Origin of the sequence: Streptomyces sp. NPDC058576 (genome assembly GCF_042718715.1) — a bacterium.
GTDB lineage: Bacteria > Actinomycetota > Actinomycetes > Streptomycetales > Streptomycetaceae > Streptomyces.
In genome coordinates this window covers 56,539-111,990 of record NZ_JBHXPF010000001.1, presented here as the reverse complement: position 1 = coordinate 111,990, position 55,452 = coordinate 56,539, and the positions used below count along the sequence as shown (strand labels likewise).

Below are 55,452 nucleotides of genomic sequence, written 5' to 3'. Positions count from 1 at the left end.
CAGGACACCCTCGCGTGGATCACCCATGTCGTGCTGCCCACCAGCACCGCGGTGTGGGTGGCCGAAGAGGTGGGGGAGGGCGGGGAGTTGCTCGGGTTCGCCGTGCTCGCCGGGGGTGACGAGCTCGATCATCTCTACCTGCGGCCCGACTCGCTGCGGCGCGGGATCGGGAGCCGGTTGCTGGCTGAGGTGCGCGGGGCGGTCGACGGGCCGCTCGGCCTGTACGTGTTCCAGCGCAATGCCGCCGCCCGCGCCTTCTACGAGCGGCACGGGTTCACCGCCGTCGCGTTCGACGACGGTGGCCGCAACGAGGAGAACGAGCCGGACGTGCTGTACCGCTGGACGCCGTAGCGGCAGGTCAGATGACCGGCGGGCGGCCCAGCCTCGTCATCTGCCACACCGTGGACCAGCGCATCGGGCGCCGGTCGCCGCACGGGGTGCGGACGCCCTCCGCGAAGCCGCCGACCCAGGCCAGCAAGCCCTTCGGATCGCGGGTGCGGGCGAGGGTGAGCAGGGTCCAGGTGCCGAGGTAGGCGGGGACCAGGGGGAGGGGCAGGTTGCGCCGGGCCAGCCAGACGCGGTTGCGGGCCGTCATCCGGTAGTAGACCGCGTGCCGGGCGGGGCTCGTCTTCGGGTGCTGGAGGAGCAGCTCGGGGTCGTACTCCACCTTCCAGCCCGCGTCGAGTGCGCGCCAGGCCAGGTCCGTCTCCTCGTGGGTGAAGAAGAACTCCGCGGGCCACAGGCCGGTCTCCGCCAGCATCTTCATCGAGAACGCGTGGCCGCCGCCGAGGAACGCCGTGACCGGGCCGCCGCGCATCGGGTCGCCCGCCCGCAGGCGCGGCACGTGGCGGCGCTGCGTCTCGCCGGTCTCGTCGGCGATCCGGAAGCCGACGATGCCGAGCCGGTCGTCGGTCGCGAAGTGGTCCCGTACCCGGCGGAAGACGTCCTTGTCGACGAGCAGGCCGTCGTCGTCCAGCTCGATGACCACGTCCACGTCGCCGATCTCGGCGAGCCGGCGCAGTCCTGCGTTCCGGCCGCCCGGGCAGCCGAGGTTCTTCGGCAGCTCGATGGTGGTCACCCCGCCGTCGAGGTCCTCCAGGCCGGGCGTGGAGGCGTAGTCCGGGAGGGCCGTACCGTTGCCGATGATCACGAGCCGGGTGGGCCGGACGTCCTGCATGGCGACCGACGCCAGCAGCGCCTCGACCGCCTGCGGGCGGTCTCCCATGGTCACGATGGATACGCCGATGCGTGGTTCGGACACGTTCGGTACTCCTGGAACTCGGCTGCCGGTGGTCGGCTGCTGGTCGGCAGCGGTGCCCGCGATCGTAACGCCTCGGTGTTCAGTCCACTGTTACCGCCCGGCCATCTATTGGCCCGTCACCGTTCAGCAGCGCGTACACGGCCATGTCCCGTCGCTCGTCGCCCACCTGCTGCCAGCCGCGCAGCAGCCCCTCCCGCCGGAAGCCGATGTCCTCGGCGATCCGGGCGGATGCGGTGTTCCACGGCTCGATGTAGAGCTGCAGGCGCGGGACGCCGAGGTCGCGCAGGGCCCAGCCCGTCACCGTACGCAGGGCGGCGCGGGCGACGCCCTGGCCGCGGGCGGGGGCGGTGAGCCAGTAGCCGACGGAGGCGCGGCCCTCGGGCAGCTCCCCCAGCCAGAGGCCGATCGCCCCGACCGGGCGCCGGTCCCGGGAGCGCACGATCGCGAACGGGTACCCCGCGCCGGTGGCCGCGCGCTCCCACTGCCTGCGGACGAACGCCTCGGCGGCCGCGTCGGAGTAGCGGGCCGGGATGGTGGTGATGAGCGGGATGTACGGGTCGAGCGAGGCCTCGCGGACCAGCGGGAGGTCGCTCATCTCCCAGGGGCGCAGCACGAAGTCCGGGCCCGCGGACATGCTCGGAACGGTCAGCGGCTCGGGGCCGGGGCCGGGTGCGGGTGCGGGATCGGGATCGGGGGCGGGATCGGGGTTGGTTTCGGGGTGAGGCTCGGGCGCAGCCATGTCCGTGTCCTCCCGCTGTCGATCCTGCTCCGCTTTCCTGGGCCGGTCTCTCGCTTCTCCCGGCCGACCCCGCTCCCGTGCCGGCCCCGCTCCCGCACCGGTTCCGCTCCGTACGGTTCCGCTCCGCTCACCCGTCCGTCGGCCTCCGGTCCTCGCCCGTCAGGAAGTGGCCGGCCAGCAGGGCGCCCGCCAGGACCAGGGCGGAGTTGACGAGGATCGCGGTCGAGACGCCGGACAGTACCGCGCCGGCCCCGTCCGCGGCGCCCATCCTGGCGGTGACGACCGCGCTCATCACCGGAATGCCGAGGGTGATGCCGACCTGCTGGGTCATCGTCGCCAGCCCGGTGGCCCGGCCCTGCTCCTCGTCCGGCAGGCCCGAAGTGGCCGTGACCATGAAGCCGACGATCATCAGCATGTTGCCGACGCCGCCGACGAAGGTGGCTGCCAGCAGGAGCCAGATCCAGGCCCCGGACGTGCCGAGCGCCACGAGGGAGAGGGTGGCGGCTGCCTGGACGGTGCCGCCCAGGACGATGGTGCGGCGGTTGCCGAACCGGCCCACCGCCCGGCCGCCGAGCACACCGCCGACGACCGTGCCGAGGCCGAGCACGCCGAACGCGAGGCCGGTGGCGAGTGCGGAGTAGCCCAGGACCTCCTGGAGGTAGAGGGTCAGCAGGAAGACCAGCGAGGTTTCGGTGACGAAGGCGATCAGTCCGGCGGCGTTGCCCCAGACGACGCTGCGCCGCTTCAGGATGCTGATCGGGACGAGCGGGGCGGCGGCCCGCTGCTCGATGCGGACGAACGCGACCAGGAGGACGGCTCCGGCGGCCAGCGCGGCCAGGGTGGTCGGCCTGGTCCAGCCGGTCTCGCCGGCCTGGGTGAGCCCGAGCACGAGCAGCAGCAGGCCGCCGGTGACGGTCGCCGCGCCGGGCACGTCCAGCTTCGGGCGCTGCTGCGGCCTGGAGTCGCTGATCACGGACGGAGCCAGGAGCACGACCAGGGCCGCCACCGGTACGTTGATGAAGAAGGCCCAGCGCCAGGAGAGCAGGTCCGTCAGGAGCCCGCCGAGGATGGCCCCGGCGGTGAACCCGGCCGACATCAGGGCCCCGTTGAGTCCCAGCGCCCGTTCGCGCAGCGGCCCCTCCTTGAACGCGGTGGTCAGCAGCGCGAGTCCGGCCGGTGTGACGGCCGCGGTGGCCAGGCCCTGCAGCACCCGGGCGGTGAGCAGCACCTCGGGCGAGGTGGCGAGGCCGCCGAGTGCGGAGGAGAGGCCGAGGACGACCATGCCGCCGACGAACAGGTTCTTGCGCCCGACGAGGTCGGCGACCCGGCCGAACAGCAGCGTGAAGCCGGCGGCGGCGAGTGCGAAGGACGTGGCGATCCACTGGAGGTGGGCGAGGGAGAACCCGAGCCCTTCCCCGACGACGGGCAGCGCCACGTTCAGGATGGAGAAATCCACCGCGATCATGAATTGGGAGCCGAGCAGCAGGGCCAGCACGAGCTTCTGGCGGCTGGTCATCCGGGGACCCATGGCGGCGGGAGGACCGGTGGGACCCGCCGCGGGGCCGGTGGCGGAGGATGCGGTACTGGGTGTGGGCATGGCAGGGCGCCTTCCTGGCACGGGAAACGTTTAACGGATCTATGATTCCGTTAAGGTGGTGTCACCGTAACAGGGGAAGCGTCTTTAATGGAACTGGAGACCCGTTATGACTTCGGAAGGTGCTGGAGGCGTCGGCAACGGGGGCGTGGGGCCTGGGAGTGTGGAGCCCGGCACTGTGCGCCCCGGCGGCCGTACCGCCCGGGTGCGGGAAGCGGTACTGCGCGCGGCCGGTGACGCCCTGGCCGAGCACGGCTTCGACGGGCTCGACCTGGCCGACGTCGCCCGGCGGGCCGAGGTCGGCAAGACCACCGTCTACCGGCGCTGGTCCGCCCCCGCCGGGCTGGTGGCCGATCTGCTCGCGGACATGGCGGAGCAGTCGCTGCCGCGCGCGGACACCGGATCCCTGGCCGAGGACCTCAGGGCCAACGCCCGGCTCGTGGTCCGTACGCTGACCGACCCCCGCCAAGGGGCCCTCTTCGTGGCCGTCATCGCGGCCGCCGCCTGCGATCCACGCACCGCCGAGGCCCTGCACCGCTTCTACGCGGTGCGGATCGGCGAGTGGTCCGGCTGCGTCGAAGCGGCGGTCGCGCGCGGTGAACTGCCCGTCGGCACGGACCCGGGCGAGGTGATCGCGGCGGTGTCGGCGCCGCTGTATTACCGGCTGCTCGCCAGCGGCGCCCCGCTGGACGAGCCGGCCGCCGACCGCGCCGCCGCCGCGGCGGTCGCCGCCGCCCGGGCGGGGGTGTTCGTACGTTGAGGAGGGCGGGAACCCTTGGCGGGACCGGCTTCACGGCCCCCGGCGGCCCGTCGATAAAGTGCTGGGATGATATTCGGTAAAGCCGGGTTCGGGGGTGCCGTCGCCGACTTCGAGGCAGCGGTGACGGCGCAGGACGCCAAACGGTCCGGCAAGGCGTTCGTCCGTTTGCAGGAGACCTTCGGGCAGGCCAGGGAGTCGGAGCTGCGGGACGGCGGGCCGCGGCTCGCCGCCGTGCTGGATCAGGTGCCGCCCGGCCCGCGCGCCGTCGTCGCCGTGCTCGTCGGGGCCTGCGTCGAGCGCGGTGCGGAGGCCGTGCGCTGCGCACCGGGGGTGCTGGCCGGGCTGCGGTGGGCGCTGGAGCAGGCCCTGGAGTTCTCCGACGCGTGGGCCGCGACCGGGGGCGGCGCGTTCCCCGCTCCCGACGGCGGCGAACCGGGCCCGGAACTCGTGCAGCGGGCCGGTGTCGACGCGGCCTTCGGCTGGTGGACGCTTCCCCAGTGGGAGACGGCCGCGGTCGCGATGCTGAACCACCCCGGCGTGCGGCGGCGAGCGGCCGGCTCCCGGGGCGAGGCGCCGCGGCTGCTCCGCGCGGTGGAGCGGGCCTCCGGCATCGAGCTGAAGTCCCTCACCCACGCCCTCCTGGTGCTGGACGACGAACCGCTCGTCGCCCTCCACCGGACGAGCGGCACCGGCTACCTCCTGCGGATCTCGGGCATCGGGGACAACTTCCAGCTGCACACCCTGCTCGCCGACGCGCTCATCGGCGGCGGCCATGTGGAGGGCCGCGCGCCGTCGTCGCAGGAGGCGGCCGTCTGCCGGGAGACCCCCGGCCAGGTGGAGACGGAGGGCTCCTTCGACCTGGTGGCCCCGGACGGCGAACTGATCTGGAACGAAGGCGCCCCCGCCGACATACCCGTCGTCGACGGCGTCCGACTGCTGGTCCTGGACGAGCCGTCCTACCGGCGGACCTGGCCCGCGGGCCGCTTCTTCCCCGGCATGCGCGGTGACGCCCTGCTGGAGCGCGCCCTCGACCCGGGCGAGACGGAACGCTGGTACGCCCATGTCGCCCCGGCCAAGGACGCGACCGCGACCGGCTGAGCTGAGCCGAGCCCTCCTCGTACGTCGGTGGATCCCGCCGCCCCCAGCGGGCCGACCCCCCAGCGGGCCCCCCGAGCGGGCCGCCCCCCCCCAACGGGCCGGACCCACCAGCAGGCTGGGCCCCCCGGGGTGCCGGCCGGGCAGCCCTCAGCCGATCCGGGTGCCCGTTCCGCTGACCCGGACCCGGGCGTCGCCCGCGCGCAGTTCGACGGTGAGCGTGCCAGGGCGGCCCATGTCCGCCCCCTGCCGCAGGGTGAGTACGGCCGCCTCCGGTACGAGCCCCAGCTCGCGCGCGTACGCGCCGAAGGCCGCCGCCGCCGCGCCCGTCGCCGGGTCCTCGACGACCCCGCCCACCGGGAACGGGTCGCGGACGTGGAAGAGGTCAGGCCCCTCGCGGTACACCAGTTGCAGGGTGGTCAGGCCGAGCCGGCGCATCAGCGCCTCCAGCCGCGCGAAGTCGTAGTCCAGGTCCGCCAGCCGCTCCCGGGTGGCGGCGGCCAGCACCAGGTGCCGGGCCCCCGCGTAGGAGATCCGGGGCGGCAGGGCCGGGTCGAGGTCGGCGGCCGCCCAGTTCAGGGCCGCCAGTGCCTCCGCCAGGTCGGCCGGGGCGGTCTCCTCGACGTGCGGAGCCACGCTGGTGAGGGTGGCCCGGAGTTCGCCGCCCTCCCGGACGACGGAGACCGGGACCTGACCCGCGGGTGTGCTGAACTCCAGCTCGCCCGGTCCGTCCCGTTCGGCCAGCGCGAGGGCTGTGGCGACCGTGGCGTGGCCGCAGAAGGGCACCTCGGCCTTCGGGCTGAAGAAGCGGATCGTGTACGCGCCATCGCCGGTCCGCTCCGTCAGGAACGCCGACTCGCTGTAGCCCAGCTCCGCCGCGATCGCGAGCATCCGCGCCTCGTCAAGCCCGGCGGCGTCCAGGACGACGCCGGCGGGGTTCCCGCCCGCGGGGTCGGCGGAGAAGGCGGTGTAGCGCAGGATCTCAGGCTGGTGATCATGTGTCATGCAGCAGTCAACCGTGCCGCGGCCCCCGCCATTCCCGGGTCCGCGGGAAAGGGCTGGTCGCGGCCCCCCGTTCCGCGACCAGCCCTCCCCGTACGTGTCAGTGGCAGTTCTTGGCGCCCTTGTTGGCCTTGGTGGACTTCCCCCAGGAGCAGGAGTCCTGGAGCTTCCCGTTCGGCTTGATCAGCCGGGCCTTGTCGCCGGTGTTGTTCCAGACGTACGAGCCCCGGTTCCAGTGCACGGTGCCCGAGACGTTCTTGCCCTTGCCGGTACGGACCTTGACCGTCTTGCCCGCGCCGATGGAGTAGCTGCCGAAGGTGTAGGTGTAGCCGGTGTTGTCCTTCACCTTGAAGCCCTTGAGCTGGACCTTCTTCTTGCTGTTGTTGTGGATGTTCACCCACTCGGCGTTCAGCGACTTCTTCGACCGGTCGTCCTTGCCGGGGCCGTCGAACTGAACAGCCCCGAAGTGCAGCCCGCCCTGGTGGGCGGCCGCCGAGGCCGGTGCCGCCGTGGCGAGGAGCGAGCCGGCCAGGGCGGTGGCGGCGGCCAGGGCGATCGGCGCAGCGGTGCGTATGCGCATGCGGTGTTCCTTCTGTGTCGTTCTGGTGAAGGCGTAACAGGATGCGATCATACGGACAGCACGCGCTTGCTCGGCCACAGAGGGAGAAATCCGCAAATCCGGTAATCCGTTGGCGAGTTCGACCGGATGTGATCACATCCGGTCGCGGCCCCAGGCCCCGGATCCGGCCCGAGCCTCAGCCTCGTCCGACGTACGGCATGTTCGTCGCCATGACCGTCGCGAACTGGACGTTCGCCTCCAACGGCAGCTCCGCCATGTGCGCCACCGTCCGCCCCACGTCCGCCGCGGCCATCACCGGTTCCACCGCCAGCTCCCCGTTGGCCTGGAGGATCCCGGTCTGCATCCGCTCGGTCATCTCCGTCGCCGCGTTGCCGATGTCGATCTGGCCGCAGGCGATCCGGTAGGCGCGGCCGTCCAGCGACAGCGACTTCGTCAGCCCGGTGATCGCGTGCTTGGTCGCGGTGTACGCGATCGAGTGCGGACGCGGCGCATGGGCGGAGATCGAGCCGTTGTTGATGATCCGGCCGCCCTGCGGGTCCTGCTCCTTCATCAGCCGGTATGCCGCCTGCGCGCACAGGAACGCGCCCGTCAGGTTCACGTCCACCACTGCCCGCCAGTCCGCCACCGCGAGGTCCTCCAGCGGTACGCCGCCGGGGCCGAACGTGCCCGCGTTGTTGAACAGCAGGTCCAGCCGGCCGAACCGCTCCCGTACGGCGGCGAAGAGCGCGTCCACCTCGTCGGCGTCCGTCACGTCCGTGGTGACGCACAGCGCCTCGGTGTCCCCGGCGGCGGCCGCCGTCTGCGCCAGCGGCTCGGCCCGCCGGCCCGCGAGCGCCAGCGACCAGCCCCCGCTCGCGAGGGCGAGCGCGACGGCCCGCCCGATCCCCGATCCCGCACCCGTGACGACGGCGACCTTCCGGCCGGCCGGCCCGGTCCGGTCGGTCCCCCCGGTCCGGCCGGCCCGCTCGGACTGCTCTGTCTGCTCAGTGTTCATGGCCCGGCAGCGTACGGGACAGATCCGTGCACGGGGCACGCGGTGCTCATCGACCCGCCATGCGGATGTTGTGCACGCGACAACGGTGCGTCGTCCCCCATGGCTGCCATGAAGACCGACAGCATCCGGGCCGAGGAGGGGCATATGACAGCCGCACGGACCATCATGACGCCCGATCACAGCACCCGAGCCATCGAACTCCGCACCGCCGCCCGCGTACTGGAACCAGGGGTGGGCCGTCGGCGCTTCCTGACCACCACCGGGGCCGCCGCCGCGCTCGCCTTCGCCGTCAACCTGCCCGCCGCCGGCACGGCGAGCGCCGCCGAACTCGACGCCCGCCGGATCGCCGAGGACCCCTTCACCCTCGGCGTCGCCTCCGGCGACCCGCACCCCACGTCCGTCCTGATCTGGACCCGGCTCGCCCCCCGCCCCTACGAGCCGGGCGGCGGACTGCCGAACGGCCGGGTCGAGGTGCGCTGGGAGATCGCCCGCGACGAGCGCTTCCGCCGCGTCGAGCGGCGCGGATCGGTCACCGCCCACCCCGAGTTCGCCCACAGCGTCCGCGCCGAGGTCCAGGGCCTCGGCTCCGGGCGGGTCTACTACTACCGCTTCCGCACCGGCAACTGGACCAGCCCGGTCGGCCGCACCCGTACCGCCCCGGCCCCCGGAGCCCGTAACAGCTCCCTCACCCTGGCCGCCGTCTCCTGCCAGGCGTACCACGACGGGTACTTCACCGCCCACCGCCACCTCGCCGCCGAGGACGTCGACGTGGTCTTCCACCTCGGCGACTACCTCTACGAGTACGCCGTCAACGCCACCGGCGGCGCCCGCAACTACACCGACCGCACCCTCCCCGCGCACTACAACCGCGAGACGCAGAACCTGGAGGACTACCGGCTGCGCTACGCCCTCTACAAGTCCGACCCGGACCTGCGCGCCGCCCACGCCGCCCACCCCTTCGTCGTCACCTGGGACGACCACGAGACCGAGAACAACTACGCGGGCGAGATCCCCGAGAACGACGTCACCCCCGAGGAGTTCCTGCTGCGCCGGGCCGCCGCGTACCGCGCGTACTGGGAGAACCAGCCGCTGCGCACCCCGCAGCGCCCCACCGGACCCGACATGCGGCTCTACCGCCGCCTGACGTTCGGCCGGCTCGCCCAGTTCGACATCCTCGACACCCGCCAGTACCGCAGCGACCAGGCGTACGGAGACGGCTGGCGCACCCCCGGCCCCGAGTCCGAGGACCCCGCGCGCACCCTGACCGGGGCCACCCAGGAACGCTGGCTGATCGACGGCTGGCGGGCCTCGAACGCCACCTGGAACGTCGTCCCGCAGCAGGTCACCTTCGCCCGGCGGCGCGACGTGCCCACCGACGCCTACAAGCTCTCCATGGACTCCTGGGACGGTTACCCCGCCTCCCGGCAGCGCGTGCTCGCCGGGGCCGAGGCCGCCGGGGTGGACAACCTCATGGTCCTCACCGGCGACGTCCACGTCTCCTACGCCTTCGACCTGAAGAAGGACTTCGACGACCCCGCGTCGCGCACCGTCGGCACCGAGATCGTCACCACCTCCATCGCCAGCGGCAAGAACGGCGCGGACCGGCCCGCCAACTGGGAGAACCAGACCCGGGCCAACCCGCACCTCAAGCACTACAACGGGCGGCGCGGCTACGCCCTCGTCACCCTCGGCACGCGGGAGGCCCGCGCCGACTTCCGTACGGTGGCGGCCGTCACGACCCCCGGGGCGCCCCTCGCCACGGCGGCCTCGTTCGTCACGGAGGCCGGGAACCCGGGGCTCACGCCCGCGTAACGGGGCTCAGCGGTCCGCCGGGTAGCGGACGCCGATGCGGTCCCGTACCGCGTCGAGCGTCCGCATCACCGCCAGCGAACCCTCCAACGGAACGAGCGGGGACTCCAGCTCGCCCGCCCGCACCGCGCGCCCCACCTCGACGGCCTCGTACTGCATGCCCGAGAGTCCCTGCGGCCCCGGCCCCGAGGTGATCGTCTCCGGCTCCTCGCCCGCCCGCCGCAGCACGAAGTGGTCCGGGTGGAAGAAGTCGCGCGGGATGTCGATCCGTCCGGCCGTCCCGATCACGGTGGCCGCCGTCGGGTGGTGGCCGACGATCGAGCAGGACAGCAGCGCGTTCGCGCCGGAGTCCCAGCCCAGCAGCATCCCCGTGTTCAGGTCCACGCCCTCCGGCGACAGCAGCGCGTCCGCGCGCACCCGGTCCGGCTCGCCCAGCAGCAGATGCGCGAACGACACCGGATAGACCCCGAGATCCAGCAGGGCCCCGCCGCCCAGGTCCGGGTCGCGCAGCCGGTGGCCGGGACCGAAGTCGCCCGCGAAGCCGAAGTCCGCCTGTACGGTGCGGATCTCGCCGATCGCCCCGTCCCGGACCAGCTCGGTCAGCCGGCGGACCACCGGGTTGAGATAGGTCCACATGGCCTCCATCAGGAACAGGCCGCGGTCCCGGGCGAGCGCCACCAGCTCCTTCGCCTCCCGGCTGTTGAGCGTGAACGCCTTCTCGCACAGCACGTGCTTTCCGGCCCGCAGCGCCAGCCCGGCCGCCGCGTGGTGCGCCGAGTGCGGGGTGGCCACGTACACCACGTCCACCGCGTCGTCGGCGACCAGCTCCGCCCAGCTGCCGTAGGCCCGGGCGATCTCGTGGCGCTCGGCGAAGGCCCGCGCCGAGGACTCCGTGCGCGAGGCAACGGCCACCACCTCGGCGTCGGGGAGTCTCTGTACGTCCGCCGTGAAGGTCGCGGCTATGCCGCCCGTCGCCAGCACACCCCAGCGCACCGTCCCACCCATGCCCGTCACCCCAGCCCGCCCGAAAAAGGTATCGACCACTCCGGCCGAGCTGAGAGCATAGATGCGGATTCAACGATGTGGAGATGAGAATGCCGGACAGCGGCGGCGACCGGGCCCAGCGAGCACACATACCCACCTCCGGGACCCGTCCCGGAACCGACGACGCCACGGCCGTCCCGCACGGGGACGCGGGCGCCCTCTCCGTCGACCCGGCCGCCCCTCAGATCACCGCCCCCGCCGGGCTCCCGGGAACCCCCGGACTCCCGCACGCCGTCGGCCTCCCCGGCCCGGCGGCGAAGGCGACCCGGCGCACCGGACTCCTGGTCACCCTGGTCCTCGGCGGGCTCACCGCCCTGCCGCCGCTGTCCATGGACATGTACCTCCCGGCGCTCCCCGCCGTCACCGACTCCCTGGGCGCACCCGCCGCCACCATCCAGCTCACCCTGACCGCGTGCCTGGCCGGGATGGCGCTCGGCCAGCTCGTCGTCGGGCCGATGAGCGACCGCTGGGGCCGCCGCACGCCGCTGCTCCTCGGCATGGTCGTCTACGTCCTCGCCACGGCGATCTGCGCCCTCGCCCCGACCGCCGAACTCCTCATCGGCTTCCGCCTCCTCCAGGGGCTCGCGGGCGCGGCCGGCATCGTCATCGCGCGGGCCGTGGTGCGCGACCTCTACGACGGCGTGGAGATGGCCCGCTTCTTCTCCACCCTGATGCTGATCTCCGGCGTCGCCCCGGTCATCGCACCCGTGATCGGCGGACAGGTGATGCGGTTCACCGACTGGCGGGGCATCTTCGTCGTGCTGACCGCCGTCGGCGTCGCGCTCACCCTGGTCGTGGCGAAGTGGCTGCACGAGACGCTGCCGCCCGCCGACCGGCACACCGGCGGCGTCACCGACGCCCTGCGCACCATGCGCGGGCTGCTCGCCGACCGGGTCTTCACCGGCTACATGATCGCGGGCGGGCTCGCGTTCGCCGTCCTGTTCGCGTACATCTCCGCCTCCCCGTTCGTCGTGCAGGAGATCTACGGGGCCTCGCCGCAGACCTTCAGCCTGCTCTTCGGGATCAACTCGATCGGTCTGATCGCCGTCGGACAGATCAACGGCAAGCTGCTCGTGGGCCGGTTCCGCCTCGACAAGGTGCTCGGCTTCGGCCTCGCGGTGATCCTGCTGGCCGCCGTCGCCCTGCTGCTCATGACGACCGGCGTCTTCGGCGAGGTCGGGCTCGTGCCGGTCGCCGCCGGGCTGTTCGTGCTGATGTCGGCGATGGGGCTCGCGATGCCGAACACCAACGCCCAGGCCCTCATGCGGACCAAGCACGCGGCGGGCTCCGCCTCCGCGCTGCTCGGCACGTCCTCGTTCCTCATCGGCGCGATCGCCTCCCCGCTGGTCGGCATCGCGGGGGAGGACACGGCCGTCCCGATGGCGCTGGTCCAGGTGGTCTGCGCGGTGGCGGCGGTGGGCTGCTTCCTGCTCCTGTGCCGCCCCTGGCAGCGCGCGGGGCGCGACGCCGACGGCCTCTGACGCGGCGGTCGGGGAGGGCTCAGCCCGTGCGCGGGTAGCCGATCAGATGCGTGCGGTCCTGCCGGTCGGTCCAGCGGAACACCCCGACCCCGGTCGTCTCCGTCCCCGGCAGCCGCGCGTTCCGCGACAGCCGCTCGGTGGTCCAGGTGGCGAAGTCCATCGCGACCGGGAGCCCGCCGCCGGCCAGCGCCTCGGAGGCGTCGCGCGCGTTCTCCGCCCCGTACGCGATGCCGTCGTCCGTCACCGTGGCCAGCGTCAGACGCGCGGCCCCGCCCTCGTCCTCGAAGCAGCGGCCCTGCTTCGCCTCCAGGTCGAAGGCCAGGTTCCCGGCGATCAGGTAGTCGCCCGAGGGGGAGAGGACCGCCTGCGGATGGCGCCCCGGCTTTATGGCGGGCTTGTGGCACTCCACCGAGGTCAGCACCTCGCCGGTCGCCGCGTCGTGCACCGCCCACAGCTCATGGGTCCCCGCCCGCTTCGTCTTCTTCGCGGGCTCCCACTTCGCCAGCACCTGGTCCGGGGTCGTCGACGTCACCACACCGCTGCCCCGGTCGGTCCCCTTGGGCGCGACGTTCCGGCTGAACCAGCCGCCGCGCACCCAGAACTCCCGGGCCCCGCCCAGCAGCAGCCCCTCGGCGGTCTGCCCGTGCACCTCGGTGAGCTGCTTGCAGGCCGGGCAGCCCTCGGGGTACTTCAGCTCGTCCGCGCCCAGCTCGGAGACCTCACCGGTGACCGGGTCGACCAGGGTGCTGTTCGCCTTCGCGTCGCTGATCACGATGGACGGCCCGGTCGTGCGCACGTTCGGTGCCCCGGACCACGGCACCTCGACGCGCTGCCGGTTCCCGTTCGTCACGTCGTACAGATCGAGGGCGAGGAAGGTGCTCGCCGGGGACAGCCCGTCGCCGGCCTTCCCGTAGGACCAGGTCACGAAGAACTGCCGGTCGTCCTTGGTCACCGTGGCGAGCTTGGGGTAGTGCGGCGGGTCCGGTGGCGTCCAGGCCCTGCCCCGCCAGCCCAGCTCACCGGTGGCCGTGTCGACGGTGCGCAGCCGGTAGCGGTTCTCCCCGGACCGCTCCAGATAGGCCAGCAGGCCCGTCGCGTGGGAGACGGCGACATCGGGGGAGGAGCCGATGATCTCCCAGCCCCGGTCCGTCGCGTACTCCGGGGGAACGGTCAGCCGGGTCACCGGCCCCGCGCTCGGCAGCACCGGCTCCGCCGTCGGGGTGGCCGCGCCGTCCTGCTTCTCGTCGTCCTCGGGATTGCTGCCGCAGGTCGCCAGCAGAAGGAGCAGGGCGAGAAAGACCACCCCGCCGACCAGCGCCAGCCGCACGATCTTCTGCCTCATGGCTCCCCCGCTGGACCATCTTGATCTGGTGCCGTGCACGCGCGGGTCAGCGTAGCAACAGGCCTCTGGAGGAATGGAGTTCGCCGGACTCCTGTTCCGTACCGGTTACGTGAACCCTTCGTGCGGGCCCGTCCCGCGCGCACGTGACGGCGTACCCCGTCCGGCCCCGGCGGAAGCGGAATGCGGCCGCCGGGTCGCCTCCGCCTACAATTCGTCGGTGAACGTCACCCTCCCCACCGCACAGTCCCTGCGCGCGGCACTGGCCGGGCTGCTCGACGGACTGCCGCCCAAGCAGGCCCAGCAGGCCGTCGACCGGCTGATCGCCAGCTACCGCGGGGAGACCCCGACGAACGCCCCGATCCTGCGGGACCGCTCCGACGTCGTCGCGTACGCCGCGTACCGGATGCCCGCCACCTTCGAAGCCGTACGCTCCGCTCTCGACGCCCTCGTCGAGGCCGCGCCCGGCTGGTCGCCCGCCACCCACACCGACGTCGGCGGCGGCACGGGCGCGGCGAGCTGGGCGGTGGCGGGGGCCTGGGAGGGGGCGGCCACGACCGTCCTGGACTGGGCGGAGCCGGCCCTCGCGCTCGGCCGTGAACTGGCCGGGGCGTCCGGTGTGCCGGCCCTCCGCGACGCGCGCTGGCAGCAGGCCCGGATCGGCGCGGCACTGGAGCTGGAGCCGGCCGACCTGATCACGGTCAGCTACGTCCTCAAGGAGCTGACGGCCGCCGCCAGGACCGAGCTGGTCGACGCGGCCGCCGGGGCCGGGCAGGCCGTGGTGATCGTGGAGCCCGGCACCCCCGACGGATACGCCCGGATCATCGAGGCCCGCGACCGGCTGATCGCCGCCGGGCTGCGGATCGCGGCCCCCTGCCCGCACAGCGACGCCTGCCCCATCGAGGCCGGATCCGACTGGTGCCACTTCTCGGCCCGGGTCAGCCGCTCCTCGCTGCACCGGCAGGTCAAGGGCGGCTCGCTCAGCCACGAGGACGAGAAGTTCAGCTACGTCGTCGCCACCCGCTTCCCCACCGCCCCGGCGCCCGCCCGGGTCACCCGCAGGCCGCAGATCCGCAAGGGCCTGGTCCAGCTGGAGCTGTGCACCCGCGACGAGCAACTGACCCGCTCCACGGTCACCAAGCGCCACGGCGAGCTGTACCGGGCGGCCAGGGACGTCGCCTGGGGCGATCCCTGGCCGCCGGAGAGCACCGGCTGACGACAGGCTAGGACCGCAGCTCCTGCGTGCAGCACTTCACGCTGCCGCCGCCCTTGAGCAGCTCGCCCAGGTCCATCGGGATCGGTTCGAAGCCCCGGTCCCGCAGCGGGTCGAGCAGCCCCGTCGCGCCCTGCGGCAGCAGCACATGACGCCCGTCGCTCACCGAGTTGAGCCCGAACGCCGCCGCGTCCGCCTCCCGGGCGAGCAGCGCGTCCGGGAACAGCCGGCGCAGCACCGCCCGGCTGCCGGCGGAGAAGGCGTCCGGGTAGTACATGATCTCGTCGGCCGCCGCGTCCAGCACACACAGCGCGGTGTCCAGGTGGTAGTAGCGCGGATCCACCAGATCGAGCCCGATGACCGGCAGCCCGAAGAACTCCTGGGCCTCCATGTGCGAGAGCGGGCTGGAGCGGAAGCCGCGCCCGGCCAGCAGATACGAGGCGGTGACGGCGAAGTCCCCCTCGCCCTCGTTGACGTGCTCCGGCTCGTGGACCTCGGTGAAGCCGTGCTCCCGGAACCAGTCCCGGTGGGCCCCGGCCTCCTCGAACCGCTCCCGGTACGCGAACAGCGCGCCGAGCACCCGGCCGCCGATCACCGTGGCGCCGTTGGCGGCGAAGACCATGTCCGGCAGATCGGGGCGGGGAGTGAGCAGCTCGACGGTGTGGCCGAGGGAGCGGTAGCGGTCGCGCAGGTCCTCCCACTGGGTCTGGGCCAGCGGCAGGTCGACCGGCTTGGACGGGTCCATCCACGGGTTGATGGAGTAGGTGACCCGGAAGTGCGCCGGCGCGCACATCAGGTAGCGACGAGGGGTGGCGTCACGGTTCAATTCGGGCTCCTCGCGAACGGCGGCCGGGGCCGCGGAACGGTGGGATGCGCACGGTCTGTGCGTGAGCCCATGGTGCGCCGTGCGCGCCGGATCCGCAGTGAACCGATCGGGTATTTCACCGGACCGCCCGGCTGTGGCCGCTTTTCGGTCAACGGGCCGGAGGGCGGCAAGACGATACGTATCGGCTCGTGCGGCGGTAGATTGACCGCATGGCACCCACGAAGGCACCCGACTCCAGCCGCCGCAGCGACCGCTCCCGCCGCGCCATCCACGACGCCGCCCTCGCCCTGGTCACGGAGGTGGGCTACCGGCGCACGACGATCGAGGGTATCGCCGCCCGCGCCGGGGTCGGCAAGCAGACCATCTACCGCTGGTGGCCGTCCAAGGCCGCCGTGCTGATGGACGCCTTCCTGGACCTGGCGGGCCGGACCGCCGGGGAGCCGGGGGCCGGGTCCGGGGCGGCCGGGCAGCCCGGCGAGGATGCGCAGGGCATTCCCGACAGCGGTGACCTGGTCGCCGACCTCAAGCTCGTCCTGCGGGCCACCGTCGACGAGCTGAACGACCCCGCGCTGGAGGCCCCCACCCGCGCGCTGACCGCCGAGGGCATCGTGGACGCGAAACTCGGCGCCGAATTCGTCCACAAACTGCTCGATCCGCAGCTCGCGCTGTACGTCGGGCGCCTGCGGGCCGCCCAGGAGGCCGGGCACGTCCGCGCCGACGTCGACCCGCGGATCGCCCTGGAGCTGCTCATCGGCCCGCTGATGCACCGCTGGCTGCTCAGGACCCTGCCGCTCACCCACGCGTACGCCGACGCGATCGTCGACTACGCGGTCGGCGGGCTCGCCCCGCGGCCGTGACCCCGGACCCGCCGTCCTATCCGTTATGTGGTGACATCGGGCGTGATGGTGCTCACTCGGCGCAGTGGTACACGGCCCCGCTGGTGAACTCTGGCCACCCGAACCGCAGGATGGTGCGACCATGGACAGGCAACGCTGAGGTGAACTGCTGAGGTGAGGGGATAGATGGGCGCCGATTCCGGCCGTTTCCGCGGCACAGAGAGCAGGATCTCCCAGTGGCTGCGGCGACGTCCCAAATCACCGGGGGCCGAGGGCGACGAGACGGCCAGAGTGGCGCTGCTCCTGGCGGTCGCCGACGCGGGCATGCCGATCGCCCCCGCCGCCCACCCCCTCGGATACCGATGTTCGTGCGAACGCATCGGCTGTCCCACCCCCGCCCGGCACCCCGTCTCCTTCGCCTGGCAGACGCAGTCGACCACCGACCGCTCCCAGATCGAGCGCTGGGCCGCCGGCCAGCCGCAGGCCAACTTCATCACCGCGACCGGCATGATCCACGACGTGCTGGACGTCCCGCTCACCGCCGGCCGCAGCGCCCTGGAGCGCCTGCTCGACGCGGGCATCGACGTCGGTCCGGTCGCCCAGTCCGGCGAGGACCGGATGCTCTTCTTCACCGCCACCCGCGGCACCCCCGAGGACGAGGACGAGTGGTGGCCCTGCGAGCTGGACTGCCACCCCGAGACCATGGACGCCCATCCGGGCCTGCGCTGGCACTGCCGCGGCAGCTACGTCCTCCTGCCGCCCGCCCGGCTCCCCGGTGAGCTGGACGTCCACTGGGTGCGCGGCCCCGAGCACGAGCTGCCCGACCCGCTGACCCTCCTGGAGACGCTCACCGACGCCTGCGCGCGGTACGCGGGCAGTGCCGAGCAGAGCGAGCTGGACCACGACGCGATCGCCTGGCCGCTGAGCCGCTGAGCGCTGGCCGCTGAGCGGTTGAGCGCTGAGCCGCTGTTCGACCGCCTGCCGCTCGGTTGCGCGGCGTCGCCGGGCCGCCGCTGGCCCGGCGGCCCGCGCCGCTATTCGCCCTTCGCCGCGACCAGGCCCGGCAGCCGGTTCAGCATCCGCACCTTGCCACCGGAGCCCGCATCCGCACCGGAGCCGGCCCCCGCGGCGCGCGGCGGCACGTGCACCAGCTGGCTGGAGACCCGCTCCTTGGTGAGGCTGCTGTTCACCTCGCCGGTGAGGAGCGCCTTCACGTCCGCGGTGACCTCGGGCCGCAGCCCCTCCGCCGCGGTCTGCCGCTCGAAGTGCTTGCTGCTGAAGAAGACCAGCGCCCCGCCGTCCTCGGTGCGCAGCCCGAGCGGTGCGAACGTGCCGCCCGTCAGCGGCTGGTCGACGTACTGGTACGAGAACCCCGCCCGCCGCGTGGTGCGGCGCGTCTCGCGCCAGCCCGAGGTCGCCGTGGACGGCACGAACACGTCCGGGGAGCCGTTCTGCAGATAGCCGGCGTACGAGGAGCTGAGGTCCGCGGGCGCGACGGCCAGCGCGTCGCCCGCAGGCTCCACCGGGGAGGCGAGCCCGTCCCCGTCCAGGGTGAACTCCGGCACCTGGGACGCCGGAAGGACCCCGAGATAGGCCGCCTTCCACAGCGCGTCGGGGCTTGAGCGGACGAACACCACCAGCCAGCGGGTGTCCAGCTTCCCGCCGTCCTGGTCCCGGTTGGAGTCGGTGTCCGCGACGAACCAGCGGGGCCAGCCCGCCTTCTTGGGGATGATGTAGGTGGCGTCGTCCAGCACCAGCGGCTGGTGTGCCTTGTTGCCGCCGGGGTTGTACGTCTGCCGCGCCTTCAGCCCGGCCTGGTTGATCGCGCCGAGCGAACCCGTCACCCGGTCCGCGTCCAGCGCCGGATCGAACGCCTTGTCCGCCGCGTTGTAGGCGTCGGTGAAGTCCTTGAGCGCCTGCGCCGCCTCGGGCTTCTTCGCGCCGGGGAGCACTTCCAGCTCCCCGTGCACCGTCACACAGCCGCTCGCCGTCACGCACAGCACCGTCGCCGTCGCGAGCCCCGCCGTCAGCCGACCCAGCCCAGGGTGTCTCGTCATCCGTTGCTTCTGCGCCTTCTGATCCGTCGCCCGCACTGACCGTCGAAACCCTACCGGGGCGGCGAACGGCGTGCGGGCGGGGACCGGATACAGCGTCCACACCGTGACCTCGGGCCGGTGACCGCCGCCCGGACCCGCCGGCTCAGACCTGACGCACCGGCACGATCAGCGGTGTGCCGGTGCGCGGGTGGGGGAAGACCTCCACCGGCTGCCGGTAGACCTCGCCGAGCAGCCCACCGGTGAAGACCTCGTCCGGCGGGCCCAGTTCCGCGATCCGCCCGTCATGCAGGACGGCGGCCCGGTCCGCGTACGCCGCGGCGAGACCCAGATCGTGCAGGACGACGACCACCGCGTCCCCGGCCGCCGCCCGCTCCCGGCAGATCCGCAGCACCAGCTCCTGGTGGCGCAGGTCCAGTGCGGCCGTCGGCTCGTCGAGCAGCATCAGCGGGGCCCGCTGCGCCAGCACCCGGGCCAGCGCCACCCGGGCCTTCTCACCGCCCGACAGCGCGGAGAACGGGCGGCCCGCGAACCGGGTCACCTCGGTCGCCGCCATCGCGGCCGCCACCGCCGCGTCGTCCTCGTCCTCCCGCTCCGTACCGGCCCAGGGCGCCCGCCCCATCCGTACGACGTCCTCCACCGGGAACGGGAAGGACAGCGCGGCCGACTGCGGCAGCACCGAGCGGCGCAGCGCCAGTTCGGGCGCTGACCACGCGGTGGCCGGGCGGCCGTCGATCCGCACCTCGCCGCTCCCGGCGGGCAGATCGGCGGCCAGCGCCGCCAGCAGCGTCGACTTGCCGGCCCCGTTCGGCCCCACCAGGGCGACCACCTCACCGGCGTGCGCGGTCAGGTCGACGGAGTCCAGCACCTGCCGCTGCCCGAGCCGGACGGACAGCGCGGCGGCCTCGACGGCGGGGGAGCCGGGGGCGACGGGCGAGGGCAGCTCCCGGGTGCGTACCGCGAACAGGTCTCTCAGCGTCTTCATGCCCAACCACCTTGCTTACGACGGGTCCTGCGCAGCAGCCAGAAGAAGAACGGGCTGCCGAAGAGCGCGGTCAGCACCCCGAGCGGCAGTTCGGCGGGGGCCGCCACCGTACGGGCCGCGAGGTCGCCCGCGACCAGGACCAGGGCGCCGCCGAGCGCGCTGCCCGGGACGAGGAAGCGGTGGCCGGGGCCGTTCGCCATCCGCAGCAGATGCGGCACGAGCAGCCCGACGAAGGAGATGATCCCGGCGACGGCGACCGCGGCGGCCGTCAGCAGCGCCACCACCAGCACCAGCACGATCCGCAGCCGCTCCACGTCCACGCCCAGGTGCCGCGCGGGCCGCTCCCCGAGCGCCAGCAGGTCCAGCTTGCGGGAGTGGAACGGGGCGATGAGCAGACCGGCCAGCGCGCACGGCAGCACGGCCAGCACCTTGGGCCAGGTCGCCTGGGAGAGCGAACCGAGCTGCCAGAAGGTGATCTGGGTGATCTGCGCGTTGTCCGCGAAGAAGATGAAGAGCCCGATCAGCGCGCCCGCGAAGGCGTTGACGGCGATACCGGTGAGGATCAGCGTCACCACTTCGGTCCGGCCGCCGGAGCGTGAGAGCGTGTAGACGAGCAGCACGGTGATGAGCCCCGCGATGAACGCGAAGACGGTGATGGTCCAGTTGCCGAAGAAGGTCAGGCCGAGCGCGATCGAGGCGACCGCGCCGACCGCGGCGCCCGCCGAGATCCCGATCACGCCGGGCTCGGCCAGCGGATTGCCGAACACTCCCTGCATCAGCGCGCCCGCGCAGCCGAGGGACGCGCCGACGAGCAGCGCGAGAGCGACCCGGGGGAGCCGCACGTTCCACAGGACGCTCTCGCCGACCCGGTCCAACTCCTGGCCGCCGAGCCCGATCCGGTGCTGCACGGAGGACAGGACGTCACCGAGCGGGATGGAGTACGCGCCGATCGCCGCGGAGAGCAGACAGCCGGCGAGCAGGGCGAGGGAGAGCGCCGCGGTGAGCAGATACGCCGTGCTGCGGGGGGACGTGGGGGCCGCTTCCGCCGCCCCGTTCGTCCCCTTCGCCTCCTTGCCCGTGGACTTCCCCACCGGCTCGGTGCGTTCCTCGTAGGAGGTGGTCACCGGCTCTCGCCGCCCTCGGCGTACAGCTGCTCGACGATCTCGGTGAGCACCCGGTCGGTGCGCGGCCCGTAGTTCAGCAGCACCCCGTCGTCGACCGTGACGATCCGGCGGTCCATGCCGGCCGGGGTCTCCGCGATGCCCGGGATCTTCACCAATCCGTCCATGCCGCCGACGGATTCGAACCCCTTGGTCATCAGGAGGATCGCGTCCGGCGCGGCCTTGGCGAGCGCCTCGCTGGTGATGGCGGTGAAGTCCTTGTCCAGCCCGGACTCCTTGCCGGCGTCGACCGCGCCGGCCGCCTCCAGCAGCGAACTGGCCCCGGACTCCGCACCGCCCAGCAGATAGACGGAGGCAGAACCGCGCAGGTAGAGGAAGGCGACGCGGGGCTTCTGACCGTCGGCGGGGGCCGGGACGGACTTCTGGACGGCGGCGATCCGCTTCTCGGTGCGCTCCTTGAGCTCCGTACCGGCCGACGGTACGCCGAGGGCCTCGGCGACGGTGTCGATACGGCGGCCCACGTCGTCGAGTCCCTTGGCGGGTTCGACGACGAGCAGCGGGATGCCCGCGTCACGGATCTGGTCGATGGCCTCGGCCGGTCCGGTGCTGGTGTCGGCGAGGACGATCGTCGGCTTCAGGGAGAGCACGCTCTCCGCCGAGACGTCGTGGGCCCGGGTCACCACCGGAAGCCTCGTGGCTTGTTCGAAGGTGGCGGTGATGTCCCGGGCGACGACCTGCTCGCCGAAGCCGAGGGTGAAGACGATCTCGCTCAGCGAGCCCGTCAGCGGCACGATCCGGTCGGTGGACTCGATCGTGACCTTGGAACCGTCCGCCGAGTCGACCGTCACCGGCAACTCCGGTGCGGGCGGGGCCGCCAGCGGCTCGACCCGGTCCGCGTCGGCGGAGCTCTCGGCGGACGCCGACGTCGGCGCGGCATCGCCCCCTGAGCCGCAGCCGGTCAGGACCAGGGCGAAGGCGACGGCTGCGGTGAGTGCGGCGGCGGCCCTGCCCCGGACCGGTCGACGGCGGGCCGTCCGTCCGGCGTCCGGGCCCGTCGGGGCGAAGTCCTGCGAGATGCGCACGGGGGCACCGTCCTGTCGATCTGCGGCGTGCGGTGGGTGGTTGGGATGTGTCGAGATGGTGGAGGTGCCGGAGGGGTTCCGACACAGACGGGGAATACCTTAGGTTAGCCTTACCTTTGTATCCAGTCCTCGGAGGGTCCCTCATGCCGTCGTCCAGATCCACCCGCGCGCTCGCCGTCGCGCTCCTCGCGGTGCTGCTGGGAGCCCTGCTCCCCGCCGCCACCGCGCAAGCGGCAAGCCGCACGGTGCAGGGCGGCCGGCTGGACTGGGGCATCAAGTCCTCCTTCCAGAGCTACGTCACCGGGCCCGTAGCGAACGGCAGCTGGAGCCTGACCGGCGGCGCGGCCACGGTCGGCGGCAGCCAGTTCCGCTTCCACTCGGCGACCGGCTCCTACGACCCGGACTCCGGGGCTTTCAGCTCCGGCTTCTCCGGCGGCGTGCACTTCACCGGCCACAAGAAGGCCGACGGCGGCAACGAGCTCGACCTCACGATCAGCCGCCCCACGATCAGGATCAGCGGCGGCGGCGGGACGCTCCACGCGGACATGGTCAGCAAGGAGCGGGGGACCGGCAAGGTCTCCAGCCGCTCCCAGGTGCCACTGGCCGAGCTCGGCCTCGGCGGGATCAACATGAAGGGCGGTTCCACCCCCATCGCCCTCACCGACGTCCCCACGACCCTGACCGCCGAGGGCGCCTCGGCCTTCGCCGGCTACTACACCGAGGGCACCCCGCTCGACCCGGTCAGCCTCTCCGTCGACACCCAGGGCGCCGCCGCCGAGCCGGAGCCCTCCGCCCCGGACGAGGAGAAGGACGAGGGCGAGAAGAAGGGCGAGGCGGAGAAGAAGAACAAGGAGAAGGCGGGCCGCTTCGAGGACGCCGCCGTCGACTGGGGGGTGCGCCGCACCTTCCGTGAGTACGTCACCGGCTCCATCGGCCAGGGCAGGTGGACGCTCGCCGACGGCGCCGAGGACGGCGGGGCCCTGTTCCGCTTCCCGCGGGGCAAGGGAACGTACGACGCGAAGAAGGAGACGCTGGACGCGGAGTTCAGCGGCAGCATCCGCTTCACCGGCGCCCACGACCTCGACCTGACGTTCGCCGCCATGACCGTCGCCGTCGCCAAGGGCGAGGGCACCCTGTCCGCCGACGTCACCAGCGAGGGCAGGACCACCAAGCGCGTCCCGATCGTCACCTTCGCCGCCGAGGACTTCGCTCCGAAGGACGGCCTCGCCGCCCTCACCGAAGCGCCCGCCACCCTCACCGCCGACGGCGCCGAGGCGTTCGGCTCCATGTACAGGGCGGGCACCGCGATGGACCCGGTCTCGCTCGCCGTGGCCGTCGACGAGAAGGCCCAACTGCCCGCGCTGCCCGACCTCGGCAGCGAGGCCACCACCGCCGCCGAGCCCACGAAGAAGGCCGCCGAGGAGCCCTCCGCCGCACCGGCGGCCGCCTCCTCCGACTCCGGTCCGGGCGCCGGCACCTGGGCGGCCGTCGGGGGCGGTCTGCTGCTGCTCGCCGCCGCCGGAGCGGCGTTCTTCGCCCTGCGCCGCCGCGGGCCCGGGCAGGGGCCCGGCTCCGACGCCACCACCGGCTCCGACGCACCTCAGACCTCCTGACGGCGCCCCGTGCGTGCCTTATGGATCCTCACCCCCTCTCCCCGCGCTTCTCTCCCACCCCCCTGTTCCCTCTAGGAGACACACCGACATGGCAGCAACTACGCGCCGCCCCATAGCCCTCGCCGCGGCTGTCGCCACGGCCGCCGCCCTCGGCGCCACCGGCTTCGCGCTCCCGGCCGTCGCCGCGGGGTCCCCGGCGGCCGGCCCCGCCGCCGCCCCGAAGCTGGAGATCGTGGACGGCACACTGGACTGGGGCGTCAAGGAGTCCTTCCGCAGGTACATCGTCGGCCCCATCGCCGAGGGCAAGGTCACCGTCGCGGACGGCGCCCAGCAGGCCGCCGACAACGGCGTGTTCACCTTCACCGGCGGCAAGGGCTCGTACGACACCGGGACGCACGCCTCCGCGACCGCGTTCAAGGGCGGCGTGCGGTTCGAGGGCCACCACGGGGTGCTCGACGTCAAGCTGAGCGACATCGAGGTCGGCTCGGGCCGCCAGACCGGCACCATCACCGCCGACTTCACCAGCAAGAAGATGGACGGCACCGTCGTCTCCAGGAGCGACGCCCCCATCGCCGCACTCGACATGACCGCCGCCAAGCGGGGCGGCGGCGCGGGCGGCGAGACGGTCTTCACCGACATCCCCGCCACGCTGACCGCCGAGGGTGTGGACGCCTTCGCCGGCTTCTACGAGAAGGGCGCCCAGCTCGACCCGGCGACGCTGAAGGTCAAGACCGCGAACCCGAGCCCGGACCCGGGGGACGACCCCAGCAAGGACCCCTCGGACGACCCGAGCAAGGACCCCTCGAAGGACCCGAGCAAGGATCCCTCCAAGGACCCGAGCAAGGACCCCTCCAAGGACCCGGGCAAGGACCCGTCGAAGGACCCCTCCGAGGACCCGGGCGCCGAACCGGCCCCGACCGCCTCCGAGACCGCCGCGCCCGTCAGCGGCCCGGTCGTCGACGGCACGCTGGACTGGGGCGTCAAGGAGTCCTTCCGCACGTACATCGTCGGCACCATCGCCCACGGCAGGATCGAGACGAGCGAGGGCGCATCCGCCGACGCCGGCGGCTACCGCTTCACCAAGGCCACCGGCCGCCTCGACGCCGACCAGAACACCCTCGACGCCGAGTTCACGGGGAAGGTGCGCTTCCTCGGCCACGCGACCAACGGCACGTACCTCCTCGACCTGGCTCTCAGCAACCTGAAGGTCGACATCGAGGGCACCTCCGGCACCCTCCTCGCCGACGTCTCCTCCAAGGACCAGAAGACCGGCAAGGTCAGCAAGTTCACCGGCCTGTCCTTCGCCCAGCTGAAGGTGCCCTCCGGCGCACTCGCCGCCAAGGGCGGCATCGTGAACCTCAAGAGCGTCCCGGCGACGCTCTCCGCGGACGGCGCCAAGGCGTTCGGCGGCTTCTACCAGAAGGGCGAGGAGCTCGACGCGCTGAACGTCGCGGTCTCGCTCGACAAGGACGCCCAGCTTCCCGGCGGTTCCTCCGGCGGTTCCACCGGCGGTTCGGGCTCCACCGGCGGCTCCGCGGCGGGCGGTTCCACCACCGGCGGTGGGACGGTCGGCGGCGGCTCCACCGGCGGTTCGGTCGGCGGCTCCGGCTCCCTGGCCGCCACCGGCTCCGACGTCCCGACCGGCGCCCTGATCGCCGCCTCCGGCGTCGTCGTGGCGGCCGGCGCCGGTATCGTGCTCGCCGCGCGCCGTCGCCGCGACACCACCGCCTGACCCACCGGCACCTCCCGCGGGGCCGTACCGGCAGCAGTCGCTCGCCGGTGCGGCCCCGCTGCTGTACCCCGCTGGCTTCCCGCCCCGTCGCCCGGCAGTGCTTGAATGCCCCCGTGAACGACTACGACGTACCCCGGGGCATCGACGTCCTGCGGGTGTTCTGCGGACCCGACGGCCGGCACGGCAACGCCCTCGGCGTCGTACGTGACGGGAGCGGCCACCCCGACGAGGCCTCCCGGCAGCAGCTGACCCGGCGACTGGGCTTCAGCGAGACCGTGTTCGTGGACGACCCGGAACGCGGCCGGGTGGACATCCACACCCCGGGGCTCCGGCTGCCGTTCGCCGGCCACCCGTTGGTGGGCACCGCCTGGCTGCTGGACCTGGAGGTCCTGGAACTGGCCGTCGGGGACGTGTTCGCGCGCCAGGACGGGGAGTTCACCTGGATCGCCGCCCGCCCCGAGTGGGTCCCGCCGCGCACGCTCCAGCAGTACGCGAGCGCCGCCGAGGTCGAGGCGCTGCCGGGGCCGCCGCCCGGCGAGGGCTGGCTCTACGTCTGGGCCTGGGAGGACGAGGCGGCCGGACGGGTGCGGGCGCGGGCCTTCCCGAGGCGGGGCGAAGGCATCGAGGAGGACGAGGCGACGGGGGCCGCGGCCGTGCTGCTGAGCGCACACCTCGGCCGGGCCCTGAACATCACACAAGGACGCGGCTCCCAGATCCTCACCGCACCCGCGCCGGACGGCACGGTGGAGGTCGGGGGCCGCGTCCTGATGGCCACCCGGGGCTGAGCCCCGGACGGCGGCGAACCGTACGCCGGCGGTCAGGGTGTGTCCGGGCGGATCCTGACCGGGTCCGCGCCTGATCCGCCGGACACGCCCTACGCGCTGAGCGGGAAGACCTCGCCCAGCTCGCGGAAGACCGCGGTGTTCAGCGCGAAGGCGCGCTTGCACTCCTCGATGATGCGTTGCTTCTCCAGGTCGTCGGCGTTCACCGCGTCCAGCAGCTCGCGATAACCCCGCTTGAAGGCGGCGGGGTTGGTGATCTCCTCGAAGACGTAGAACCGGACGCCGTCGCCCTTGCGCTCGAAGCCCCAGGTCTTCTCCGCCTTGTCGCGGATGATCTGACCGCCCGAGAGGTCGCCGAGGTACCGCGTGTAGTGGTGGGCGATGTAACCGGCGGGCCAGGTGCGCGCGCACTCCGTGACCCGGGCCGCGTACGCCGCGGTGGCGGGCAGCGGCTCAAGACCCTCGCGCCAGTCGGCCCCGCGCAGGTGCGCCAGATCGCGCTCCAGCTCGGTGGAGCGCATCAGCTCGGGCTGTATGAACGGGCCCGCGACCGGGTCGTCGCGCAGGACCTCCGCGCCCTCCTCCAGCGCCCGGTACACGAACCACAGCTGCTCCGTGTAGCGCGTGTACGCGTCCACTCCCAGCCGCCCGCCGAGCAGGTCACTCATGAAGGTCGAGGTCTCGGCCTCGGTGTGCTGCTCGTGCGACGCGGTGCGGATGAGCGTCGAGAAGGGAGTGACGGTGGCGGTTGCGTCCAAGGCGGGCCTCCGGGGACCGAGGGGACGGGAAGTCCAGAAAGAGACGGAGATATCGGCAGGCGACCGCCGCGACGGTGCGGCGGCGCGTGCCGGTACGCCGATCCTCCTACTTAGGTTTACCTAAGTCAACTGGTTCCCGACTGTCTGTCGGTAAAAAACTACCGGCAAACAGAGCGGAGGGTGCTGTTATGTGCGCTTTGGGGTGACAGGCGACTTTCGGCGGGTGGCTTACGGAAGGGTGAGGATCTCCGCCCCGGTCTCCGTGACCACCAGCGTGTGCTCGAACTGGGCCGTCCTCTTCCGGTCCTTCGTCACCACGGTCCAGCCGTCCTCCCACATGTCGTACTCGTGGGTGCCCAGCGTCAGCATCGGCTCGATGGTGAACGTCATGCCCGGCTGCATCACCGTGGTGGCGTGCGGGCTGTCGTAGTGCGGGATGATCAGGCCGGAGTGGAACGAGGTGTTGATCCCGTGCCCGGTGAAGTCGCGGACGACCCCGTAGCCGAACCGCTTCGCGTACGACTCGATGACCCGGCCGATGACGTTGATCTGGCGCCCGGGCCGGACCGCCTTGATCGCCCGGTTCAGCGACTCCCGGGTGCGCTCGACCAGCAGCCGGGACTCCTCGTCCACGTCGCCGCAGAGGTAGGTGGCGTTGTTGTCGCCGTGCACGCCGTTGAGGTACGCGGTGACGTCCAGGTTCACGATGTCGCCGTCGCGCAGCACGGTGGAGTCGGGGATGCCGTGGCAGATGACCTCGTTCAGCGAGGTGCACAGCGACTTCGGGAAGCCCCGGTAGCCGAGCGTCGAGGGGTACGCGCCATGATCGACCATGAAGTCGTGGGCGACCCGGTCGAGCTCGTCGGTGGTGACCCCCGGGGCGATGTGCTTGGCGGCCTCCTCCATCGCCTGCGCGGCGATACGGCCCGCGACGCGCATCCGCTCCACGGTATCGGCGTCCTGGACCTCCGGGCCGGTGTACGGCGTCGGAGCCGGCTTCCCCACGTACTCGGGACGCCGGATGTTTCCGGGTACGGAACGGACGGGAGTGATCTCCCCTGGTACGAGAAGCGACTGGCCAGACATGTCAGCGAGTCTAACCAGCGGCCTCGGGGGCACCATGGCGACAAGGAAAGGAGCAGTCGATGGCCCTGTTCAAGAAGCGCACGGTCGGCAAACCGGGCGAATGGTATTACTGCCTGGAGCACAAGAAGGTCGAGGAAGGCCCGGAGTGCCCGGCGCAGAACCGGTTCGGCCCCTACACCTCCCGCGCGGCGGCCCAGCACGCGATGGACACCGCGCGCGACCGCAACCTGGAGTGGGACACGGACCCCAAGTGGCACGACGAGGACAAGGGCGACCGCTCAAGCCCGTCCGGGGGCAGCTCAAGCCCGTCCGGCGATTGAGGCCATCTTTTCGAGCCCGCCGGCGCTTGTCGCCGCACCCCCGGCCCGTCCGGCGGGCACATCAAGCCCGTCCGGCGATGGAGGCCGTCTTCTCAGCCCCTCCGGCGCTTGAGGAGCGGGGCGCGGGGCGGAGCCCCGGAAACCCGGCCGCCCGGCCGGGCCCGGGTCACCCCTCCACCCGCGCCTCCCGCCTCCGCACCGCGTCCTCATCCGTCTCCGAGTCGTACCGCACCAGCTTCGGCAGCGCGGCGGTCAACAGCACCACCGACGCCACGCACGCCACCCCGCCCGTCCAGATCGCCGACCGGGTCCCCGTCCAGCCCGCCATCGCCCCGGCCCGCACCTGACCCAGCTGCGGGCCGACGCTGTACGAGAGCACCTCGATGCCCGCCAGCCGGCCCCGCAGCTCCTCCGGGATCGTCTGGTTCCAGATCGTCGCGCGCCCCAGCCCGCTCAGCATGTCGCCCGCCCCCGCCACGGCCAGGCAGAGCAGCACCACCCACACACTGGAGAACCAGCCCGCCGCGGCGATCGCCAGACCCCACGCCGCCGCACCGAACACCACGAACAGCCCGTGCCTGCGCACCCGGCCCGTCCAGCCGCTGGTCAGCCCCAGCGCCAGCGAGCCGACCGACCCCGCCGCGTACATCAGGCCCAGCGACCACTCCGCGTCCAGGTCGTCCGCCAGGAACGGGAAGATCGTGTTCGGGAAGGCGAAGAACATCGCCGCCAGGTCGATCGCGTACGTCCCCAGCAGCACCGGCCGGCTCCACGCGTACCGCGCCCCCTCGACGATCCCGCGCAGCGACGGCTTCCGCGCGTCACCCGCCGGCGGCGCGGGGGTGAGCCGCAGACAGAGCACGACGGAGACGGCGAAGGTGCAGACCGTCACCCCGTACGCCGTGCCGTGACCGGCGTACGCCACCACCAGACCGGCCAGCGCCGGGCCCGCGATGGCCCCGATCTGCCAGCGCAGCGAGTTCAGCGCGGCCGCCGCCGTCTGCTGGCTGTGCGGCACGATCCGGGCCATCAGGGAGTCCAGCGCGGGCCGCTGGAGCCCGGCGAGCGCGGACACCCCGCCGGCCACCACGTACAGCGGCCACAGCAGCGGCTCCGGCAGCAGGGCGTTCACCAGCAGGATCGCGGCGAGCACCCCGAGTCCCGCCTCGGTGAGCAGGATGACCCGCCGACGGTCCGCCGAGTCCGCGAGCGCCCCGCCGTACAGCCCGAAGACCACCAGAGGCACCAGCTCCACCGCGCCCATCGCCCCGACCGCGAGCGGGGAGCCCGTGAGGTCCTTGATCTGGAGCGGCAGCGCGATGAGCGCCATGAAGCTGCCGAAGTACGTGATCAGGCCCTGCACCCACAGCAGCCGGAAGTCCGGCGACGAACGCCACGGCGAGAGGTCCGGCAGCAGGGCGCGGAGCCGGGCCGACAGCGGCGAGGTGGGGGTGGGAGGGGTCGCGGGCGACGGGGGTGCTGAGGTCACGAAGGGCCATGATCCGGAGTGCCGGGCGTTCCGGGCAAGCCGATATCCCGGCACGACGGCTCCGGCCGTGATCCGGGTACGCCCCGGGACCGCGTGCTACCAGCGGGCCGGCGGCGGCTGGGTCAACTGGTCGGCCAGCCGGGCGAGCCGGTCCCGGAAGGTGCGCCGGCCGCCCGCCGGAGGCCTCCCGTTCTCCCCGGCGGCCGCGCTCACCAGGTGCTGCACGATGTCCAGGTCCACGTCGTCGTCCCCGGCGACCACCAGCGACTCGTGCGCCAGGCCTCCGACGTCCGGGTCGCCGCCGTCCAGGGCGAGCACCCGAGCCCCGGCCCGCCGGGCGTCGTGCACCCGCTCCAGCAGATCGTCGCCCGGCCGCTCCGGCGCGACCAGCAGCAGCGTCTCGCCCCGCCCCGCCGCCGCGATCCGGCCGAGCCCGACCGCCAGATGCGCCGGGTCGCCCGCCGCCACCCGGTGCCGTACGAGCGTGGGCGCCAGCTCCGGCAGCCCCGACCAGGCGGACTCGTCGGACAGATGGGCCGCCAGATGCCACGGCTCGTACGCTTCGGTCCCCGCCAGCAGCAGGCCGCCGCCACGCGGGACGACGGAGGTGCGCAGGGCCAGCGCGAACCGGCGGGCGTCCTGCGGCCACCGGGTCCCGGCCAGCACATCGCGGAGCAGGGCGACGCGTACGGCATCCATGGCCCGGCATCCTGCCCGGCCCACCGTCCCGGCCGGTCCCGTCGGCTTCCGCCTCACCCGAACGGGGGACCGCGCGGGGAACGGAACCGGAGAGCGGAACCGGGGCGGACGGCGGCCGACGGGGCGGCCTCCCCGGGTACTACCTGGCAGTAGGGTCGGCCCATGACTACACAGCACAGCGGCAGCGCGCCCAAGCCCCCCGCCAAGGACCCCTGGGACCTCCCCGACGTGTCCGGCCTCAGCGTCGGCGTGCTCGGCGGGACCGGCCCGCAGGGGCGCGGCCTCGCCTACCGGCTCGCCCGCGCCGGACAGAAGGTCACCCTCGGCTCCCGGGACGCGGCCCGCGCCGAGCAGGCGGCGGCCGAGCTGGGCTTCGGCGTCGAGGGCGCGGACAACGCGGAGTGCGCGCGGCGCAGCGACATCGTGATCGTCGCCGTGCCGTGGGACGGCCACGCCAAGACGCTCCAGTCCCTGCGGGAGGAGCTGGCGGGCAAGCTCGTCATCGACTGCGTCAACCCGCTCGGCTTCGACAAGAAGGGCGCCTTCGCCCTCAAGCCGGAGGAGGGCAGCGCCGCCGAACAGGCCGCAGCCCTGCTGCCGGACTCCCGGGTCACCGCCGCCTTCCACCACCTCTCGGCCGTGCTGCTCCAGGACGAGTCCATCAAGGAGATCGACACCGACGTGCTGGTCCTGGGCGAGGCGCGCGCCGACACCGACCTCGTCCAGGCACTGGCCGGCCGGATCTCCGGTATGCGGGGCATCTTCGCGGGGCGGCTGCGCAACGCCCACCAGGTCGAGTCGCTGGTCGCCAACCTGATCTCGGTCAACCGCCGCTACAAGGCCCACGCCGGCCTGCGCACCACCGACGTCTGACGGACCCCGCCGCCCCGGGGAGCGCCGGTACCGGATCCGGCGCTCCCCGGGGCGGGGCACAACGGGGCATGGGGGACACTGGACGGGACCGCGACCGTTCCCGGCAGGGAGCGCGACCCGTTCCCGACAGGAGCCGACCCCCATGCCCCGCATCGCTCTCTACGCCCTCGTCGTCTGCGTCCTCGCCGTCGTGGCGGCCGTGGTCTCCTTCGCCCAGGGCAGCCTGCTCGGGATCGTGTGGGTGCTCATCGCGGGGCTCTCGTCGAACATGACCTGGTTCTACGTCCGCCGGCACCGGCTGACCACGGCCTCCGACGCCGGCTGACCACGGCCTCCTGGGGGCTGACCCCCGCCTCCGACGCGGGCTGACTCTTCACCTGTCTCCCGTCGCCCTCCCTCCCCCCCTCCCTCTCTCTCCCACCGCGTGCGGCCTCCGCCAATCAGGTCGTGCGTCCCGCTCCCCGGGCGTGGCCCGGCGAGCGGACGCCGTGAGGGAGCCGAGCATGTGACGGCCCCGCCACGGCCGTGGCGGGGCAGGACGAGGGAGGCCGCGTGGCAGACGCGAGGGACGACGTTCCGGGGGCGACCGCACGGACCGGCGGCGAGCCCCAGGGCTTCTGGGAAGAGGTGCGCGACGCCGTCACCACCCGGGCGGCGCTCGTCATGCTCGGGGTGCTCCTGCTGCAACTGGGCTTCGCCCTCTCCTACATGGGCGCCTTCCACGCACCCGAGCCGCACAAGGTGCCGATCACCCTGGTGGCCCGGCCCGCCGTCGAGCGGGACCTGGTCGCCCGCCTCGACGCGCTGCCCGGCGACCCGCTCCAGGTCACCGCCGTCGCGGACCGCGCCCAGGCACGCGCGCGGCTGCTGGACCGGCGCACCGACGCCGCCCTCGTCGTGGACCCGGCCGTACGCACCGACACGCTGCTCGTCGCCTCGGCGGGCGGGCCATCGGCGACCACCGCGGCCGCCGAGATCCTCCAGGAGGTCGCCCGGGCGGAGAACCGCACGATCGTCGTACGGGACCTCCGTCCGCCGGCCGCGGGCGACTCGCGGGGCCTGTCGTCCTTCTACCTCGTGCTCAGCTGGACCATCGGCGGCTACCTCGCGGCCTCGGCCCTGAACATGGCGGCCGGCTCCAAGAAGCCCACGCTGCGGCGCACCCTGGTCCGGCTGACGGCGATGCTGCCGTACGGCTTCGTCTCGGGCATCGGCGGCGCGATCATCGTGGGCCCGGTGCTGGACTGCCTGCCGGGCGCGTTCTGGGAGCTGGTCGGCATCGGCACCCTGGTGGTGTTCGCCTCCGGCGCGGTGGGCGTCGCCCTCCAGTCGGTGGCCGGCACGGTCGGCCTCGGCCTCACCATCCTGATCTTCACGATCCTGGGCAACCCCAGCTCCGGCGGGGTGTACCCGTCCTCCCTGCTGCCGCCGTTCTGGAGCGCGATCGGCCAGGCCCTCCCTCCGGGCGCGGGGACGACCGTCGTGCGCAACACCGTCTACTTCGACGGCAACGCCACCACCGGCGCCCTCTGGATTCTCGGCGCCTGGGCCCTCGGCGGTGTCGCCGTGGCGATCCTCGCCGCGGCCCTGCGCGGCTCCCGGGCCGCCAGGACCGCCGCCCCGGCCGGCGGGCCCACCGCCCCGGCGGTCTGACGGAGCGGTCCCGGGCGCCGGGCGGTCAGCCCACCGCGCAGCCCGGGTCCTGCTCGTCGAAGAGGCCCCGCCAGAAGCGGTACAGGTCATAACCGCAGTACCGCTGGATCTCCTCGACGCCCAGGGCGCGCAGCAGTGCGTGGATCGCGTCGAAGAAGGCGATGTTCACCTCGGGAATCCACAGGATCGCGAACACCGCGATCAGCCCGAACGGCGCGATCGGCTCCACCTGACGGCGGATCCTGTACGAGAGCCAGGGCTCGATCACCCCGTAGCCGTCCAGACCCGGGATCGGCAGGAAGTTCAGGATCGCCGCCGTCACCTGGAGCATCGCCAGGAACGCCAGCGCGTAACTGAAGGCGCGCGGCACCCCGTCCAGCGCGTCCAGCCAGAACGGGGCCGTGCACACGATCGCGAACGCCACGTTCGTCAGCGGGCCCGCCGCCGAGATCAGGCTGTGCTTCCACCGACCGTGGATCCGGCCGCGCTCGATGTACACCGCGCCGCCGGGCAGCCCGATCCCGCCCATGATCACGAAGAGCACCGGGAGGACGATGCTCAGCAGGGCGTGCGTGTACTTCAGCGGGTTGAGCGTCAGATAGCCCTTCGCCCCCACCGACAGGTCCCCGCTGTGCAGCGCGGTGCGGGCGTGCGCGTACTCGTGGAGGCAGAGCGAGACGATCCAGGCCCCGGTGACGAACAGGAAGACCGCGAAGCCGGTGGCGTCCGCGAAGCCCGTCCACACCGCCCAGCCCGCGACCGCGGTGACGGCGGCGATACCGAGGAAGACCGGGCTGATCCTCCGGTCGCCGCGGGTGGCTGCGGTGGTCATCGGCGTTCGACTCCTGGGCTGAGGGGGCTGAGGGGGCTGAGAGGACGGGGACGGGCTGGGGCGGCGAAAGGGGGCCGGGAAAGGCGATCGTACGGCCCGACAGGGCGGGAACGTCGGGGACCGGTGACGGAGTTCCACCCTGTCAACGCCGCGCCCCGCTGCGTCACGGACAATGGGCCCGTGCACTACTGCGTCCTCGGCACCACCCGGGCACTCCGCGACGACGGCACGGCCGTCGCCCTCGGCGGGGCGCGGCTGCGCGCCCTGCTCACCGTTCTCGCGCTGCGCCCCGGGCGGACCGTCCCGGCCGGGGTCCTCGTCGACGAGGTGTGGGACGGCGATCCGCCCGCCGACGCGGCCGGCGCGCTCCAAGCCCTCGTCGGGCGACTGCGGCGGGCCCTGGGCCGCGGCGCCGTCGAGTCGGTGGAGGGCGGCTACCGGCTCGCCGCCCCGCCGGACGCCGTGGACCTGCACCGCTTCGAGCGGCTGGCGGGGGAGGGGAGCCGGGCCCTGGAGGACGGCGACGCGTCGGGCGCCCTCGCCGTCCTGCGGGAGGCCCTCGCCCTGTGGAACGGGCCGGCCCTCGCCGATCTGCCCGACCGTACGGCGACCGCGTCCCGCTGGGAGGCCCGCAGGCTCGACGCCCGGCGGGCCGCCCTCGGGGCCCTCCTCGCCCTCGGGAGACCGGGGGAGGCGCTGCCGGAGCTGGCCGTGCTCTGCCACGCCCACCCGCTCGACGAACCGCTCCAGGCTTTGCGCATCAGAGCCCTGCGGGACGCCGGACGCCCCGCCGAGGCACTGGCCGCGTACGAGGAGGTCCGCACCCTCCTCGACGACCGCCTCGGCACCGCCCCGGGCCCGGCCCTGCGCGCCCTGCACGCGGAACTGCTCCACCAGGAACCGGCCGCACCGCCCGCCCCGGACGCCGGACGGGACCCCCGGGCCCAGCAGCCCCCGGCCCGGCAGCCCTCGGCTTCGCCCGCCCCGGACCCCGCGCCCCGGCCCGCGCCCGGGAGGCCGCCCGCCCACGGGAACCTCCGCGCCCGGCTCACCAGCTTCGTCGGCCGCGACACCGACATCGCCGCCCTGCGCGAGGACCTCGGCCGCGCCCGGCTCGTCACCCTCCTCGGCCCCGGCGGCGCGGGCAAGACACGGCTGTCCCAGGAGACCGGGGAGGCCGCCGCCGCGGCCTGGCCCGACGGCGTCTGGCTCGCCGAACTGGCCCCCGTCGACGACCCGGACACCGTGCCCGAAGCCGTCCTGACCGCGCTCGGCGCCCGCGAGACCGTACTGCGCGGCGCCGGCGCCGAGGAGCTGCGAGCCGCCGACCGCACCGCCGCGGACCCCCTCGTACGCCTCACCGAGCACTGCGCCCCGCGCCGGATGCTCCTCCTCCTGGACAACTGCGAACACGTGATCGGGGCCGCCGCCGCCCTCGCCGACCAGCTGCTGACCCACTGCCCGCAACTGACGATCCTCGCGACCAGCCGCGAACCGCTGGGCGTGCCGGGTGAGTTCGTCCGCCCCGTCGACCCGCTGCCCGACCCGATGGCGCTGCGCCTGCTCGCCGAGCGCGGGGCGGCCGCCCGCCCCGGGTTCCGTACCGACGCGGACGAGGAGACCGCCGCCGCCTGCGCCGAGATCTGCCGTCGGCTGGACGGGCTGCCGCTCGCCATCGAACTGGCCGCCGCCCGGCTTCGGATGCTCACCCCGCGCCAGATCGCCGACCGGCTGGACGACCGCTTCCGCCTCCTCAGCAACGGCAGCCGCACCGTGCTGCCCCGCCAGCAGACCCTGCGCGCCGTGGTCGACTGGTCCTGGGACCTGCTGGCCGCCGCCGAACGCGCCGTGCTGCGCCGCCTCTCCGTCTTCGCCGGAGGCTGCTCGCTCGCCGCCGCCGAGGAGGTCTGCGCCCTGCCCGCACCTGCCGACGGCGTCGTCGTGGGCTCCCTGGACGTCGCCTCCCTGCTCGGCTCCCTCGTCGACAAATCGCTCGTCGTCGCCGCACCCGGCGGGGACGGGGAAATGCGCTACCGGCTGCTGGAGACGGTCGGCGAATACGCCGCCGAGCGCCTGGACGAGGCCGCCGAACGGGACGCCGTCGAGCGCCGCCACCTGACCCACTACCGGGAGCTGGCCCGGATCACCGGACCCAAGATGCGCGGCGGCGGACAGCGCGACGCCATCGCGGTCTTCCAGCGCGAGTACGAGAACCTGCGCTCCGCGCTCCGTCACGCCGTCGCCGCCCGGGACGAGCACGAGGCGCTGTGTGTCGTGCTGTCGATGGCCTGGTACTGGATGCTGCGCGATCTGCGCTCGGACGCCCGCCAGTGGAGCGAGTCCGCCGCCTCGCTCGGACCCGACCCCTTCGCCGCGCCCGGTGTCAGGGCCCCCTCGCTCCTGGAGCGGTGCACCGACCGCCCCCCGCCGATGGACGACGAACAGCTCGCGGAGGCGCGGCGCGGGGTGTCACTGATCCAACTGGCTGGCGTGGACAACGCGATCAGCGCCTGGTCGACTCCGGAGGGCAAGGCGCGCCTGAGGATCATCGCGGACACCTACCGGCCCGGCATGCCGCAGACGTGTCGCATGCCCGGAACGTTCTGGCTCTTCTCGATCATGCTCACCGGCGGCCCGGACGAGCTGTACGCGGTGCTCGACGAGACGGTCCGGGCCACCCGGGTCCACGGCGGCGAGTGGGAGCTGGGCTCCGCGCTCCACACCCGCGCCAACCTCCTGGCCAACAGCCCCGAGCGGGTGGCGGACGCGCGCGCCGACGCCGACGAGAGCCTGGAGATCTACACCCGGTTGGGCGACGACTGGGGCGCGGCCGAAGCGCTCTCCGCCCGGGGCGAGGCCAACGAGCGGGCCGGTGACTTCACGGCGGCGCTGGACGACTACCGGAAGGCCGTGGAGTACGCGCGGAAGATCGGCGCCCAGAGCCAGGCGGCACTGCTGCGGGCCCGGTACGCCGGCGCCCTCATCGAGCTCGACCGCCTCCCGGAGGCCGAGACCATCCTGCGCGACGTCACCGAGAACGGGCGGGAGTTGGGCCACGAGGCGACGCCGATGGCCCGGATGCACCTGGGGTTCGTGCTCGGTCTCCAGGGGCGGGTGGACGAGGCCCGTCGGCAGGCGCACCTGGTCCGCGAGGACTTCAGGTCCCGCGATGTCGCCATCTTCGGCGGATTCGTCTTCGGCGTGCTGGCCTGGCTGGACAACCTCGACGGCGACCACGTCTCCGCCCTCGACAACGCGCTGACCGCACTGGAGAGCGCGCGGGAGCCGCTGTCGATGATGGTGGCCCCGCAGATGCCTTCCGCCCATCTGACGGCCATCGCCCAAGCGCTCGCCGGATTCGGCGACGCCGACGCGGCCAAGGACGCCGCCCGGCTGCTGGCGTTCCAGGCGACGCTCCTGCCGAAGGGGCATGTGCCGAGCGTGATGGAGGACCGCAATCTGGTGCTCGCCGAGAACGCCGTCCGAGCCCGGCTCGGCGACGACGCGGTGTACACGGCGGCGTACGAGGAGGGCGGTGGCCTCACCCTCGATGAGGCCACCGCCCTGGCGGAGACGTACCGGCCGGACCCGTCGTCGGCGTGACGCTTCTCCGCCCGTTGTCCGCTCAGGCCTTCTTGCGGAACTTGGCCACGGCCAGCGGAGCCATCACCACCGTGATCCCGGCGGCCCAGGCGAGCGTCCACCAGACCGAGTTGCCGACCGGGTCGCCCTGCATGAGGGCCCGCGCCGCGTCCGCGAGGTTGGAGAGCGGGTTGTAGTCGGTGAAGGCCTGGAGCCAGCCCGGCATGGTCTGGGTCGGCACGAAGATCGAGGAACCGAACTGCAGGGGCATCAGCACGAGCATCGCCGTCCCTTGAACAGCCTGGGCCGTCTTCATGGACAGCCCGAGCAGGATGAAGATCCACATGATGGCGGCGCCGAACACCGCCGACAGCGCCACCGCCGCGAGCAGCCCGAACACCGAGCCGTTCAGGTCCATGCCGACGGCGAACCCCATGGCGAGCAGGATGAGCATGGCGACCATCAGCCGGCCCAGCTCGACCACGATCTTGGCGATGAGCACCGAGGACCGGGCGATCGGCATCGTCCGGAACCGGTCCATGACCCCCTTGCGGAAGTCGTCGTTGACGCCGGTGCCGACGGCCATGGCGATGTTCAGCCCCATCATCGCCATCAGCCCCGGCACCAGGTAGTTCACGTACTCCTGCCGGTTCCCGCCGAGGCTCGCGCCGACCGATCCGCCGAAGACGTACACGAAGAGCAGGATGAAGATGATCGGCATCAGAAGGACGTCGAACATCGACTCCGGATCCTTCTTGATCTGGAGCAGATTGCGTCGCGCCAGGGCTCCGATGTGCCGGAGGTTGGCCCGCAGCCCGATCCGGCCCTCGTCGGCCACGGCCGCGTTCGGCGGTGCGGGGCTCGCGGACCCGGCCGGGGCGGGGGTCAGGGTGGTGGTGCTCATGCGGCGACCTCCTGGGGAGCGTGGTCGGAGAGGTGGGCGGCCTTGTCGCCGGTGATCGCGAGGAACACCTCGTCGAGGCTGGGCAGGGCGGTGGAGACATGGGCGAGGGAGAAGCCCCGGACGCCCAGCAGCCCGATCACGGCGGTCAGCTGCTCGTCGCTGAGGATCGGCACGTACAGCAGTCCTTCGTCCGGCACGGCCTGCGCACCGGCGATGCCGTCGAGTCCGGCCTCCCGGATCGCCTGCGCCATCGCGGCCAGCTCCGCCGGGTCCGACGGCCGGATCTGGAGCGTGCGTCCGCCGACCTTGGCCTTCAGCTCGTCGACCCCGCCCCGGGCGATGATCTTCCCCCGGTCGATGACGGTCAGCTCCTTGGCGAGCTGCTCCGCCTCCTCCATGTACTGGGTGGTCAGCAGGACGGTCGCGCCCTCGGCCACCATCCGCTGCACCTCGTCCCAGACCTCGTTACGGGTCCGGGGGTCGAGCCCCGTCGTGGGCTCGTCCAGGTAGAGCACGGCCGGGCTGCCGATCATGGAGGCGGCCAGGTCGAGCCGGCGGCGCATTCCGCCGGAGTACTCCATGCAGGCGCGCCTGCCGGCCTCGGTGAGCGAGAACCGCTCCAGCAGCTCGTCCGCGCGGGCCCGCGCCTTCTTGCGCGGCAGGTCGAGCAGCCGCCCGATCATGTAGAGGTTCTCCCAGCCGGAGAGCTTCTCGTCGACCGAGGCGTACTGCCCGGTGAGGCCGATGGTGCGGCGCAGCTGCCGGGGCTGCTTCACCACGTCGTAGCCCGCGACGACCGCGTGGCCGGCGTCGGGGGTGACCAGGGTGGACAGGCAGCGTACGAGGGTGGTCTTGCCCGCGCCGTTGGGGCCGAGCACACCGAGGACGGTGCCTTCGCGGACGTCGAGGTCCACGCCGTCCAGTGCTTTGGTCTCGCCGTAGTGCTTGACCAGCCCCCGCACCTCGACGGCGTTCCGGCCGCTGCTGGGGTTCTTGTCGATTCGTTCCATGTCCACCATGGGACCAAGGCCCACCGACAGCTCACCGACAGCCCGCCGACACGGCCCGGCACCGGGCTCCGCGCAGGCGACAGCCCGCCGATGGGGGATGTCGGCGGGCTGTCGGGTGGTGCGGGAAATGGCTGGTGGGCGCCCCGCCGGGGCACGATCCGGCGGGACCCGGTGGATCAGTGGAAGGTGTGCTCCGCCGCCGGGAACGTGCCGCCGACGACCTCGTCGGCGAACTCCTTCGCCGCGTCGCCGAGGACCTGGCGGAGATCGGCGTACTGCTTGGTGAAGCGCGGCACCTTGCCGCCGGTCAGCCCGACCATGTCGGTGTAGACGAGCACCTGCGCGTCGGTCGCGGAACCGGCGCCGATGCCGACGGTCGGGATGTGCAGCGTACGGGTGACCTCGGCGGCCAGCTCGGCGGGCACCAGCTCCAGCACGACGGCGAACGCGCCCGCGTCCTGGACGGCCTTGGCGTCGCGCAGCAGCTGCTGGGCGGCCTCCTCGCCGCGCCCCTGGACCCGGTAGCCCATCGCGTTGACGGACTGCGGGGTCAGGCCGATGTGGCCCATGACCGGGATGCCGGCCTCGACCAGCAGCCGGATCTGCTCGTGGGAGCGCTCGCCGCCCTCCAGCTTGACCGCGCCGACGCCCGACTCCTTGATCAGCCGGGTGGCGTTGCGCAGCGCCTGGACGGGACCCTCCTGGTACGAGCCGAAGGGCAGGTCGGCGACGACGAGCGCGCGCTTGGTGCCGCGTACGACGGCGGCGGACAGCATGGCGATCTCGTCCATCGTGACGGGCACGGTGGTCTCGTAGCCGAGGTGGACGTTGCCCATCGAGTCCCCGACGAGCATGACCGGGATCCCGGCCTCGTCGAAGACGGACGCGGTCATCGCGTCGTAGGCGGTGAGCATCGGCCACTTCTCGCCGCGCTCGGTGGCGGCGGCGATGTCGTGGACGGTGATGCGGCGGGTGGACTTCCCTCCGTACAGCGCTTTGCTGCTGTCGGCGGGGGAAGCGGCGCCACCCGCTGGGGAGGACTGATTCTGCGCAGCCTGAAGCGACATGGCCAACGGCTCCTTCGTCATCTCGAGGCGCCCTGACGGCGTCCCCGGATCCCTTCCATGGTGGCATCCCGCCCCGCCGCTCGGGAAGTGGGCCCGCAGAGAGGGCACCGGGACGTTGGGGAAAGCTTTAACAATACGAGACGGTCTCGTATCGAATATGGGGTTAGGGTCGTCCCCATGCCCCTACCGTCCGGCGCTCCCGCCGCCGCGCCCCGTGTTCCCGAGGCGATCCACCGCCGCCGCTGGTGGATCCTCGCCGTCCTCATGTTCAGCCTGCTCATCGTGGTGCTGGACAACTCGATCCTGAACGTCGCAGTCAAGACGATCGCGAGCCCCGCCCCCACCGGCATCGGCGCCACCCAGAGCGAGCTGGAGTGGGCGATCAACTCCTACACGCTCGTCTTCGCCGGGCTGCTGTTCACCGCGGGCCTGCTCGGCGACCGGATCGGCCGCAAGAAGGTCCTCCTCGCCGGCATCCTGGTCTTCGGCATCGGCTCGGCCCTGGCCGCCTTCTCGGCCTCGCCCGGTGAACTCATCACCTGGCGGGCCCTGATGGGCTTCGGCGCGGCCTTCGTGATGCCCGCCACCCTCGCCGTCCTGGTGAACGTCTTCGAGCGCGACGAGCAGCCCAAGGCCATCGGCATCTGGGCGGGCAGCGTCGGCCTCGGCATCGCCATCGGCCCGATCACCGGCGGGCTGCTCCTGGAGCACTTCTGGTGGGGCTCGATCTTCCTCGTGAACGTCCCCGTGGTCGTGATCGCCCTCGTCGCCATGGCCGTCCTGGTCCCGGACTCCCGCGACCCGAAGCCCGGCAAGGTCGACCCGGTGGGCGTCGCGCTGTCCATCGTGGGACTGGTCCTGCTGGTGTACGGGATCATCCGGGGCGGCGAGCTGGCCGACTTCACCGACACCACCGTGCTGCTCGCCATCGTCGGCGGGCTGCTGGTGCTGGCCGGATTCGTCTGGCACGAGAAGCGCAGCAGCCACCCGGCGATCGACATCACGTACTTCCGCGAGCCCGCGTTCGCCGCCGCCGTCGCCGCCATCGCGCTGGTGTTCTTCGCGCTCATGGGCGTGACCTTCTTCTCCGCCTTCTACCTCCAGAGCGTGCGCGGCTACACCGCCCTGGAGTCGGGCCTGCTGATCGTTCCGCTCGCCGCCGCCCAGATGATCTTCGCGCCCCGGGCCCGGCTGGTCGTCGACCGCTTCGGCGCCCGCGCGGTCTGCACGGCGGGCATGCTGCTCGTCGCCGCCGGACTCGCGTCGTTCGCCCTGTTCGACGCCGGTACGCCGGTGTGGGCGATGTGCCTCGTCTTCTTCGTCCAGGGCACCGGGATGGCACACATCATGCCGCCCGTCACCGTCGCGGTGATGCAGGCGCTGCCCCGCGAGAAGGCCGGTTCCGGTTCGGCGATCAACAACACCTTCCGCCAGGTCGGCGGGGCGCTCGGCATCGCCGTTCTCGGCTCGGTGCTCTCCACCGTCTACCGGGGCGACATCGAGGGCCACCTCGGCGCGGTCCCGGCCGGCGTCAGGGACGTGGCCGGCGAGTCCATCGAGGCCACGCTCGGCGTCGCCGAGAAGCTCGGCCCGGTGGCCGGAAAGCCCCTGGTCGCCGCAGCCAACGAGGCGTTCATCAGCGCCATGCACGTGACCGCGCTCGGCTCGGCGGCCGTCGCCCTGATCGGCGCCGCGGTCGTCGGCCTGTTCCTGCCCGGCCGGCCCCCGGCGGCGACCGGGACCACCGGGGAAGCCCGTCCGGCGGAGAAGCGGCAGAAGCAGGAGGGGCAGGAGGCGCAGGAGGCGCAGGAGGAGCAGCCCAGCCGCTGACGGCCCGGTTCGGCCGCCCCGACGGGGCGCGGCCCGTCGCTCCGCGCCGCCGGGGTCGGCGAGAATCGGGCGACGGACGTACGGGAACGGCAGACGGACGTACGAGGGCGACGGCGCGGCGAGAGGCGGCTTCACGGTGCAAGGCCAGGACGGCGAGCGGGACCGGCGCGGGGCAGGGGACAGGGACGAGCCCCCGGCCGGGTCGGCGGACGGGCCGGGGGATCCGGAGCCCCGCCGCGGACGGCCCCGCTCCGCAGCGGTGGAGCGGGCGATCCTGGACGCCGTCATCGCCCTCCTGGAGGCGGGCGAGCCGCTGGCGGGCCTCTCCATCGAGCGCATCGCGCGCACGGCCGGGGTCGGCAAGGCCACCATCTACCGGCGCTGGTCCGGGAAGGAGGAGCTCTTCGTCGACGTCGTACGCGACATGGAGCCCCCCGAGCCGCCCGTCTCCGGCACCGCCGGACTCGCCGACCTGCGCGTGATGCTGGAATCGATGCGCACCCGGGGCATCGCCCAGCGTTCCTCGGTGCTCCTGGTCAACATGTTCGCCCAGATGAAGAGCCACCCGAAGCTGTGGGAGGAGTACTTCGGCCGGGTGATCGCCCCCCGGCGCCTCGCCATGCTGGAGGCGGTGCGGCGCGCGGTGGCCGCCGGGGAACTCCGCGACGACCTCGACGTGGACCTCATCGACGACCTCTTCGTCGGCCCCATGCTCGTCCGCACGGTGCACCGCCCCGACGCGCCGCTCCCCGAGGACCTCGTGGACCGCGTCATCGCCGCCCTGCTCGGAGGGCTCGCCCCCGGGCGAGTGTGATCGTTCTGTCACAAGCCACGCCGGCCGGCCCCGGACCGGAACCCGGCGTCACGCCCGAGTCGTCCTGCTCTCCGTACGGGATCTCCGTACGGTCGTCGGACATCGGACATCGGGCGGGCCGCCAGGTCGGCGGCCCGGTGGGTCGGGAAGCCGACGGCGGGAAAGACGCCGCTCATCACCTAGGGTCGAAGGCGCGGCGATGTGCAGGGCAAGGCAGTGAGGACAGCGCGATGGTGCAGGCGTACGGAGCGGACACGGACAACGGCAGCGCCGAGCAGCCCGGGGCCCGCGGATCCCGCTTCCGGGGCCTGTGGGACAGGCTGAGGAACGACCGGGGCGTCTGGCGGCGCGGGATCGTGCTGGCCCTCTGCTCGGTGCTGCTGACCCTGCTGATGGTCGTCCACGCGCAGATCCCGAACCGGCTCGGCAACCTCGGCAGCCTCATCGAGACGTTCCTGCCGTGGGTCGCGCTCTTCATCCCGGTGCTGCTGGTCCTGGGCCTGCTGCGACGCTCCGCGACCGCCCTGATCGCGCTCCTGCTGCCCGCCGTGGTCTGGCTCAACGTGTTCGGCGGCCTGCTCACCGACAAGTCCGGCGGCGGGGGCGACCTCACCGTCGCCACCCACAACGTCAACGCGGGCAACCCCGACCCCGAGGGCACCGCCCAGCAGGTCGCCGGTTCCGGGGCGGACGTCGTGGCCCTCCAGGAACTCCCGGGCCGGCAGGTCTCCACGTACGAGAAGTCGCTGTCCAGCCGCTACCCGTACCACTCGGTCCAGGGCACCGTGGGCCTGTGGAGCAAGTACCCGCTGGCCGACACCAGGCCCGTCGACATCAAGATGGGCTGGACCCGGGCGATGCGCTCGACGGTCGAGACCCCGCAGGGCGAGGTCGCGGTGTACGTGGCGCACCTGCCGTCCGTCCGCGTGAAGCTGCACGCCGGATTCACCGCCAACCAGCGCGACAACAGCGCCGACGCCCTCGGCGAGGCCATCGCCGACGAACGCGTGGAGCGCGTCGTCCTCCTCGGCGACCTGAACGGCACGATGAACGACCGCTCGCTGAACGCGGTCACCGCACAGATGCGCTCCACCCAGGGCGCGGCGGGCGACGGCTTCGGATTCAGCTGGCCCGCCTCGTTCCCGATGGCCCGGATCGACCAGATCATGGTGAAGGGCGTCGAGCCGCTGGCCTCCTGGACCCTGCCGGCGACCGACAGCGACCACCTCCCGATCGCGGCCCGCGTGGAGCTGTGACAACCGTCGGGCAACCGGCCGTTCACCTCGCGGCATACATCGTCTGCGACAATTTGTTCCAGTCGCATACATAAAGAAGATCCAGCCGTCGCCCGGCGTCCGCACCGAGGCGACGGCTCTTCGTTCTGCCCCTGACCCGAGTGAACGCGAAAGGTCCCCTCCCCATGCCCCTGGCCCTCCTCGCCCTGGCCGTGAGCGCCTTCGGCATAGGCACGACGGAGTTCGTCATGATGGGCCTGCTGCCCAACGTGGCGGACGACCTCGGAACGTCCGTGCCCACCGCCGGATACCTCGTGTCGGCGTACGCGATCGGCGTCGTCCTCGGCGCACCGCTCCTCACCGGTCTCGGCTCCCGTGTCCCGCGCAAGAAGATGCTCCTGGCGCTGATGGCGCTGTTCACCGTCGGCAACCTGGCCTCCGCGCTCGCCCCGGACTTCGGCTGGCTGATCGCGGGCCGCCTCCTCGCCGGACTCCCGCACGGCGCGTTCTTCGGCGTCGGCGCGGTCGTCGCCGCCCGGCTGGTCTCCGAGGGCCGTCAGGCGCGGGCCGTCGCGACGATGTTCCTCGGCCTGACGGTCGCCAACATCGTCGGCGTACCCGCGGCGACCCTGCTCGGCCAGCACCTCGGCTGGCGGGCCACCTTCCTCGTCGTCGCGGCGATCGGCCTCGCCGCGATGGCGGCCCTCGCCCGTCTGGTTCCCGTGATCCCGGTCGAGGCCCACCAGGACGTCCGCCGTGAACTGCGCGCCCTCGGCAACCGTCAGGTCATCCTCGGCCTGCTCACCGCCGTCTTCGGCTTCGCCGGGGTCTTCGCGGTGTACTCGTACCTCTCGGCCATGACCACGAAGGCGATGGGCTTCGGCGAATCCTCCGTGACCCTGGTCCTGGCCCTCTTCGGCATCGGCATGACACTCGGAGCGCTGGCGGCCGGCCCCCTCACGGACCGGGCGCTGCGCCCGACGCTGTACGGATCGCTCGGCGCGCTCACGGTGGTCCTGGTCGTCTTCCCGTTCACGGTGCACGTGCAGTGGGCGGCACTGGTCATGGTCGTGCTGCTGGGCGGCGTGGGCTTCATGACGACGACCCCGCTCCAGATGCTGGTCATGAACAAGGCGAAGGACGCCCCGACCCTGGCCTCCGCCTCCAACCACTCCGCCTTCAACCTGGCCAACGCGGGCGGCGCGTGGCTGGGCGGCGTGGCGATCGCCGCGGGCTGGGGCTGGACGTCCCCGGCCCTGGTGGGCGCGGTGCTGGCGGTGATCGGCCTGGCGATCGCGGCGACGGCGGGCCACCTGGACCGGAGCCCGGGGCGGAAGTCCCGGGTGGTGGCAGCCAACCAAGCCCGTCCGGCACGTGACGACAAGGCCTCAGCCACGGCGGCCGCCACCCCCGGCCCGTCCGGCACTTCATCAAGCCCGTCCGGCGTTTGAGGACGGAACCGTCACGCCGGACGGACCGGCCCCTCACGTGAGCCGCCACCTCAGCCCGCCCGGCACTTGAGGACAGAAGCGGTCACCGGCGCCCCCGGTGACCGCTCACCCCGCTAGGACGACTCGCGCCAGCGGTTCGTGATCGGCAACCGCCGGTCCTTCCCGAACCCCTTGGGCGAGATCTTCGTCCCCGGCGGATACTGCCGCCGCTTGTACTCCGCCGTATCCACCATCCGCAGCGTCTTCGCCACCAGCTCCGCATCGAACCCGGCCGCCACGATCGAGTCCATCCCCTGGTCCCGGTCCACGTACAGCTCCAGGATCGCGTCCAGAACCTCGTAGTCCGGCAGCGAGTCGGTGTCGACCTGCCCCGGCCGCAGCTCCGCGCTCGGCGGCTTGGTGATCGAGGCCTCGGGGATCGGCGGGGTCTGCCCCCGCTCCTCCGCCGCCCGGTTGCGCCACTTCGCCAGCCGGAAGACCGACGACTTGTAGACGTCCTTGATCGGCCCGTAGGCCCCGACCGCGTCCCCGTACAGCGTGGAGTAACCGACCGCCAGCTCCGACTTGTTGCCGGGCGCCAGCACGATCTGCCCCTCCTGGTTGGAGATGGCCATCAGCGTCGTACCGCGCAGCCGCGCCTGGAGGTTCTCCTCCGCGAGCCCCGTGAGCTCCAGCGACTCCATGTACGCGTCGAACATCGGCGCGATCGACACCGTACGGAAGTTGAGCCCGGTCCGCCGCGCCAGCTCGGCCGCGTCCCCCTTGGAGTGGTCCGAGGAGTACTTCGACGGCATCGAGACGCCGTACACGTTCGACGCGCCGAGCGCGTCGCACGCGATGGCCGCGCAGATCGCCGAGTCGATGCCGCCGGATAGCCCGATCAGCACACTGCTGAAACCGTTCTTCGCGGCGTACGCACGGAGCCCGACGACCAGCGCGGAGTAGATCTCCTCGTCGTCCTCCAGCCGCTCCGCGTACCCACCCGCAAGCTCCGGCTCGTACGCGTCGACAGCCCGGTCGGACAGCACCACATGGTCGATCCGCAGCCCGTCGTCCACCACACCCGAAGGCGCGACGGCCTCGGCGGCGGGCAGCTCCAGATCGAGGATCACGCTGCCCTCGGAGAACTGCGGGGCGCGGGCGATGACCTCGCCCTCCTTGTCGACGACGATCGAGTCGCCGTCGAAGACCAGCTCGTCCTGCCCGCCGATCATCGCCAGATAGGCCGTCGTGCAGCCGGCCTCCTGGGCCCGCTTGCGGACCAGGTCGAGCCGGGTGTCGTCCTTGTCCCGCTCGTACGGCGAGGCGTTGATCGACAGCAGCAGCCCGGCCCCGGCGGACCGGGCGGCCGGGACGCGCCCGCCGTCCTGCCACAGGTCCTCGCAGATCGCGAGGGCCACATCGACGCCGTGGACCCGGACGACGGGCATCGAGTCGCCCGGCACGAAGTACCGGAACTCGTCGAAGACGCCGTAGTTCGGCAGGTGGTGCTTGGCGAAGTTGAGCGCGATCCCGCCGCGGTGCAGCACGGCGGCGGCGTTGCGCGGGGAGCCGGCGGGCTGCCCGTAGCGCGCCGCGGCGTGCTCGGAGCGGTCCAGGTAGCCGACGACGACCGGCAGTTCGCCGAAGCCCTCCGCGTCGAGCCGGGCGGCCAGCGCGCGCAGCGCCTGCCGTGAGGCCTCGACGAAGGACGACCGCAGGGCCAGGTCCTCGACGGGATATCCGGTCAGCACCATCTCGGGGAACGCCACCAGGTGGGCGCCCTGCTCGGCGGCGTGCCGGGTCCAGTGGACGATCGACTCGGAGTTGCCGGCGAGGTCGCCGACGGTCGCGTCGATCTGATTCAGTGCGAGACGTAGTTGAGGCACGTCCGCCAGTGTAATCGTCTTTCTGACGCGATGTCCCGGCGGCCCGGGCAAAATCTGCCCGGGCCCCACAGAAGCGCAGGTCACCGCCGTGCGGCTGGCCCCGACCGGCGGTGCACCGCAGGGTCAGGCCCGATACCCGAGGACCGTCATCATCCCCGCCTCCGCGTGGTAGACGTTGTGGCAGTGGACCATCCACAGCCCCGGGTTGTCGGCGTCGAACTCCACGGTCAGCGACCGGTGCGGCAACACGATCGCCGTGTCCTTACGGGCCCCGGCGGCGTTTCCCGCCAGCGCGAACGTGTGCCCGTGCAGATGGAGGGGATGCCACATGGCCGTCCCGTTGTCGAAGACGACCCGCACCCGCTCGCCCGCCTCCACCGGCCTCCGCTGCTCCGGCTCGTACGGCTGCCCGTCGAAGGCCCAGTCGTACCTGGCCATCCCGCCCGTGAGCCGCATCCGGACCGTCCGGTCCGGCGCACGGGCGGGCAGCGCCACCGACGGGTCCGGCGCCAGCCGCCCCGCCTCGACCAGCTTCCCGTCCAGCTCCTTCGGCCGTACGGAGGCGGCGGGCGCGGCCCCGCCCCCGGTCCGCAGCACGGCGAGCGCGGCCGCCTTCTTCCCCTCCGCCAGGGCGGTCAGCGGGAAGACCCCGTCCCCGGCGGTGACGAGGACGTCGTACCGCTCGCCCATCCCCAGCAGCAGCGCGTCACCCGTGGTGTGCCGGACCGGGAACCCGTCGGTGTGCGTCACGGTCATCCGGTGCCCGCCGAGCGCGACCCGGAAGGCGGTGTCGCCACCGGCGTTGATGATCCGCAGTCGAATACGGTCGCTGGGCCGCGCCCGGAACGTCTCCGGGTCGTCCGCCACCCGCCCGTTGACGAGGTGATACGGGTAGGCGACGTCCCCCGCATCGCCCCCGAGCAGCTCACTGCGGGCGCCCGTCGTCATCCGCGAGGGCCCGTCGCCGCCGGGCTCGTCGCCCTCCTCCTCGTGCCTGGGCATGGAGTGCGCGCCATGATCCGTCCCGCCGTGCCCGCCGCCGCCCATGCCCCCGGACAGCTCCTTGAGAACGGCGTCCGGCGTGGACCCCGCCACCCCGTCGACCCAGTCGTCGAGGACGACGACCCACTCCTTGTCGTACGCCAACGGCTCCTTCGGGTCCTCGACGATCAGGGGCGCGTACAGCCCCCGGTCCTGCTGGACGCCGGAGTGCGGGTGGAACCAGTACGTCCCCGGATGCGGCACGGCGAACCGGTAGGCGAAGTCGGCCCCCGGCGCGATGTCCCGCTGGGTCAGCCCGGGGACCCCGTCCATGTCGTTGCGCAGCGCGAGACCGTGCCAGTGCAGGGAGGTAGGCACCGGCAGATGGTTGGCGAGGGTGAGCGCGAGCGTGTCGCCCGCCGTCACCCGCACCTCGCGCCCGGGCAGCCGGTCCCCGTACGCCCAGGAGGCGACGGCGGTGCCGCCGCCCAGATCGAGCCGGGCACGGGTGGCGGTGAGGGAGATCTCGCGCACGGGTCCGGAGCCACGCGCGGCCTCGGCCGCCTCGACCTCCTTGCCGCCGGGCGAGACGTACGTACCGGAGTCCTGCGCTCCGCCGGGGGAGTGCGCACCGCTGTGGTCGCCGCCGCCGTCGGAACAGGCGGCGAGTGCTCCCGTACCGGCGACGGCGAGAGCGGCGCCGAGCACGGCGCGTCGGGTGGGCTGGTGCATGGGCATGCTGAAGACACCTCTGAAGAGCTGGGTGGTTTCGGGAAGGGGCGGAGGTGAGACGCCACTCCTAAATGCGCAGCACCGAGACGCTGGCGAGCACCGATATCGAGGGAGGCGGATTCGGCCGCAGCACGCGCAGGAGCCCCGCCCCCACCGGCGTACCGAGAGGCCGCCCGTCGGCGCGCAGCCCGAGCAGCCAGGAGCCGACGAGGGCGAGGCCCCAGGCACCGAGGACGGCGAGGCAGACGGAGAGCGGATCCATGCCGCTCTTGGGGGCATCGGCCCCGGGGGAGTCGTGCGGCGAGGGGTGCTCGGCCATGGCACCCGGCGACGCGGAGGTCGCCGACATCGCGGCTGATCCGCTGTGCTCGGCCGGATGCCCGACCGTGTGCATGGTGACGATGCCGAACAGCAGAGCGGCGAACAGCACCAGCTGCCCGTACGTCACGCTCCTGTTCCGCGTCCTGCCCGCCATGCGGGCCACCCTACCCCCGGCGGGTATACGGGCGGACGGCGGCCCGGCACCCCTCCGCCGAAGCGGGCTCGGGGCGCCGGACCACCGTCACACGTGTTCCACGCGTCGTCGCGCGTCGTCGCAGGTCTTCGTGGGTCGGCCTCGTCGGCTTCTCAGCTGCGGGAGTAGACCTTCTCCGCCCAGCCCGCGATCTGCTCCTCGGTGAGGTGCTGCGCGAGGTCGGCCTCGCTGATCATGCCGACCAGCTTCTTGTTCTCGACGACGGGCAGCCGGCGGATGCGATGGGTCTGCATCTCCTCCAGGACCGCGTTCACATCGGCCCCCGCCTCGATCCAGCGGGGCGTGCCCTGCGCGAGATCGCCCGCCGTGATCTTCGACGGGTCGTGCCCCTTGGCCACACAGCCGACGACGATGTCGCGGTCGGTGATGATGCCGACCATCCGGTCCGAGTCACCGTCGGCGGAGACGGGCAGTGCGCCCACGTTGTGCTCGCGCATCAACTGCGCGGCACGGTCGAGCGTCTCGTGGGCCGGGATCCAGCGGGCCCCGCTGTGCATGATGTCTTTGGCGGTCGTCATGGGGGATTTCCTCCTGCGTGCCGATGGCACTGCCGTACGGCCCCGAGCGCACTCATCGTCATCGGCCGGGAGGGCACGCGCGACCGCAATCACCCGTTCGGGTGCGCCAACGAAAGGACGAAAGCTGACGCACCCGCCGTCGGGACGGCTCCGGCTCAGGCCCGGGGCTTCGCGCCACGGTCGGCTCCGGCTCGGGTTCGGGGCTTCGCCTCACGGTCGGCTTCGGCTCAGGCCCGGGGCTTCGCGCCACGGTCGGCTCCGGCTCGGGTTTGGGGCTTCGCCTCACGGTCGGCTTCGGCTCAGGCCCGGGGCTTCGCCCCACGGTCGGCCAGCATGTCCCGCATCAGCCCCAGCTCGGACTGCTGACCCTCGACCATGCCCCGGGCGAGCCGCTGCTCGGCCGGCACGCCGCACCGGGACGCACAGGCCTCGGCCATGGCGACGCCGCCCTTGTGGTGGTCGGTCATCAACTGGAGGAAGAACACCTCGGCCCGCGTCCCGTCGAGCCGCCCGAGCCGCTCCAGCTCGGGGCGACTGGCCATCCCGGGCATGAGCCCACCGTCGGCACCGCCCGCGTCATGCCCTCCATGCGCGTCCCCGTCCGCACCTGCCGCCATCCAGGCCATGGGCGGCTCCCCGCCCGGGGCGACCTTGGGCAGCTCCCACAGGTCGAGCCAGCCGAGCAGCATGCCGCGCTGGTTGGCCTGCGTGTTGGCGATGTCGTACGCGAGACGGCGGACGTCCTCGTCCTCCGTACGGTCGCGGACGATGAACGACATCTCGACGGCCTGCTGATGGTGGACGGCCATGTCCCGGGCGAACCCGGCGTCGGCGGAGTCCGGGGCGGGTGCGCCGGCCGTGCGGGGCGCCGCCCCGTCCTCACGGGCGGAGGCGACGGCGGCCGCCCCCGCGAAGAGCAGCGCGAGGGCCACGACGGCCCCGGCCGCCCACCGGACGCGCGTGGTCTTCCGCCGTTCGGCACCGGTTGCCGTGTCCGTCGCGCCGGTCACCGCGGCACCGTCGCCAGCCCGCCGGTGCAGGGGGCGCCGGGCTCGGGGGTCTGCGCGCCCTGGACGTACTCGGCGAGGAACTGGTCCACCCGCGGGTCCTCGGCGGAGTCCACGGCGACCTGCTTGCCCCAGGCGCTGAGCACGATCGCGCCCTCCTGGCCGGCGTACGGGCTCATCAGGGTGAACGGGGTCTTCTTGACGCGGTCCGCGAGCGCGGTCACATCGCTGTCGGCGGCCGTCCCGCTGTAGGTCACCCAGACCGCGCCGTGCTCCAGGGAGTGCACGGCGTTGACGTCCGGGAGGGCCCTTTCGTATACGTCGCCGTCGCAGTTCATCCAGGACGCGTTGTGGTCGCCGCCGACCGGAGGCTTCATCGGGTAGTCCACCGTGCCGGCCACGTGCCGGCGGCCGAGCTTCGTGGCGTCCCAGGACTTCAGCCCCTCGATGGCCCCGCCTTTGGCGTCGCCGTGGGAGCCGCCGTGCCCGTCCGGGTGCTTGCCGTCCTGGGCCGCCGAGGCGTTGTCGGACTTCTCGTCGGCCGCGGAGTTCTCCAGCAGCAGGAACGAGCCGAAAGCGACGAGACCGGCCACGACGGCGGCGCTCAGCCCTATGGCGATGGCCCGGTTGCGGGTGGAGCGCGCGCGGGTGTCGGGGGCCTGCGGCTGCGGGTTCCGGTGGTCGAAGCTCATGTCGTGGAGTCCTTCTGCGAAGGGGCCGGGAGGCGGGAGATCGGTCCGTGGACCGAGGCACGCGGACGGGTGCGAAGCCGGCGGGGGAGCAGACCCCGAAGCCGACCGCTGCTCGGTCGCCGATCGTAGTGGGTGGCCGAGTGCTCTCTCTCACACCGTGTGCGTAATCTGGGGGAAATCCCGGGTCGCGATACTGAAGTGTCCCCCTACCCCGGGCGGTGGTGCACGGACCGTCTGAACTGCAAGGATGTGGCAATGGACAAGCAGCAGGAATTCGTCCTCAGGACCCTTGAGGAGCGCGACATCCGCTTCGTGCGGCTGTGGTTCACCGACGTCCTCGGGTTCCTCAAGTCCGTCGCCGTGGCCCCGGCCGAGCTGGAGCAGGCGTTCGACGAGGGCATCGGCTTCGACGGCTCGGCGATCGAGGGTTTCGCCCGGGTCTACGAGTCGGACATGATCGCCAAGCCGGACCCGGGCACCTTCCAGATCCTGCCCTGGCGTGCGGAGGCTCCCGGCACCGCGCGGATGTTCTGCGACATCCTGATGCCCGACGGTTCCCCGTCCTTCGCGGACCCGCGTTACGTCCTGAAGCGCATCCTGGCCAAGACGTCCGACCTCGGCTTCACCTTCTACACCCACCCCGAGATCGAGTTCTTCCTGCTGAAGAACAAGCCGGTCGACGGCACCCGCCCGACGCCGGCGGACAGCTCCGGCTACTTCGACCACACGCCGCAGAACGTCGGCATGGACTTCCGCCGCCAGGCGATCACCATGCTCGAATCGATGGGCATCTCGGTCGAGTTCAGCCACCACGAGGGCGCCCCCGGCCAGCAGGAGATCGACCTGCGCTACGCGGACGCGCTCTCCACGGCGGACAACATCATGACGTTCCGCCTGGTGATGAAGCAGGTGGCGCTGGAGCAGGGCGTGCAGGCCACGTTCATGCCGAAGCCGTTCTCGGAGTACCCGGGCTCGGGCATGCACACCCACCTCTCCCTCTTCGAGGGCGACCGCAACGCGTTCTACGAGTCGGGCGCGGAGTACCAGCTCTCGAAGGTGGGCCGCTCGTTCATCGCGGGCCTGCTGACGCACGCGGCGGAGATCTCGGCCGTCACCAACCAGTGGGTCAACTCCTACAAGCGCATCTGGGGCGGTTCGTCCCGCGCGGCCGGCGCGGGCGGCGAGGCCCCCTCGTACATCTGCTGGGGCCACAACAACCGCTCGGCGCTCATCCGCGTCCCGATGTACAAGCCCGGCAAGACGGGCTCGGCCCGGGTAGAGGTCCGCTCGATCGACTCCGGCGCCAACCCGTACCTCACCTACGCGGTCCTGCTCGCCGCGGGCCTCAAGGGCATCGAGGAGGGCTACGAACTCCCGGCCGGCGCCGACGACGACGTCTGGGCCCTCTCCGACGCGGAGCGCCGCGCGATGGGCATCGAGCCGCTTCCGCAGAACCTCGGCGAGGCGATCTCGCTGATGGAGAGGAGCGAGCTGGTCGCCGAGACGCTGGGCGAGCACGTCTTCGACTTCTTCCTCCGCAACAAGAAGCAGGAGTGGGAGGAGTACCGCAGCGAGGTCACGGCTTTCGAGCTGAAGAACCTGCTGCCGGTGCTGTAGCTCCCACCCAACGTGACGTCGGGCCCGACGGTGTCGCACCGTCGGGCCCGAAGCCGTCGTCGGCGACGTCCAGGCGCGGTCAGGGTGCTGCGCAGTCGGTGCCGCTTCTGCGGAAGCACCGGCTTCAAGGGACGGCTGACGACCTCCCCGCTTCTGGTGCACCAACTGCCAGAAAGCATTAGACGATCCGTTGGTCGAGACGCTGTCGGTCACCGCTTTCCGGGCGCGTTACGGAGGAACCTGGCCCCGAGTCTGGCGGGGCACGACCCGTACAGCGCATTGGCAGGCACACCTCTGCGCATCGCGCATGACGCACCGATAGATCGTGCAGTCGTCGCGGACCACCACGCGGCGACTGTCGCCACCTGGTGACGTCGGCGGAACCGTGGACACCGTCCTTGCCCCTGGCCCGTACCCACCTGCGGACGGGCGCGGGCCAGGGGTCGGCCGGCTCGCTACACCGGCGGCGTCCCCGGCGGTGACGGCGCCGGGGGCGGGTTCGGCAGCGGGGGCCCCGGGTCCGGCGGCATCTTCGGTGAGCCGCTGCCGTGTTTGCCGTCGTTCAGGAGTTTGCGGGGCGTCAGGCCGTAGATGCCGAACGGCGGGAAGAGGTCGACGCGGCGCGGGTAGTCGCCCTCCGCGCACTCCTCGCAGAGCAGGTCGCGGCCGGCGGGCGTCTGGCGGGCGGCGGTGACCGGGGCGTTCCAGCACGCCTCGCAGTCGAGGACGTCCGTCGGGGAGAGGGTGATCATTCGGGGGGCCTCCCTGGTGCTGGCGGTAAGGCCGGGTGAGTGCTGCGCATCAGGTGCCTCCGTCGCTGGTGGGGATGGTGGGGATGGTGGGGCTGATCTGGCTGGTGGCGCGCTCATCGGTCGGCGCTCATCGGCGGGTGTCCCGCCAGACGCGGACGAGCTTCGCCGCGTCGGGGCAGATCGCTCCCGTCCGGCAGGCGGTGCAGGTCATCGTGTGGCCGAGCAGGGCGCGATAGGCCGTGTCGGGGGATTCGGTCGTGGTCACGTTCGCCTCTCTGCTGATCTCGGCCCAGACGTACTCGGAGGTGCGGGTGCGGGTGTGTCCGTAGCGGTCCGCCGTGGCCAGGGCGGCGAGGACCGCCGCGTGGGCGGTCGCGCTCAACTCGGCGGGGAGATCGGCCTCGACGCGGAAGACGTCCAGGTCGGTGGCCACGCGCGGTTCGGTGCCCGTGGCGGCGGCGAGCATGCCGGTCAGCGCCGCAACCCGCGCTTGTGCAGAGCGCACACTTCTCCCCTGGTGAACCGAATGTCACTCCAAGTAAGGCTGAGTATTCAGCTTCAACCTGATGGGTTAGCTTTGTCAACAGCGACGCCCATATCGACGCCGAACACACGGAGCTGCTCAAATGCCACGTGATACGCCGTACTTGCAGGTGGCGGATGCTCTGCGGGCTCGCGTGCGGGCCGGTGAATGGGCGGTCGGGGACAAGCTGCCGTCCCGGGCGCGGTTCGCCGAGGAGTACGGCGTCGGCCAGTCCGTGGCGCAGCGGGCCATGGAGCGCCTGATCATCGAGGGCATCCTCGAAGGGCGCGCAGGCTCCGGTACGTACGTCCGCCGGGCCCGCGAGCGTCGGCGCATGGTCCGTTCACGCCACCGCGAGCAGCGCAACAAGAGCCCGTTCGCCTCGGACATGAGCGAGCTCGACCACGAGGCCGACTGGGAGTGCACCAGCGCGGCCCGCGTTCCCGCGCCGGAGGACATCGCGGAACGCCTGGCGATCGAGCCCGGCGACCTCTGTGTCGTGACCGACTACGAGTTCCTCGCCGACGGCATGCCCGTACAACTCGCCAAGAGCTGGGAGCCGATGGCCATCACGGACGGGACGCCGGTCCTGCTCCCGGAGATGGGGCCGCACGGCAAGATCGGCGTCGTCGAGCGCATGCGCTCCATCGGCGTGGGCATCGCCACCGGCATCGAACTGCCC

Annotated in this window: 51 protein-coding genes (2 of these 51 cut by a window edge); 22 read left to right on the top strand and 29 right to left on the bottom strand. The window is 72.6% G+C overall.

Going from position 1 to position 55,452, the window contains the following annotated elements; translation table 11 throughout:
* A protein-coding gene (locus ACFWRV_RS00490; protein ID WP_384326366.1) for a GNAT family N-acetyltransferase crosses the window boundary here: on the top strand, positions 1 to 351 show its 3' portion. It extends 126 nt beyond the left edge of the window; the window shows 351 of its 477 coding nt (coding positions 127–477); its start codon lies off the left edge, out of view; its stop codon occupies positions 349 to 351.
* A 7-nt stretch (positions 352 to 358) separates the two neighbouring features.
* Here ACFWRV_RS00490 and ACFWRV_RS00485 read toward each other — a convergent pair whose 3' ends face one another.
* The 3 genes from ACFWRV_RS00485 to ACFWRV_RS00475 all read right to left on the bottom strand — a co-directional run bounded on the left by ACFWRV_RS00485 (position 359) and on the right by ACFWRV_RS00475 (position 3,597).
* Positions 359 to 1,261: a glycosyltransferase family 2 protein gene (locus ACFWRV_RS00485; protein WP_384326364.1), complete on the bottom strand. Its 903-nt coding sequence runs from the start codon at positions 1,259 to 1,261 to the stop codon at positions 359 to 361.
* 79 nt (positions 1,262 to 1,340) lie between these two features.
* Positions 1,341 to 2,000 (bottom strand): GNAT family N-acetyltransferase, encoded by a 660-nt coding sequence (locus ACFWRV_RS00480; RefSeq protein WP_384326362.1) that lies wholly within the window; start codon positions 1,998 to 2,000, stop codon positions 1,341 to 1,343.
* A gap of 127 nt (positions 2,001 to 2,127) precedes the next feature.
* Entirely contained in the window at positions 2,128 to 3,597 is a 1,470-nt protein-coding gene (locus ACFWRV_RS00475; RefSeq protein WP_384326360.1) for an MFS transporter, read from the bottom strand.
* Between the two features lie 106 nt (positions 3,598 to 3,703).
* Here ACFWRV_RS00475 and ACFWRV_RS00470 point away from each other — a divergent pair, with 106 nt between their 5' ends.
* Positions 3,704 to 4,354, top strand: coding sequence for a TetR/AcrR family transcriptional regulator (locus ACFWRV_RS00470; RefSeq protein WP_384326358.1), 651 nt, complete (start codon positions 3,704 to 3,706; stop codon positions 4,352 to 4,354).
* A 66-nt stretch (positions 4,355 to 4,420) separates the two neighbouring features.
* On the top strand, positions 4,421 to 5,452 hold the full coding sequence (locus ACFWRV_RS00465; protein WP_384326357.1) for a hypothetical protein: 1,032 nt from the start codon (positions 4,421 to 4,423) through the stop codon (positions 5,450 to 5,452).
* A gap of 147 nt (positions 5,453 to 5,599) precedes the next feature.
* Here ACFWRV_RS00465 and ACFWRV_RS00460 read toward each other — a convergent pair whose 3' ends face one another.
* From ACFWRV_RS00460 to ACFWRV_RS00450, 3 genes are all read right to left on the bottom strand, one after another.
* The gene (locus ACFWRV_RS00460) at positions 5,600 to 6,454 is read right to left on the bottom strand and encodes a PhzF family phenazine biosynthesis protein (protein ID WP_384326355.1); all 855 of its coding nucleotides are present in this window, start codon (positions 6,452 to 6,454) and stop codon (positions 5,600 to 5,602) included.
* Between the two features lie 97 nt (positions 6,455 to 6,551).
* Positions 6,552 to 7,031 carry a lamin tail domain-containing protein gene (locus ACFWRV_RS00455; RefSeq protein WP_384326353.1) on the bottom strand — a complete coding sequence of 160 codons (480 nt, stop codon included), beginning with the start codon at positions 7,029 to 7,031 and terminating at the stop codon, positions 6,552 to 6,554.
* Positions 7,032 to 7,206: 175 nt separating this feature from the next.
* Entirely contained in the window at positions 7,207 to 8,025 is an 819-nt protein-coding gene (locus ACFWRV_RS00450; RefSeq protein ID WP_384326351.1) for an SDR family oxidoreductase, read from the bottom strand.
* A 144-nt stretch (positions 8,026 to 8,169) separates the two neighbouring features.
* On the opposite strand from ACFWRV_RS00450, the gene ACFWRV_RS00445 reads away from it, so the two are divergent.
* Complete coding sequence (locus ACFWRV_RS00445; protein ID WP_384326688.1) at positions 8,170 to 9,837, top strand: alkaline phosphatase D family protein; 1,668 nt, start codon at positions 8,170 to 8,172, stop codon at positions 9,835 to 9,837.
* A gap of 6 nt (positions 9,838 to 9,843) precedes the next feature.
* Here the strand turns inward: ACFWRV_RS00445 and ACFWRV_RS00440 are convergent, their stop codons facing one another.
* A complete protein-coding gene (locus ACFWRV_RS00440) occupies positions 9,844 to 10,839 on the bottom strand; it encodes a Gfo/Idh/MocA family protein (protein ID WP_384326350.1) in 996 nt (331 codons plus the stop codon).
* Positions 10,840 to 10,928: 89 nt separating this feature from the next.
* On the opposite strand from ACFWRV_RS00440, the gene ACFWRV_RS00435 reads away from it, so the two are divergent.
* On the top strand, positions 10,929 to 12,359 hold the full coding sequence (locus ACFWRV_RS00435; protein WP_384326686.1) for a multidrug effflux MFS transporter: 1,431 nt from the start codon (positions 10,929 to 10,931) through the stop codon (positions 12,357 to 12,359).
* A gap of 19 nt (positions 12,360 to 12,378) precedes the next feature.
* Here ACFWRV_RS00435 and ACFWRV_RS00430 read toward each other — a convergent pair whose 3' ends face one another.
* The gene (locus ACFWRV_RS00430) at positions 12,379 to 13,701 is read right to left on the bottom strand and encodes a hypothetical protein (protein ID WP_384326349.1); all 1,323 of its coding nucleotides are present in this window, start codon (positions 13,699 to 13,701) and stop codon (positions 12,379 to 12,381) included.
* A 217-nt stretch (positions 13,702 to 13,918) separates the two neighbouring features.
* Between ACFWRV_RS00430 and ACFWRV_RS00425 the strand changes: the two genes are divergently transcribed.
* The gene (locus ACFWRV_RS00425) at positions 13,919 to 14,914 is read left to right on the top strand and encodes a small ribosomal subunit Rsm22 family protein (RefSeq protein ID WP_384326347.1); all 996 of its coding nucleotides are present in this window, start codon (positions 13,919 to 13,921) and stop codon (positions 14,912 to 14,914) included.
* A 7-nt stretch (positions 14,915 to 14,921) separates the two neighbouring features.
* Here the strand turns inward: ACFWRV_RS00425 and ddaH are convergent, their stop codons facing one another.
* A complete protein-coding gene (gene ddaH, locus ACFWRV_RS00420; protein ID WP_384326684.1) occupies positions 14,922 to 15,851 on the bottom strand; it encodes a dimethylargininase in 930 nt (309 codons plus the stop codon).
* A gap of 95 nt (positions 15,852 to 15,946) precedes the next feature.
* Here ddaH and ACFWRV_RS00415 point away from each other — a divergent pair, with 95 nt between their 5' ends.
* On the top strand, positions 15,947 to 16,594 hold the full coding sequence (locus ACFWRV_RS00415; protein WP_384326345.1) for a TetR/AcrR family transcriptional regulator: 648 nt from the start codon (positions 15,947 to 15,949) through the stop codon (positions 16,592 to 16,594).
* Positions 16,595 to 16,759: 165 nt separating this feature from the next.
* Positions 16,760 to 17,506, top strand: a complete 747-nt coding sequence (locus tag ACFWRV_RS00410; RefSeq protein ID WP_384326343.1) for a bifunctional DNA primase/polymerase — start codon at positions 16,760 to 16,762, stop codon at positions 17,504 to 17,506.
* 101 nt (positions 17,507 to 17,607) lie between these two features.
* Here the strand turns inward: ACFWRV_RS00410 and ACFWRV_RS00405 are convergent, their stop codons facing one another.
* The 4 genes from ACFWRV_RS00405 to ACFWRV_RS00390 all read right to left on the bottom strand — a co-directional run bounded on the left by ACFWRV_RS00405 (position 17,608) and on the right by ACFWRV_RS00390 (position 21,815).
* The gene (locus ACFWRV_RS00405) at positions 17,608 to 18,630 is read right to left on the bottom strand and encodes a hypothetical protein (protein ID WP_384326341.1); all 1,023 of its coding nucleotides are present in this window, start codon (positions 18,628 to 18,630) and stop codon (positions 17,608 to 17,610) included.
* A 142-nt stretch (positions 18,631 to 18,772) separates the two neighbouring features.
* Positions 18,773 to 19,612: a heme ABC transporter ATP-binding protein gene (locus ACFWRV_RS00400; RefSeq protein ID WP_384326340.1), complete on the bottom strand. Its 840-nt coding sequence runs from the start codon at positions 19,610 to 19,612 to the stop codon at positions 18,773 to 18,775.
* Positions 19,609 to 20,736 carry a FecCD family ABC transporter permease gene (locus ACFWRV_RS00395; protein ID WP_384326338.1) on the bottom strand — a complete coding sequence of 376 codons (1,128 nt, stop codon included), beginning with the start codon at positions 20,734 to 20,736 and terminating at the stop codon, positions 19,609 to 19,611. The genes ACFWRV_RS00400 and ACFWRV_RS00395 overlap by 4 nt, the downstream gene beginning before the upstream one ends.
* Positions 20,733 to 21,815, bottom strand: a complete 1,083-nt coding sequence (locus ACFWRV_RS00390) for a hemin ABC transporter substrate-binding protein (RefSeq protein ID WP_384326336.1) — start codon at positions 21,813 to 21,815, stop codon at positions 20,733 to 20,735. The genes ACFWRV_RS00395 and ACFWRV_RS00390 overlap by 4 nt, the downstream gene beginning before the upstream one ends.
* Positions 21,816 to 21,958: 143 nt before the next feature.
* Between ACFWRV_RS00390 and ACFWRV_RS00385 the strand changes: the two genes are divergently transcribed.
* The 3 genes from ACFWRV_RS00385 (at position 21,959) to ACFWRV_RS00375 (ending at position 25,945) form a co-directional block, all read left to right on the top strand.
* Positions 21,959 to 23,428, top strand: a complete 1,470-nt coding sequence (locus tag ACFWRV_RS00385) for an HtaA domain-containing protein (protein WP_384326335.1) — start codon at positions 21,959 to 21,961, stop codon at positions 23,426 to 23,428.
* 88 nt (positions 23,429 to 23,516) lie between these two features.
* Positions 23,517 to 25,160, top strand: coding sequence for an HtaA domain-containing protein (locus ACFWRV_RS00380; RefSeq protein WP_384326332.1), 1,644 nt, complete (start codon positions 23,517 to 23,519; stop codon positions 25,158 to 25,160).
* Between the two features lie 113 nt (positions 25,161 to 25,273).
* Positions 25,274 to 25,945 (top strand): PhzF family phenazine biosynthesis protein, encoded by a 672-nt coding sequence (locus tag ACFWRV_RS00375; protein WP_384326330.1) that lies wholly within the window; start codon positions 25,274 to 25,276, stop codon positions 25,943 to 25,945.
* A gap of 89 nt (positions 25,946 to 26,034) precedes the next feature.
* Here the strand turns inward: ACFWRV_RS00375 and ACFWRV_RS00370 are convergent, their stop codons facing one another.
* Positions 26,035 to 26,700, bottom strand: coding sequence for a heme oxygenase (biliverdin-producing) (locus ACFWRV_RS00370; protein ID WP_384326328.1), 666 nt, complete (start codon positions 26,698 to 26,700; stop codon positions 26,035 to 26,037).
* Between the two features lie 228 nt (positions 26,701 to 26,928).
* Positions 26,929 to 27,786, bottom strand: a complete 858-nt coding sequence (gene map / locus ACFWRV_RS00365) for a type I methionyl aminopeptidase (RefSeq protein ID WP_384326326.1) — start codon at positions 27,784 to 27,786, stop codon at positions 26,929 to 26,931.
* Positions 27,787 to 27,845: 59 nt separating this feature from the next.
* Between map and ACFWRV_RS00360 the strand changes: the two genes are divergently transcribed.
* Positions 27,846 to 28,106: a hypothetical protein gene (locus tag ACFWRV_RS00360; protein ID WP_384326324.1), complete on the top strand. Its 261-nt coding sequence runs from the start codon at positions 27,846 to 27,848 to the stop codon at positions 28,104 to 28,106.
* A gap of 166 nt (positions 28,107 to 28,272) precedes the next feature.
* Here ACFWRV_RS00360 and ACFWRV_RS00355 read toward each other — a convergent pair whose 3' ends face one another.
* Both ACFWRV_RS00355 and ACFWRV_RS00350 read right to left on the bottom strand, forming a co-directional pair.
* Positions 28,273 to 29,544 (bottom strand): MFS transporter, encoded by a 1,272-nt coding sequence (locus ACFWRV_RS00355; RefSeq protein ID WP_384326682.1) that lies wholly within the window; start codon positions 29,542 to 29,544, stop codon positions 28,273 to 28,275.
* A 147-nt stretch (positions 29,545 to 29,691) separates the two neighbouring features.
* A complete protein-coding gene (locus tag ACFWRV_RS00350) occupies positions 29,692 to 30,294 on the bottom strand; it encodes a hypothetical protein (RefSeq protein ID WP_384326322.1) in 603 nt (200 codons plus the stop codon).
* Between the two features lie 162 nt (positions 30,295 to 30,456).
* Between ACFWRV_RS00350 and npdG the strand changes: the two genes are divergently transcribed.
* The 3 genes from npdG (at position 30,457) to ACFWRV_RS00335 (ending at position 32,820) form a co-directional block, all read left to right on the top strand.
* Complete coding sequence (gene npdG, locus ACFWRV_RS00345) at positions 30,457 to 31,167, top strand: NADPH-dependent F420 reductase (protein WP_384326320.1); 711 nt, start codon at positions 30,457 to 30,459, stop codon at positions 31,165 to 31,167.
* Positions 31,168 to 31,309: 142 nt separating this feature from the next.
* Positions 31,310 to 31,492: a hypothetical protein gene (locus ACFWRV_RS00340; RefSeq protein WP_384326318.1), complete on the top strand. Its 183-nt coding sequence runs from the start codon at positions 31,310 to 31,312 to the stop codon at positions 31,490 to 31,492.
* Between the two features lie 227 nt (positions 31,493 to 31,719).
* Complete coding sequence (locus ACFWRV_RS00335; protein ID WP_384326316.1) at positions 31,720 to 32,820, top strand: DUF3533 domain-containing protein; 1,101 nt, start codon at positions 31,720 to 31,722, stop codon at positions 32,818 to 32,820.
* A gap of 25 nt (positions 32,821 to 32,845) precedes the next feature.
* Here ACFWRV_RS00335 and ACFWRV_RS00330 read toward each other — a convergent pair whose 3' ends face one another.
* Positions 32,846 to 33,652: a site-2 protease family protein gene (locus ACFWRV_RS00330; protein WP_384326314.1), complete on the bottom strand. Its 807-nt coding sequence runs from the start codon at positions 33,650 to 33,652 to the stop codon at positions 32,846 to 32,848.
* A gap of 180 nt (positions 33,653 to 33,832) precedes the next feature.
* Between ACFWRV_RS00330 and ACFWRV_RS00325 the strand changes: the two genes are divergently transcribed.
* Positions 33,833 to 37,255, top strand: coding sequence for a BTAD domain-containing putative transcriptional regulator (locus ACFWRV_RS00325; protein WP_384326313.1), 3,423 nt, complete (start codon positions 33,833 to 33,835; stop codon positions 37,253 to 37,255).
* Between the two features lie 22 nt (positions 37,256 to 37,277).
* On the opposite strand, the gene ACFWRV_RS00320 is transcribed toward ACFWRV_RS00325, so the two are convergent.
* The 3 genes from ACFWRV_RS00320 to panB all read right to left on the bottom strand — a co-directional run bounded on the left by ACFWRV_RS00320 (position 37,278) and on the right by panB (position 40,215).
* Positions 37,278 to 38,138: an ABC transporter permease gene (locus tag ACFWRV_RS00320; protein WP_384326311.1), complete on the bottom strand. Its 861-nt coding sequence runs from the start codon at positions 38,136 to 38,138 to the stop codon at positions 37,278 to 37,280.
* Entirely contained in the window at positions 38,135 to 39,157 is a 1,023-nt protein-coding gene (locus ACFWRV_RS00315; protein ID WP_384326310.1) for an ATP-binding cassette domain-containing protein, read from the bottom strand. The genes ACFWRV_RS00320 and ACFWRV_RS00315 overlap by 4 nt, the downstream gene beginning before the upstream one ends.
* A 167-nt stretch (positions 39,158 to 39,324) precedes the next feature.
* Complete coding sequence (gene panB / locus ACFWRV_RS00310) at positions 39,325 to 40,215, bottom strand: 3-methyl-2-oxobutanoate hydroxymethyltransferase (protein WP_384326308.1); 891 nt, start codon at positions 40,213 to 40,215, stop codon at positions 39,325 to 39,327.
* A gap of 177 nt (positions 40,216 to 40,392) precedes the next feature.
* Between panB and ACFWRV_RS00305 the strand changes: the two genes are divergently transcribed.
* From ACFWRV_RS00305 to ACFWRV_RS00290, 4 genes are all read left to right on the top strand, one after another.
* Entirely contained in the window at positions 40,393 to 42,045 is a 1,653-nt protein-coding gene (locus tag ACFWRV_RS00305) for a DHA2 family efflux MFS transporter permease subunit (protein WP_384326306.1), read from the top strand.
* 136 nt (positions 42,046 to 42,181) lie between these two features.
* The gene (locus ACFWRV_RS00300; protein WP_384326304.1) at positions 42,182 to 42,859 is read left to right on the top strand and encodes a TetR/AcrR family transcriptional regulator; all 678 of its coding nucleotides are present in this window, start codon (positions 42,182 to 42,184) and stop codon (positions 42,857 to 42,859) included.
* Positions 42,860 to 43,089: 230 nt separating this feature from the next.
* Complete coding sequence (locus ACFWRV_RS00295) at positions 43,090 to 44,115, top strand: endonuclease/exonuclease/phosphatase family protein (protein WP_384326302.1); 1,026 nt, start codon at positions 43,090 to 43,092, stop codon at positions 44,113 to 44,115.
* 164 nt (positions 44,116 to 44,279) lie between these two features.
* Positions 44,280 to 45,545: an MFS transporter gene (locus ACFWRV_RS00290; protein ID WP_384326300.1), complete on the top strand. Its 1,266-nt coding sequence runs from the start codon at positions 44,280 to 44,282 to the stop codon at positions 45,543 to 45,545.
* Between the two features lie 113 nt (positions 45,546 to 45,658).
* Here ACFWRV_RS00290 and ACFWRV_RS00285 read toward each other — a convergent pair whose 3' ends face one another.
* From ACFWRV_RS00285 to ACFWRV_RS00260, 6 genes are all read right to left on the bottom strand, one after another.
* Positions 45,659 to 47,413: an NAD+ synthase gene (locus ACFWRV_RS00285; protein ID WP_384326298.1), complete on the bottom strand. Its 1,755-nt coding sequence runs from the start codon at positions 47,411 to 47,413 to the stop codon at positions 45,659 to 45,661.
* Between the two features lie 123 nt (positions 47,414 to 47,536).
* Complete coding sequence (locus tag ACFWRV_RS00280; RefSeq protein WP_384326680.1) at positions 47,537 to 49,126, bottom strand: multicopper oxidase family protein; 1,590 nt, start codon at positions 49,124 to 49,126, stop codon at positions 47,537 to 47,539.
* 67 nt (positions 49,127 to 49,193) lie between these two features.
* Positions 49,194 to 49,601 (bottom strand): hypothetical protein, encoded by a 408-nt coding sequence (locus tag ACFWRV_RS00275; protein ID WP_384326296.1) that lies wholly within the window; start codon positions 49,599 to 49,601, stop codon positions 49,194 to 49,196.
* A 152-nt stretch (positions 49,602 to 49,753) separates the two neighbouring features.
* Positions 49,754 to 50,179: a CBS domain-containing protein gene (locus ACFWRV_RS00270; protein ID WP_384326294.1), complete on the bottom strand. Its 426-nt coding sequence runs from the start codon at positions 50,177 to 50,179 to the stop codon at positions 49,754 to 49,756.
* Positions 50,180 to 50,478: 299 nt separating this feature from the next.
* The gene (locus ACFWRV_RS00265) at positions 50,479 to 51,189 is read right to left on the bottom strand and encodes a DUF305 domain-containing protein (RefSeq protein WP_384326292.1); all 711 of its coding nucleotides are present in this window, start codon (positions 51,187 to 51,189) and stop codon (positions 50,479 to 50,481) included.
* Positions 51,186 to 51,878: a DUF3105 domain-containing protein gene (locus ACFWRV_RS00260; RefSeq protein WP_384326290.1), complete on the bottom strand. Its 693-nt coding sequence runs from the start codon at positions 51,876 to 51,878 to the stop codon at positions 51,186 to 51,188. Before ACFWRV_RS00260 ends, ACFWRV_RS00265 begins: the two co-directional genes overlap by 4 nt.
* Before the next feature lie 255 nt (positions 51,879 to 52,133).
* Between ACFWRV_RS00260 and glnA the strand changes: the two genes are divergently transcribed.
* Positions 52,134 to 53,495, top strand: a complete 1,362-nt coding sequence (glnA, locus tag ACFWRV_RS00255) for a type I glutamate--ammonia ligase (RefSeq protein WP_384326289.1) — start codon at positions 52,134 to 52,136, stop codon at positions 53,493 to 53,495.
* 455 nt (positions 53,496 to 53,950) lie between these two features.
* On the opposite strand, the gene ACFWRV_RS00250 is transcribed toward glnA, so the two are convergent.
* Both ACFWRV_RS00250 and ACFWRV_RS00245 read right to left on the bottom strand, forming a co-directional pair.
* Positions 53,951 to 54,247 (bottom strand): hypothetical protein, encoded by a 297-nt coding sequence (locus tag ACFWRV_RS00250; RefSeq protein WP_384326287.1) that lies wholly within the window; start codon positions 54,245 to 54,247, stop codon positions 53,951 to 53,953.
* A 127-nt stretch (positions 54,248 to 54,374) separates the two neighbouring features.
* Positions 54,375 to 54,713 (bottom strand): hypothetical protein, encoded by a 339-nt coding sequence (locus ACFWRV_RS00245; RefSeq protein WP_384326678.1) that lies wholly within the window; start codon positions 54,711 to 54,713, stop codon positions 54,375 to 54,377.
* 160 nt (positions 54,714 to 54,873) lie between these two features.
* Here ACFWRV_RS00245 and ACFWRV_RS00240 point away from each other — a divergent pair, with 160 nt between their 5' ends.
* Positions 54,874 to 55,452: the 5' portion of a GntR family transcriptional regulator gene (locus ACFWRV_RS00240; RefSeq protein ID WP_384326285.1), read on the top strand. 186 nt of this gene lie beyond the right edge of the window; 579 of the gene's 765 nt are visible here — the first part of the coding sequence; it begins with the start codon at positions 54,874 to 54,876; its stop codon lies off the right edge, out of view.

What these genes read in the sequence shown, in the direction of transcription:
- ACFWRV_RS00245 (WP_384326678.1), bottom strand. Translation starts at nt 54,713, where the DNA reads ATGCTCGCCGCCGCCACGGGCACCGAACCGCGCGTGGCCACCGACCTG.
- ACFWRV_RS00315 (WP_384326310.1), bottom strand. Translation starts at nt 39,157, where the DNA reads ATGGTGGACATGGAACGAATCGACAAGAACCCCAGCAGCGGCCGGAAC.
- ACFWRV_RS00320 (WP_384326311.1), bottom strand. Translation starts at nt 38,138, where the DNA reads ATGAGCACCACCACCCTGACCCCCGCCCCGGCCGGGTCCGCGAGCCCC.
- ACFWRV_RS00475 (WP_384326360.1), bottom strand. Translation starts at nt 3,597, where the DNA reads ATGCCCACACCCAGTACCGCATCCTCCGCCACCGGCCCCGCGGCGGGT.
- ACFWRV_RS00410 (WP_384326343.1), top strand. Translation starts at nt 16,760, where the DNA reads ATGGGCGCCGATTCCGGCCGTTTCCGCGGCACAGAGAGCAGGATCTCC.
- ACFWRV_RS00480 (WP_384326362.1), bottom strand. Translation starts at nt 2,000, where the DNA reads ATGGCTGCGCCCGAGCCTCACCCCGAAACCAACCCCGATCCCGCCCCC.
- ACFWRV_RS00450 (WP_384326351.1), bottom strand. Translation starts at nt 8,025, where the DNA reads ATGAACACTGAGCAGACAGAGCAGTCCGAGCGGGCCGGCCGGACCGGG.
- ACFWRV_RS00440 (WP_384326350.1), bottom strand. Translation starts at nt 10,839, where the DNA reads ATGGGTGGGACGGTGCGCTGGGGTGTGCTGGCGACGGGCGGCATAGCC.
- npdG (WP_384326320.1), top strand. Translation starts at nt 30,457, where the DNA reads ATGACTACACAGCACAGCGGCAGCGCGCCCAAGCCCCCCGCCAAGGAC.
- ACFWRV_RS00350 (WP_384326322.1), bottom strand. Translation starts at nt 30,294, where the DNA reads ATGGATGCCGTACGCGTCGCCCTGCTCCGCGATGTGCTGGCCGGGACC.
- ACFWRV_RS00385 (WP_384326335.1), top strand. Translation starts at nt 21,959, where the DNA reads ATGCCGTCGTCCAGATCCACCCGCGCGCTCGCCGTCGCGCTCCTCGCG.
- ACFWRV_RS00270 (WP_384326294.1), bottom strand. Translation starts at nt 50,179, where the DNA reads ATGACGACCGCCAAAGACATCATGCACAGCGGGGCCCGCTGGATCCCG.
- ACFWRV_RS00445 (WP_384326688.1), top strand. Translation starts at nt 8,170, where the DNA reads ATGACAGCCGCACGGACCATCATGACGCCCGATCACAGCACCCGAGCC.
- ACFWRV_RS00290 (WP_384326300.1), top strand. Translation starts at nt 44,280, where the DNA reads ATGCCCCTGGCCCTCCTCGCCCTGGCCGTGAGCGCCTTCGGCATAGGC.
- ACFWRV_RS00430 (WP_384326349.1), bottom strand. Translation starts at nt 13,701, where the DNA reads ATGAGGCAGAAGATCGTGCGGCTGGCGCTGGTCGGCGGGGTGGTCTTT.
- ACFWRV_RS00400 (WP_384326340.1), bottom strand. Translation starts at nt 19,612, where the DNA reads ATGAAGACGCTGAGAGACCTGTTCGCGGTACGCACCCGGGAGCTGCCC.
- ACFWRV_RS00415 (WP_384326345.1), top strand. Translation starts at nt 15,947, where the DNA reads ATGGCACCCACGAAGGCACCCGACTCCAGCCGCCGCAGCGACCGCTCC.
- ACFWRV_RS00470 (WP_384326358.1), top strand. Translation starts at nt 3,704, where the DNA reads ATGACTTCGGAAGGTGCTGGAGGCGTCGGCAACGGGGGCGTGGGGCCT.
- ACFWRV_RS00295 (WP_384326302.1), top strand. Translation starts at nt 43,090, where the DNA reads ATGGTGCAGGCGTACGGAGCGGACACGGACAACGGCAGCGCCGAGCAG.
- ACFWRV_RS00460 (WP_384326355.1), bottom strand. Translation starts at nt 6,454, where the DNA reads ATGACACATGATCACCAGCCTGAGATCCTGCGCTACACCGCCTTCTCC.
- map (WP_384326326.1), bottom strand. Translation starts at nt 27,786, where the DNA reads ATGTCTGGCCAGTCGCTTCTCGTACCAGGGGAGATCACTCCCGTCCGT.
- ACFWRV_RS00465 (WP_384326357.1), top strand. Translation starts at nt 4,421, where the DNA reads ATGATATTCGGTAAAGCCGGGTTCGGGGGTGCCGTCGCCGACTTCGAG.
- ACFWRV_RS00275 (WP_384326296.1), bottom strand. Translation starts at nt 49,601, where the DNA reads ATGGCGGGCAGGACGCGGAACAGGAGCGTGACGTACGGGCAGCTGGTG.
- ACFWRV_RS00280 (WP_384326680.1), bottom strand. Translation starts at nt 49,126, where the DNA reads ATGCACCAGCCCACCCGACGCGCCGTGCTCGGCGCCGCTCTCGCCGTC.
- ACFWRV_RS00380 (WP_384326332.1), top strand. Translation starts at nt 23,517, where the DNA reads ATGGCAGCAACTACGCGCCGCCCCATAGCCCTCGCCGCGGCTGTCGCC.
- ACFWRV_RS00435 (WP_384326686.1), top strand. Translation starts at nt 10,929, where the DNA reads ATGCCGGACAGCGGCGGCGACCGGGCCCAGCGAGCACACATACCCACC.
- ACFWRV_RS00305 (WP_384326306.1), top strand. Translation starts at nt 40,393, where the DNA reads ATGCCCCTACCGTCCGGCGCTCCCGCCGCCGCGCCCCGTGTTCCCGAG.
- panB (WP_384326308.1), bottom strand. Translation starts at nt 40,215, where the DNA reads ATGTCGCTTCAGGCTGCGCAGAATCAGTCCTCCCCAGCGGGTGGCGCC.
- ACFWRV_RS00340 (WP_384326318.1), top strand. Translation starts at nt 31,310, where the DNA reads ATGCCCCGCATCGCTCTCTACGCCCTCGTCGTCTGCGTCCTCGCCGTC.
- ACFWRV_RS00330 (WP_384326314.1), bottom strand. Translation starts at nt 33,652, where the DNA reads ATGACCACCGCAGCCACCCGCGGCGACCGGAGGATCAGCCCGGTCTTC.
- ACFWRV_RS00260 (WP_384326290.1), bottom strand. Translation starts at nt 51,878, where the DNA reads ATGAGCTTCGACCACCGGAACCCGCAGCCGCAGGCCCCCGACACCCGC.
- ACFWRV_RS00250 (WP_384326287.1), bottom strand. Translation starts at nt 54,247, where the DNA reads ATGATCACCCTCTCCCCGACGGACGTCCTCGACTGCGAGGCGTGCTGG.
- ACFWRV_RS00405 (WP_384326341.1), bottom strand. Translation starts at nt 18,630, where the DNA reads ATGACGAGACACCCTGGGCTGGGTCGGCTGACGGCGGGGCTCGCGACG.
- glnA (WP_384326289.1), top strand. Translation starts at nt 52,134, where the DNA reads ATGGACAAGCAGCAGGAATTCGTCCTCAGGACCCTTGAGGAGCGCGAC.
- ACFWRV_RS00455 (WP_384326353.1), bottom strand. Translation starts at nt 7,031, where the DNA reads ATGCGCATACGCACCGCTGCGCCGATCGCCCTGGCCGCCGCCACCGCC.
- ACFWRV_RS00360 (WP_384326324.1), top strand. Translation starts at nt 27,846, where the DNA reads ATGGCCCTGTTCAAGAAGCGCACGGTCGGCAAACCGGGCGAATGGTAT.